Origin of the sequence: Domibacillus indicus (genome assembly GCF_023715895.1) — a bacterium.
GTDB classification, from domain to species: domain Bacteria; phylum Bacillota; class Bacilli; order Bacillales; family Domibacillaceae; genus Domibacillus; species Domibacillus indicus_A.
Window position 1 is genome coordinate 1 of the sequence record NZ_JAMBOO010000018.1, and the last position, 56,646, is coordinate 56,646.

The 56,646-nt window shown below is 44.5% G+C and carries 59 protein-coding genes, 1 rRNA gene and 1 riboswitch (1 of these 61 only partly in view); of the genes, 38 read left to right on the forward strand and 22 right to left on the reverse strand.

Annotated elements, in window-relative coordinates; translation table 11 throughout:
* Window positions 1–10: 10 nt before the first annotated feature.
* From rrf to M3221_RS18665, 7 genes are all read left to right on the forward strand, one after another.
* A 5S ribosomal RNA gene (gene rrf / locus M3221_RS18635) occupies window positions 11–126 on the forward strand.
* A gap of 470 nt (window positions 127–596) precedes the next feature.
* Window positions 597–1,565 (forward strand): glycosyltransferase family 2 protein, encoded by a 969-nt coding sequence (locus tag M3221_RS18640; RefSeq protein WP_251273230.1) that lies wholly within the window; start codon window positions 597–599, stop codon window positions 1,563–1,565.
* Window positions 1,549–1,965 carry a GtrA family protein gene (locus M3221_RS18645; RefSeq protein ID WP_251273231.1) on the forward strand — a complete coding sequence of 139 codons (417 nt, stop codon included), beginning with the start codon at window positions 1,549–1,551 and terminating at the stop codon, window positions 1,963–1,965. Before M3221_RS18640 ends, M3221_RS18645 begins: the two co-directional genes overlap by 17 nt.
* Before the next feature lie 53 nt (window positions 1,966–2,018).
* Window positions 2,019–4,559, forward strand: a complete 2,541-nt coding sequence (locus M3221_RS18650; RefSeq protein WP_285881253.1) for a YfhO family protein — start codon at window positions 2,019–2,021, stop codon at window positions 4,557–4,559.
* Window positions 4,560–4,643: 84 nt separating this feature from the next.
* Window positions 4,644–5,360: a hypothetical protein gene (locus tag M3221_RS18655; protein ID WP_251273233.1), complete on the forward strand. Its 717-nt coding sequence runs from the start codon at window positions 4,644–4,646 to the stop codon at window positions 5,358–5,360.
* 104 nt (window positions 5,361–5,464) lie between these two features.
* Entirely contained in the window at window positions 5,465–6,553 is a 1,089-nt protein-coding gene (locus M3221_RS18660; protein ID WP_251273234.1) for a type III polyketide synthase, read from the forward strand.
* Entirely contained in the window at window positions 6,550–7,074 is a 525-nt protein-coding gene (locus M3221_RS18665; RefSeq protein ID WP_285881258.1) for an isoprenylcysteine carboxyl methyltransferase family protein, read from the forward strand. The genes M3221_RS18660 and M3221_RS18665 overlap by 4 nt, the downstream gene beginning before the upstream one ends.
* 40 nt (window positions 7,075–7,114) lie before the next feature.
* Here the strand turns inward: M3221_RS18665 and M3221_RS18670 are convergent, their stop codons facing one another.
* The 3 genes from M3221_RS18670 to M3221_RS18680 form a co-directional block, all read right to left on the reverse strand.
* Window positions 7,115–7,816 carry an exonuclease domain-containing protein gene (locus tag M3221_RS18670; protein WP_251273235.1) on the reverse strand — a complete coding sequence of 234 codons (702 nt, stop codon included), beginning with the start codon at window positions 7,814–7,816 and terminating at the stop codon, window positions 7,115–7,117.
* A 6-nt stretch (window positions 7,817–7,822) separates the two neighbouring features.
* The gene (locus M3221_RS18675; protein ID WP_251273236.1) at window positions 7,823–8,803 is read right to left on the reverse strand and encodes a DUF294 nucleotidyltransferase-like domain-containing protein; all 981 of its coding nucleotides are present in this window, start codon (window positions 8,801–8,803) and stop codon (window positions 7,823–7,825) included.
* Window positions 8,804–8,865: 62 nt separating this feature from the next.
* On the reverse strand, window positions 8,866–10,137 hold the full coding sequence (locus M3221_RS18680) for an ammonium transporter (RefSeq protein ID WP_251273237.1): 1,272 nt from the start codon (window positions 10,135–10,137) through the stop codon (window positions 8,866–8,868).
* A 327-nt stretch (window positions 10,138–10,464) separates the two neighbouring features.
* On the opposite strand from M3221_RS18680, the gene M3221_RS18685 reads away from it, so the two are divergent.
* Window positions 10,465–11,226: a YwaF family protein gene (locus M3221_RS18685; protein WP_251273238.1), complete on the forward strand. Its 762-nt coding sequence runs from the start codon at window positions 10,465–10,467 to the stop codon at window positions 11,224–11,226.
* A gap of 62 nt (window positions 11,227–11,288) precedes the next feature.
* On the opposite strand, the gene M3221_RS18690 is transcribed toward M3221_RS18685, so the two are convergent.
* Together M3221_RS18690 and M3221_RS18695 are read right to left on the reverse strand one after the other, a co-directional pair.
* A complete protein-coding gene (locus M3221_RS18690) occupies window positions 11,289–12,176 on the reverse strand; it encodes a DMT family transporter (protein WP_251273239.1) in 888 nt (295 codons plus the stop codon).
* A complete protein-coding gene (locus M3221_RS18695; protein WP_251273240.1) occupies window positions 12,176–12,559 on the reverse strand; it encodes a VOC family protein in 384 nt (127 codons plus the stop codon). Before M3221_RS18695 ends, M3221_RS18690 begins: the two co-directional genes overlap by 1 nt.
* A gap of 96 nt (window positions 12,560–12,655) precedes the next feature.
* Here M3221_RS18695 and crcB point away from each other — a divergent pair, with 96 nt between their 5' ends.
* From crcB to M3221_RS18710, 3 genes are all read left to right on the forward strand, one after another.
* Complete coding sequence (crcB, locus tag M3221_RS18700) at window positions 12,656–13,021, forward strand: fluoride efflux transporter CrcB (RefSeq protein WP_251273241.1); 366 nt, start codon at window positions 12,656–12,658, stop codon at window positions 13,019–13,021.
* Window positions 13,018–13,329 (forward strand): fluoride efflux transporter FluC, encoded by a 312-nt coding sequence (locus M3221_RS18705; protein ID WP_251273242.1) that lies wholly within the window; start codon window positions 13,018–13,020, stop codon window positions 13,327–13,329. The genes crcB and M3221_RS18705 overlap by 4 nt, the downstream gene beginning before the upstream one ends.
* Window positions 13,330–13,409: 80 nt before the next feature.
* Window positions 13,410–14,234 (forward strand): aldo/keto reductase, encoded by an 825-nt coding sequence (locus M3221_RS18710; protein WP_251273243.1) that lies wholly within the window; start codon window positions 13,410–13,412, stop codon window positions 14,232–14,234.
* A gap of 56 nt (window positions 14,235–14,290) precedes the next feature.
* Here M3221_RS18710 and M3221_RS18715 read toward each other — a convergent pair whose 3' ends face one another.
* A complete protein-coding gene (locus M3221_RS18715; protein ID WP_251273244.1) occupies window positions 14,291–15,238 on the reverse strand; it encodes a LacI family DNA-binding transcriptional regulator in 948 nt (315 codons plus the stop codon).
* A 328-nt stretch (window positions 15,239–15,566) separates the two neighbouring features.
* Between M3221_RS18715 and M3221_RS18720 the strand changes: the two genes are divergently transcribed.
* The 4 genes from M3221_RS18720 (at window position 15,567) to M3221_RS18735 (ending at window position 19,420) form a co-directional block, all read left to right on the forward strand.
* Entirely contained in the window at window positions 15,567–16,331 is a 765-nt protein-coding gene (locus M3221_RS18720; RefSeq protein ID WP_251273245.1) for an NUDIX domain-containing protein, read from the forward strand.
* A gap of 9 nt (window positions 16,332–16,340) precedes the next feature.
* On the forward strand, window positions 16,341–16,901 hold the full coding sequence (locus M3221_RS18725) for a cysteine hydrolase family protein (RefSeq protein ID WP_251273246.1): 561 nt from the start codon (window positions 16,341–16,343) through the stop codon (window positions 16,899–16,901).
* Window positions 16,898–18,349 (forward strand): nicotinate phosphoribosyltransferase, encoded by a 1,452-nt coding sequence (locus M3221_RS18730; protein WP_251273247.1) that lies wholly within the window; start codon window positions 16,898–16,900, stop codon window positions 18,347–18,349. The genes M3221_RS18725 and M3221_RS18730 overlap by 4 nt, the downstream gene beginning before the upstream one ends.
* A gap of 153 nt (window positions 18,350–18,502) precedes the next feature.
* Entirely contained in the window at window positions 18,503–19,420 is a 918-nt protein-coding gene (locus M3221_RS18735; protein ID WP_251273248.1) for a polyprenyl synthetase family protein, read from the forward strand.
* 1 nt (window position 19,421) lies between these two features.
* On the opposite strand, the gene M3221_RS18740 is transcribed toward M3221_RS18735, so the two are convergent.
* Window positions 19,422–19,580, reverse strand: a complete 159-nt coding sequence (locus M3221_RS18740; RefSeq protein ID WP_251273249.1) for a hypothetical protein — start codon at window positions 19,578–19,580, stop codon at window positions 19,422–19,424.
* A gap of 94 nt (window positions 19,581–19,674) precedes the next feature.
* On the opposite strand from M3221_RS18740, the gene M3221_RS18745 reads away from it, so the two are divergent.
* Both M3221_RS18745 and M3221_RS18750 read left to right on the forward strand, forming a co-directional pair.
* Window positions 19,675–21,717: a sensor histidine kinase gene (locus M3221_RS18745; RefSeq protein ID WP_251273250.1), complete on the forward strand. Its 2,043-nt coding sequence runs from the start codon at window positions 19,675–19,677 to the stop codon at window positions 21,715–21,717.
* A complete protein-coding gene (locus M3221_RS18750; protein ID WP_251273251.1) occupies window positions 21,714–22,358 on the forward strand; it encodes a response regulator transcription factor in 645 nt (214 codons plus the stop codon). The genes M3221_RS18745 and M3221_RS18750 overlap by 4 nt, the downstream gene beginning before the upstream one ends.
* A gap of 78 nt (window positions 22,359–22,436) precedes the next feature.
* On the opposite strand, the gene M3221_RS18755 is transcribed toward M3221_RS18750, so the two are convergent.
* Window positions 22,437–24,056 (reverse strand): ATP-binding protein, encoded by a 1,620-nt coding sequence (locus tag M3221_RS18755; RefSeq protein WP_251273252.1) that lies wholly within the window; start codon window positions 24,054–24,056, stop codon window positions 22,437–22,439.
* A 114-nt stretch (window positions 24,057–24,170) separates the two neighbouring features.
* Window positions 24,171–25,187 (reverse strand): potassium channel family protein, encoded by a 1,017-nt coding sequence (locus M3221_RS18760; RefSeq protein WP_251273253.1) that lies wholly within the window; start codon window positions 25,185–25,187, stop codon window positions 24,171–24,173.
* 188 nt (window positions 25,188–25,375) lie between these two features.
* On the opposite strand from M3221_RS18760, the gene M3221_RS18765 reads away from it, so the two are divergent.
* Window positions 25,376–25,909, forward strand: coding sequence for a GNAT family N-acetyltransferase (locus M3221_RS18765; protein ID WP_251273254.1), 534 nt, complete (start codon window positions 25,376–25,378; stop codon window positions 25,907–25,909).
* 27 nt (window positions 25,910–25,936) lie between these two features.
* Here M3221_RS18765 and M3221_RS18770 read toward each other — a convergent pair whose 3' ends face one another.
* Both M3221_RS18770 and M3221_RS18775 read right to left on the reverse strand, forming a co-directional pair.
* The gene (locus tag M3221_RS18770; RefSeq protein WP_242235352.1) at window positions 25,937–27,202 is read right to left on the reverse strand and encodes a dicarboxylate/amino acid:cation symporter; all 1,266 of its coding nucleotides are present in this window, start codon (window positions 27,200–27,202) and stop codon (window positions 25,937–25,939) included.
* Between the two features lie 132 nt (window positions 27,203–27,334).
* A complete protein-coding gene (locus M3221_RS18775) occupies window positions 27,335–28,390 on the reverse strand; it encodes a DctP family TRAP transporter solute-binding subunit (RefSeq protein ID WP_251273255.1) in 1,056 nt (351 codons plus the stop codon).
* A 121-nt stretch (window positions 28,391–28,511) separates the two neighbouring features.
* On the opposite strand from M3221_RS18775, the gene M3221_RS18780 reads away from it, so the two are divergent.
* The 6 genes from M3221_RS18780 (at window position 28,512) to M3221_RS18805 (ending at window position 35,532) form a co-directional block, all read left to right on the forward strand.
* Window positions 28,512–30,116 (forward strand): ATP-binding protein, encoded by a 1,605-nt coding sequence (locus M3221_RS18780; RefSeq protein ID WP_251273256.1) that lies wholly within the window; start codon window positions 28,512–28,514, stop codon window positions 30,114–30,116.
* Window positions 30,113–30,787, forward strand: a complete 675-nt coding sequence (locus tag M3221_RS18785; RefSeq protein ID WP_311316152.1) for a response regulator — start codon at window positions 30,113–30,115, stop codon at window positions 30,785–30,787. Before M3221_RS18780 ends, M3221_RS18785 begins: the two co-directional genes overlap by 4 nt.
* A 67-nt stretch (window positions 30,788–30,854) precedes the next feature.
* Window positions 30,855–31,805, forward strand: a complete 951-nt coding sequence (locus M3221_RS18790; RefSeq protein WP_251273257.1) for a bile acid:sodium symporter family protein — start codon at window positions 30,855–30,857, stop codon at window positions 31,803–31,805.
* Window positions 31,802–33,379 carry a DcuS/MalK family sensor histidine kinase gene (gene dcuS / locus M3221_RS18795; RefSeq protein WP_251273258.1) on the forward strand — a complete coding sequence of 526 codons (1,578 nt, stop codon included), beginning with the start codon at window positions 31,802–31,804 and terminating at the stop codon, window positions 33,377–33,379. Before M3221_RS18790 ends, dcuS begins: the two co-directional genes overlap by 4 nt.
* Window positions 33,376–34,080 (forward strand): response regulator, encoded by a 705-nt coding sequence (locus tag M3221_RS18800; protein WP_251273259.1) that lies wholly within the window; start codon window positions 33,376–33,378, stop codon window positions 34,078–34,080. The genes dcuS and M3221_RS18800 overlap by 4 nt, the downstream gene beginning before the upstream one ends.
* 117 nt (window positions 34,081–34,197) lie before the next feature.
* Window positions 34,198–35,532: a 2-hydroxycarboxylate transporter family protein gene (locus M3221_RS18805; RefSeq protein ID WP_251273260.1), complete on the forward strand. Its 1,335-nt coding sequence runs from the start codon at window positions 34,198–34,200 to the stop codon at window positions 35,530–35,532.
* Window positions 35,533–35,566: 34 nt separating this feature from the next.
* On the opposite strand, the gene M3221_RS18810 is transcribed toward M3221_RS18805, so the two are convergent.
* A complete protein-coding gene (locus M3221_RS18810; RefSeq protein ID WP_251273261.1) occupies window positions 35,567–35,791 on the reverse strand; it encodes a histidine kinase in 225 nt (74 codons plus the stop codon).
* 165 nt (window positions 35,792–35,956) lie between these two features.
* Here M3221_RS18810 and M3221_RS18815 point away from each other — a divergent pair, with 165 nt between their 5' ends.
* Entirely contained in the window at window positions 35,957–37,366 is a 1,410-nt protein-coding gene (locus M3221_RS18815; RefSeq protein ID WP_251273262.1) for a DHA2 family efflux MFS transporter permease subunit, read from the forward strand.
* Window positions 37,367–37,470: 104 nt separating this feature from the next.
* Here M3221_RS18815 and M3221_RS18820 read toward each other — a convergent pair whose 3' ends face one another.
* From M3221_RS18820 to M3221_RS18840, 5 genes are read right to left on the reverse strand one after another with little or no spacing between them, the layout of a single operon-like run.
* Window positions 37,471–38,496, reverse strand: a complete 1,026-nt coding sequence (locus tag M3221_RS18820) for a ThiF family adenylyltransferase (protein WP_251273263.1) — start codon at window positions 38,494–38,496, stop codon at window positions 37,471–37,473.
* Window positions 38,493–39,260 (reverse strand): thiazole synthase, encoded by a 768-nt coding sequence (locus tag M3221_RS18825; RefSeq protein WP_242235336.1) that lies wholly within the window; start codon window positions 39,258–39,260, stop codon window positions 38,493–38,495. Before M3221_RS18825 ends, M3221_RS18820 begins: the two co-directional genes overlap by 4 nt.
* Window positions 39,261–39,262: 2 nt before the next feature.
* Window positions 39,263–39,466, reverse strand: a complete 204-nt coding sequence (gene thiS, locus M3221_RS18830; protein ID WP_251273264.1) for a sulfur carrier protein ThiS — start codon at window positions 39,464–39,466, stop codon at window positions 39,263–39,265.
* The gene (gene thiO / locus M3221_RS18835) at window positions 39,463–40,599 is read right to left on the reverse strand and encodes a glycine oxidase ThiO (protein WP_251273265.1); all 1,137 of its coding nucleotides are present in this window, start codon (window positions 40,597–40,599) and stop codon (window positions 39,463–39,465) included. The genes thiS and thiO overlap by 4 nt, the downstream gene beginning before the upstream one ends.
* Window positions 40,600–40,607: 8 nt before the next feature.
* Window positions 40,608–41,168 (reverse strand): thiamine phosphate synthase, encoded by a 561-nt coding sequence (locus M3221_RS18840; RefSeq protein WP_251273266.1) that lies wholly within the window; start codon window positions 41,166–41,168, stop codon window positions 40,608–40,610.
* 74 nt (window positions 41,169–41,242) lie between these two features.
* Window positions 41,243–41,353: riboswitch (TPP riboswitch) on the reverse strand.
* A gap of 167 nt (window positions 41,354–41,520) precedes the next feature.
* Between M3221_RS18840 and M3221_RS18845 the strand changes: the two genes are divergently transcribed.
* A complete protein-coding gene (locus tag M3221_RS18845) occupies window positions 41,521–41,667 on the forward strand; it encodes a Fur-regulated basic protein FbpA (RefSeq protein WP_251273267.1) in 147 nt (48 codons plus the stop codon).
* 7 nt (window positions 41,668–41,674) lie between these two features.
* Here M3221_RS18845 and M3221_RS18850 read toward each other — a convergent pair whose 3' ends face one another.
* Complete coding sequence (locus M3221_RS18850; protein ID WP_251273268.1) at window positions 41,675–42,907, reverse strand: MFS transporter; 1,233 nt, start codon at window positions 42,905–42,907, stop codon at window positions 41,675–41,677.
* Window positions 42,908–43,017: 110 nt separating this feature from the next.
* Here M3221_RS18850 and M3221_RS18855 point away from each other — a divergent pair, with 110 nt between their 5' ends.
* The 5 genes from M3221_RS18855 to M3221_RS18875 all read left to right on the forward strand — a co-directional run bounded on the left by M3221_RS18855 (window position 43,018) and on the right by M3221_RS18875 (window position 47,506).
* Window positions 43,018–43,914 (forward strand): LysR family transcriptional regulator, encoded by an 897-nt coding sequence (locus M3221_RS18855; RefSeq protein WP_251273269.1) that lies wholly within the window; start codon window positions 43,018–43,020, stop codon window positions 43,912–43,914.
* Between the two features lie 62 nt (window positions 43,915–43,976).
* On the forward strand, window positions 43,977–44,981 hold the full coding sequence (locus M3221_RS18860) for a lactonase family protein (protein ID WP_251273270.1): 1,005 nt from the start codon (window positions 43,977–43,979) through the stop codon (window positions 44,979–44,981).
* A 1-nt stretch (window position 44,982) separates the two neighbouring features.
* Window positions 44,983–45,762, forward strand: a complete 780-nt coding sequence (locus tag M3221_RS18865) for an SDR family oxidoreductase (protein ID WP_251273271.1) — start codon at window positions 44,983–44,985, stop codon at window positions 45,760–45,762.
* A 153-nt stretch (window positions 45,763–45,915) separates the two neighbouring features.
* Window positions 45,916–46,785, forward strand: coding sequence for a DUF6612 family protein (locus tag M3221_RS18870; protein ID WP_251273272.1), 870 nt, complete (start codon window positions 45,916–45,918; stop codon window positions 46,783–46,785).
* A 76-nt stretch (window positions 46,786–46,861) separates the two neighbouring features.
* The gene (locus M3221_RS18875) at window positions 46,862–47,506 is read left to right on the forward strand and encodes a uracil-DNA glycosylase (RefSeq protein ID WP_251273308.1); all 645 of its coding nucleotides are present in this window, start codon (window positions 46,862–46,864) and stop codon (window positions 47,504–47,506) included.
* Here M3221_RS18875 and M3221_RS18880 read toward each other — a convergent pair.
* Window positions 47,477–48,748 carry an MFS transporter gene (locus tag M3221_RS18880; protein ID WP_251273273.1) on the reverse strand — a complete coding sequence of 424 codons (1,272 nt, stop codon included), beginning with the start codon at window positions 48,746–48,748 and terminating at the stop codon, window positions 47,477–47,479. The two genes, M3221_RS18875 and M3221_RS18880, sit on opposite strands and share 30 nt — an antisense overlap.
* Window positions 48,749–48,942: 194 nt before the next feature.
* Between M3221_RS18880 and M3221_RS18885 the strand changes: the two genes are divergently transcribed.
* From M3221_RS18885 to M3221_RS18900, 4 genes are all read left to right on the forward strand, one after another.
* Window positions 48,943–49,875 (forward strand): manganese-dependent inorganic pyrophosphatase, encoded by a 933-nt coding sequence (locus M3221_RS18885; RefSeq protein ID WP_251273274.1) that lies wholly within the window; start codon window positions 48,943–48,945, stop codon window positions 49,873–49,875.
* Between the two features lie 127 nt (window positions 49,876–50,002).
* Window positions 50,003–50,905 (forward strand): YitT family protein, encoded by a 903-nt coding sequence (locus tag M3221_RS18890; RefSeq protein WP_251273275.1) that lies wholly within the window; start codon window positions 50,003–50,005, stop codon window positions 50,903–50,905.
* Between the two features lie 130 nt (window positions 50,906–51,035).
* Window positions 51,036–51,566 carry a YceI family protein gene (locus M3221_RS18895; RefSeq protein ID WP_251273276.1) on the forward strand — a complete coding sequence of 177 codons (531 nt, stop codon included), beginning with the start codon at window positions 51,036–51,038 and terminating at the stop codon, window positions 51,564–51,566.
* 386 nt (window positions 51,567–51,952) lie between these two features.
* Entirely contained in the window at window positions 51,953–52,567 is a 615-nt protein-coding gene (locus M3221_RS18900; RefSeq protein WP_251273277.1) for a PH domain-containing protein, read from the forward strand.
* 190 nt (window positions 52,568–52,757) lie between these two features.
* On the opposite strand, the gene M3221_RS18905 is transcribed toward M3221_RS18900, so the two are convergent.
* From M3221_RS18905 to M3221_RS18915, 3 genes are all read right to left on the reverse strand, one after another.
* Window positions 52,758–53,183, reverse strand: a complete 426-nt coding sequence (locus M3221_RS18905) for a hypothetical protein (RefSeq protein WP_242235305.1) — start codon at window positions 53,181–53,183, stop codon at window positions 52,758–52,760.
* A 70-nt stretch (window positions 53,184–53,253) separates the two neighbouring features.
* Complete coding sequence (locus M3221_RS18910; protein WP_251273278.1) at window positions 53,254–54,039, reverse strand: HAD family hydrolase; 786 nt, start codon at window positions 54,037–54,039, stop codon at window positions 53,254–53,256.
* Window positions 54,040–54,075: 36 nt separating this feature from the next.
* Window positions 54,076–54,489, reverse strand: coding sequence for a MerR family transcriptional regulator (locus M3221_RS18915; RefSeq protein ID WP_251273279.1), 414 nt, complete (start codon window positions 54,487–54,489; stop codon window positions 54,076–54,078).
* A 137-nt stretch (window positions 54,490–54,626) separates the two neighbouring features.
* Here M3221_RS18915 and M3221_RS18920 point away from each other — a divergent pair, with 137 nt between their 5' ends.
* From M3221_RS18920 to M3221_RS18930, 3 genes are all read left to right on the forward strand, one after another.
* Complete coding sequence (locus M3221_RS18920; protein WP_251273280.1) at window positions 54,627–55,757, forward strand: YegS/Rv2252/BmrU family lipid kinase; 1,131 nt, start codon at window positions 54,627–54,629, stop codon at window positions 55,755–55,757.
* A gap of 124 nt (window positions 55,758–55,881) precedes the next feature.
* Complete coding sequence (locus M3221_RS18925) at window positions 55,882–56,391, forward strand: DUF4178 domain-containing protein (RefSeq protein ID WP_251273281.1); 510 nt, start codon at window positions 55,882–55,884, stop codon at window positions 56,389–56,391.
* Window positions 56,392–56,411: 20 nt separating this feature from the next.
* A protein-coding gene (locus M3221_RS18930) for a PspA/IM30 family protein (protein ID WP_251273282.1) crosses the window boundary here: on the forward strand, window positions 56,412–56,646 show its start. The gene runs 437 nt beyond the window's last position; only the first 235 of its 672 coding nucleotides appear in the window; its start codon is at window positions 56,412–56,414; the stop codon falls past the right edge of the window.

A 56,646-nucleotide genomic window follows, 5' to 3' on the forward strand; every position in this document is an offset into this window, starting at 1 on the left:
AACTTCATAGTCAGGTGGCAATAGCGAAGAGGTCACACCCGTTCCCATCCCGAACACGGCCGTTAAGCTCTTCAGCGCCGATGGTAGTTGGGGGTTTCCCCCTGTGAGAGCAGGACGCCGCCTGGCAGCATAATGATCTGTATTGAAAACACGCTCATTCAAATGTAAAATTTGAATGAGCGTGTTTTTTTATTTTTTTTGTAAGATAATGGGTGTGTTTTCAAAGGGATAAACGTTTTAACCTAATAAGGGCAGGGTAGAGTAAATTTGAATACATGTGAAAGTGACACTGCCTTCTTCCTAGATTCCACTCATTTAAAGGAATCATTTCGTTTATCTTTTATTATGTCTAATCGGGGTGTAAAAAGCATAAAAGGTGGAGGTGGATGAAGCATAGGAGTAATCCTCTTTTTTATTTTCCTTTTGATTTCTTTTCAAAAAGAATGTTCAAAGCATTTTTAGCTAATAATATAAGGAGTTGATACCTATACCTTCACATCGGATAAGGTCACCTAAATCATGAAGCGGGCGAGTGGACTATCCACCTGCTTGAAAAGAATGATGAATTAAGACGTAAAGAGACGGAGGATGACAGGATGAAACCAGTAAAAATTTCATATATTATTCCAGCTTACAATGAAGCTGAAAATATCCCTAAAGTACTTCAGGCCATCAATCAAGAAATGAATGGTCAATTCTACGCATATGAAGTTATTTTTGTTGATGACGGAAGTGCTGATGATACACTGGATGTTATAAAACAGCTGGCATTTCATTGTAAAGAAGTTCAATATATCTCCTTTACCCGCAATTTTGGAAAAGAGTCTGCTATGCTGGCAGGTCTTCAGCATGCCCAGGGTGATGCGGTTATTTTGATGGATGCCGATTTGCAGCACCCGCCTTCTCTTATTTCCCAGCTGTTAAAAGGATATGAAGAAGGGTATGACCAAGTTATTGCCAAGCGAAATCGAACTGGTGATTCTCCTGTTCGCTCTATTATTTCCTCTTTCTTTTATCGACTTGTTAACCATACAGTCGACGTAAAACTGACAGATGGAGAAGGCGATTTCCGTCTTTTAAGCCGCAGAGCAGTGAATGCCTTGTTAACGCTAAGTGAAGGAAATCGATTTTCTAAGGGATTGTATTCATGGATCGGATATGGACAGAAAACCATATCTTATGAAAATGTAGCCAGAGAATGTGGCGAAACAAAATGGTCTTTCCCAAAACTTCTGAATTACGCCATTGATGGGATTGTTTCGTTCAACCATAAGCCTCTTCGTGCCTGCTTTTACACAGGAGCGCTTGTGTTATTTATGTCGCTTGTTTATATAGCCATCACTTTTGTTCAGATCATGCGGACAGGGGTGGTCGTTCCTGGATACTTTACTCTTATCTCTGCTGTTCTTTTTTTAGGCGGGGTTCAGCTTGTTTGTATGGGTATTATCGGAGAATACATTGGAAGAATTTATAACGAAACGAAAAAGCGGCCTCATTATTTAATTCAGCATACGAGTATTGGGGCACCAAAAGAAAAGAGAGAAAAACATGCCATTTATTCCTAATGAATTTTTGAAATTTATTATTGTTGGTGTCATTAACACCGGTCATTATTATGCGGTGTACATACTCATGCTGCATGGATTGGGATTACATTTTTTTGCCGCGCATATGATCGGTTTTCTCAGCAGTTTAATCGGCTCTTTTTTCTTAAACACGCTATATACGTATAAAGTAAAGCCGACTTGGTCCGCGTTTATCCGGTTTCCATTAACGCAGCTGTTTAATACAGGGATGACAGCTGTGTTATTATATCTGTTTGTTGAACAGTTTGGTATGAACAGTAGTATCGCGCCGCTTGTGGCCGTTTTCTTTACGCTGCCCGCTACGTTTATTCTGACAGGGAGAATTTTAAAAAAGCCATGCAAAAAAGAGAAAACACATCTACATTCTTACATAAAATAAGCCCTTCAGGAAAAAAGGCTTCTTTTTTCTTTTTATTTTTATCGAGCTTAATTATGGCTCTTTTGAGTCATTTGTTTTTTATTGTGCAATGGTTTGATGGGCAGTACATGACAGGTATGAATGATGGCTTGTCACAAATGCAGCCTTTTAAGGAACTGCTTTACAATGAATTTAAAAAAGGCGAATTTTTTTATTCTCCCGATTTTGGGCTGGGCGGGAGTATATATACACAGCTTAGTTATTATTTTTTTAATTCGATCGTTTTTCTTCTTACAGCAGGTGTAACATTTGTTCTGGAGAGTATAGGACTCATTGGAAAGCCGGATCTTTTTTATTGGGCGGATGCCATTTTAGTTGTCAGCGTCCTTAGGCTGACCGTCATTTTGATGATAACGACGCTTTACTTTCGGTACATGACTCTCTCAGCACTACCTGCTTTTGTTGGTGCGGTTGTTTATGGTACAAGCATTATTTACTTTCGGTATGTGACCTACTGGGAATTTTTTTCGGATTCGATGATTTGGCTTCCACTGCTTTTAATCGGTGTTGAAAAAGTAATACGGGAAGAAAAGCCATGGTTTTTTCTTGCGGCTGTTTCGATCAGCTTATTTGATAGCTTTTACTTTTCTTATGTTAACTTTTTGCTTGCAGGCATTTATATTTTATTCCGGTGGATTTTCAAGCTCTCAGAAGGAGAAACACCTGTAAAAAAACAAATTAAGCTGTTTTTGCTGACCGGTATTGCGGGGTTTGGCATTAGTGCTTTTTCTTTTATTCCTGCTGTATATGGATTCTTAAATAATTACCGGCCGCCTTACACGGAGCAAATTCCTCTTATTGGTTTTACTGATAACTTTTTAATCAACGGCCTAATCGTATATATACCCGCTTTTGTCGTATTGAGTCTCATGCTTGTTTCTTTATACCAAAATCCGTTGTTCCGTTTTTTTGCTTTTATGACGATTCTTTTAGTCCTTTTACATATGAGCCCGTTTGCGGCCAGTGTTTTTAATGGTTTTTCAGCCCCGCAGTATCGATGGGAGCATCTTTTGTCTCTTACGGTGGGCGGTACAGCTGCGGCTGCACTCTCTATTCCGATTCAAATTAAACGAAAAAAGCTTATGATTGCTTTTGCCTGCGCAGCTGTGTTGTATATTCTTTTTTATGTGCTGGACCCTGTCATAACGTTCCAGCGTGCAAAAGATGCCTGGATGGGTGTTTCCGCATTTATAGTCGTGGCTGCCTTCTTTGTTCTTGTTATCCGGAAAAGCCGGCATATAAAATTAATAATGGCGCTGCTCATTCTTTTAACAAGTATAGGGGTGGCGAACGCTTATCAGGAAAACCGCCTGTCGGTTTCAGGAACATCTTTTAACGTGTCCAAAGAGTATATGAATAGTGATCAATACCGAGGTGCTGACCAGCAAAAGGTGATTGCCTTGATTCAGGAGCAGGAAACCGACCCGCTTGCCCGGATTGATTGGACACTTCAGCGTCGGAACAATACACCAATCATTCATGGCTTCAAAGGAATGAGTGCTTACTCAAGCATTTTAAATGAGCATCTTTTATTCTTTTACTTAAAAGATCTCTATATAGATATGGGCTGGGAAAGTGTCAGCCGGTATGGAACACTTGGAGATCGTGCTAATTTAGAAAGTCTGTTAATGGGCAAATATTATATCAAGAAGAAAGAAAAAGAAGCTGTTCCGTATGGATTTAAGGAAGCTGCCTCTGCCGGCGAATACGTTGCATATCAAAATGAAAATCTCCTTCCGTTTGTCCGTACGACAAGTACCGTATTTTCAGAACGGGAATTAAAGAATGCTTCACCCGTGGCAAAAGAACATGCTATGCTCTCGGGAATTGTCCTCGATCGTAAAGAGCCGGGAGCTCCTATACCGGAGAGTGCATCCATTATGAAACGTACATCGGTCGAACCTGTTCATGCCACTTATGAGAAGGATATACTCAAGGTACCCGAAAAAGGCGGGATTGATGTAGTGGTCAATCAGCCCAATCCGTCTGTTAAAGATTACTACCTTACCTTTACTTTAAGAGGAATCGATAATAAAGATTCGTATGTACTTCAAGTCAATGAGTATAAAACAACCCGAAAAGCGGCCCGTTCTATCTATAAGACGAATGTGGATCAGCTGGTGATAAGAGTAAAAGCGAACAGCCGCATTTCCCTTCGTGTGCCAAAAGGAACCTATGAACTAAAGGATGTGCAACTGTACGAAGAAACATATGAAGTTCTGCAGGAAGCAAAAGCTGAAAGCCGTCAATCATCCGTCGAAGGGCTTCGCTGGGAAGGAAACCGCATTTCTTTTACGTACAACAATACGAATCATAGTCAATACGCAGCCATACCGCTTCCTTACGAAAAAGGCTGGCGTTTAACGGTAAATGGTGAGAAGCAGGAAATCAAAAAAGCAAATTACGCATTTACAGGCATTGAACTAAAAGAGGGACAAAACAATGTCGAGCTCGTGTATTATCCGCCTTTCTTTTTCCCGCTTCTCGCTTTATCGGCTTGTACTCTTTTTCTTGTTCTTCTCTTGTTTTACCGAACAAAACGATCCGCTTCTTAAAAAAGCGGATCGTTTTTTTGTATAAAAAAAGTATGGAATGGCAATGAAAAAGGGAGAGGGTTCCTGAAGGGAAGGAGGAGCGGCATGAAAATGTTAAGCTTGGTATTGGCGATAGGCTTTGCTGTTCTTCACTTTTCAGCCAAGTATATGGTTTTTTTAAAACGTTTTCCAAGAAGCCGGTTTTTATCTTTTGCTGGCGGTATCGCCGTGTCATATGTATTTGTGCATCTTCTCCCGGATTTACATACGCATCAGCAGGTGCTGGAAAAAGCTCAGAATGGTCTGCTTCGTTTCATTGAGAATCATGCTTATTTGATGGCGCTTATGGGCCTGGCTCTTTTTTATGGCCTTGAAGAAGTAGTATCGCAGTCCACAAAGAAAAAGGAAACAAAGGCAAACTCAGGTATCTTCTGGCTTCATGTGGGCGTTTTCTTCTTTTACAACATGCTGATTGGTTATTTGCTTATTCAAGAAACATTTGATCAAGTACTTGGAATGCTTTTTTATTTTCTTGCCCTGTCCGTTCATTTTATAACGATCGACCAAAGTATGCGTGAAGCGCACCAGCATGTATATGACCAATATGGCCGCTGGATTTTAATTTTTGCCGTATTAGTCGGCTGGGCCCTGGGTGCTTTAACGGAATTAAAAGAAGCGGCAGTGGCCACAATGTTGGCTTTTTTGTCGGGTGCGCTTATTTTAAATGTCTTAAAAGAAGAACTGCCAAAAGAAAGTGAAAGCAGCTTCGGCGCATTTGCTGCCGGATTGATTATTTATTCTGCGCTGCTGCTGGCCGTTTAAACAAGCCTTGCTTTGCTTTTGTTTTGCGCTGTTCCAATCTGTGGCTAATTGTTTAAAAAAAGAAAGAGGGGGAAGGATAAACAAAAAAGAAAAGTGGGGTAAATATGCCGAGTATTGTTTCTGCCAGTACGTACCACCCTCCGCATATTGTTGAGCAGGGTCAAACTGCTGCTTTTGCCCGTGAATTATTCAAGGATGACTTCCGGGATATTGAGCGGCTTTTAACCGTTTTTCAAAATGGGCAAATTCAAAAGCGGCATTTTGCTATGCCGTTATCTTGGTTTGAGCGTGATCACAGTTTACAGGAACGAAATGATCTATATATTGAAAAAGCCGTTGAATATGGAACCGAAGCTGTTAAACAGTGTCTGGATGACGAACGCTTTTTACAGCAATCGCTGACAGCAGGCGATATTGATGCCATTTTTTTTATTTCCAGCTCAGGCATGGCAACGCCAAGCATTGAAGCGAGAATTATGAACTGTCTGCCGTTTTCTGATGAAACAAAGCGGATTCCGATCTGGGGGCTTGGCTGTGCGGGCGGAGCGGCTGGGATCAGCCGGGCTTATGAATATTGCCTCGCCTTCCCACAGGCAAAGGTGCTCGTGTTAGCGATTGAATTATGCAGCTTAACGTTCCAGCGAAACGACCGGTCAAAAAGCAATTTGGTTGGAACGTCGCTGTTTGCGGACGGGACGGCTTGTGTGCTTATGACGGGAGACGAAGCTGGGATAGAAACAAAACGGCCTGTACCGTCTGTTTTAAAAACCGCATCTAAATTAATGCCTAATTCTGAAGATGTAATGGGCTGGGAGGTTAAAAACAGCGGTCTTCATGTCGTGTTTTCACGGGATATTCCTGTAATTGTCCGAGACTGGCTGGGAGGATTTGTAGATACTTTTTTAAAAAAGGAAGGGTTATCTATGAAGGAAATCACCCACTTTGTTGCACATCCAGGCGGAAAAAAAGTGCTGGATGCATACGAAGAAACACTGAAGCTTTCAGCAGAAAAAACACTTCATGCCCGGAACGTTCTTTCATCGTTTGGCAATATGTCATCTCCGACTGTTTTGTATGTGCTAGAACAATTTATGCTTGGCAATGTGGAGCAGGGAGACTACGGATTGATGACTGCTTTAGGACCTGGCTTTTCCGGAGAATTGGTGCTGCTGAAGTGGGGAGAAACAGTATGAGCGGCATTTTTTGGCTGTTTATTCTTTTTCTTTGTGTACAGCGAATTTCTGAGCTTTTTATCGCCAAACGAAATGAAAAGTGGATGCTCAGTCAGGGAGCCTATGAAGCGGGGACACGTCATTATCCATTTATTGTGGCACTTCACACGCTTTTTTTCATCAGCTTAATTGCTGAAGTGACCATGATGGAAAAAACGCTCAGCTCAAACTGGCCGGTGTGGCTGACATTGTTTTTGGTTACGCAGCTTGGGCGGGTATGGACACTTCGCTCACTCGGCCCTTTTTGGAATACAAAAATTATCGTGCTTCCCGGTGCAAAAGTTGTTAAAAAAGGCCCTTATCGCTGGGTTCGCCATCCAAACTATATCATTGTTACACTTGAATTTATTGTGATACCGCTGCTGTTTCAAGCCTACTACACAGCAATCATTTTCACGCTCTTAAATGCATGGATGCTGTCCGTCCGCATCGCTGCAGAAGAGCAGGCTCTTACAGATGCTACCGATTTCGGGAAAAGCTAAAGAATAAACAGACGGCAAAGCAGCTGGCTCTGTCGTCTGTTTACCGAATAACAGCGAGCCTTTCATAAACTTGTGACAGTGTAGTGATACCCATTTCTTGAAGTTTTTCAACGTACACCGCCCAAAGCGCCGCAGTAAGACGCGCATCACCAAGAGCATGGTGCCGGCCGGTTATAGGAATTTGATTGTGTTCACAGCAGTCCTCCAGGCGTACATAAGGATTGTCCGGTTCTGCAATCCGGTACATAAAGGATGTATCGATCAGCCGGTGGGAAAATGGCGTCCGAAAATATTTACGGCTCGCATACGTCATAAAAGCTTTTTCGTGGCTGGCGTGATGGGCAACGAGAGGAGAAGCCCCGGCAAATTTAAAAAATTGTGCCAGCACTTCAGCCGGCTCAGGAGCCTCTATTAATTCTAATTCCTCAAGTCCTGTTAATTCCTTTACAAGAGGCGGGAGTGGTTCAGTAAAACGGACCAATGAATAAAATTCATCTTCAACGTGTCTTCCGCATACTTTTACAGCGCCAATTGATAAAATTTGATCCCCTTTGTCTGGATGAAATCCGGTTGTCTCCAAGTCAAATACAACTACCTGCAATTTGTCGAGCGGGACCGAGGTTGCCTCCTTTGTTTTTAAATCTCGCTGCAGACTCCGCATAAAAGCGATATCATGACGGCCGCCCTGAAGGCCTGTAAAGCGGTTTCCACTTAAGTTTTTCATAAAATCATTAAAGCCCATTCTGCATCACCCTTTTGCTATGAATCGCTGTACATAATGATGAAGGGACTCTGCGGTTTTTAAAATATGGCGCAGTTCCCGCTTGCGGACCGGTCCGAGTGAATCAATGTTTATATAGTGAGAGCTGTCATAGTCGGGCGCGTTTCTCAAGACGCGCAGCCTGAATTCGAGCAGCAGCCGAAATGCTTCCTCATATTCCTGCATGCGGCCGTTATGAGCAGAAACAGCTGTTAAAGCCTTCATGCGCAATAAAGTAGAAGAAGCATCAATTCCTTCTTTAACGGCAAGCACGCGAATGGCATTTACGTAAGGAAGAAAAGCGGATTGTTTTAAATTAAGTGACCCGGCATGCTGGCCGTTTTGTTCCGTGAAAATTTGTCCGAAAAGGCCAATTGATTTTTTCATAAATTGAATGTTTTCAAAAAAGCGCTTCAGCTTGTGCGGGTTTTTTTTCATGTTTGCAGCCACTTGTTGTTTCAAAGCGGAAACGGGTTCTTTGTCACCGTGAATCACACGGGCATCATAGATCATATGAAGAGAACGCATCGTATCCAGTGTTTCAGATTCAATCCATAAAGCGATTTGCTGCTTCCAATCCTCTGCTGATCGGCACCAGACTGGATTAGAACTCATGACTTTTCCTTCACAGTAAGGGTACCCAGCTGCATGTAATCCATCTGAAAAAGTTCGACCTAAATCTAAAAAATAAGCAGCAGCTTCATCGGTATGGGCCTCGAAGACGATACCATGATCTTGGTCGCTGATGGTGCCTTGTTCAGAACGGCCGGCGCTGCCAAGCAAAAAAAGGGAATAAGAACAGGGGGGAGAGCCATACTCGTGCTCGTGAATTTGCAGAGCGATCGTAAGAACCCGCTTCATAATTTCATCGTGGAAGGCATTCAAGCGCTGTGTGGAATGAAGGTGCCGATCTATTTTCGCTTCTTTTTCCTGGCGAATGTTTGCGTACGTTTGCTCCCGCGTTGTCATGATTTTTCACATCCTTTTAAACAATAATACGCAAAGCGCTGCCGCTTTGCGTATTATTTATCTTATTTATCGCCTGCAGCTTTAGATTTTGTGTCAGCGAATACTTCTGGATAGCCGTATGTGCCGTGTTCACTGATATCAAGCCCCATAATTTCTTCTTCTTCTGAAACGCGGAGCCCGCCAAGAAGCTTCTTGATGACGAAAAGAATGACGAACGAAGCAACAAACGCAAATGCGCCGGAGACAAATACACCCATCGCCTGCACCCCAAGCTGTTCGAAACCGCCGCCGTAGAAAAGACCCGGACGGCCAACGGTAGCAAGATCAGGTGTAGCGAAGAAACCAGTTGATAGTGTTCCCCAGATACCAGGAATACCGTGAACAGAAAGAGCAAAGATCGGATCATCAATCCCCATTTTTTCCATCCATTTTGCCCCGTAGAATACGAGAACGCCGGCAATTAAGCCGATTACAACGGATGCCCATGTGTCAACGAAAGCACAAGATGCGGTGATGGCTACAAGACCAGCCAGAGCGCCGTTTAAAATAGTCGGAATATCCGATTTTCCAAGGGTTACCCAAGAGATAATCAATGCGGCAACAGCACCTGCACCAGCTGCAAGCTGTGTATTAAGGGCTACAAATCCGAAGAACCCAGCATCAACAGATACTGTACTTCCGGCGTTAAAGCCAAACCATCCTACCCATAAAATCAATACGCCGAGTGATGTGAACACTTGGTTATGCCCATGAATGGCATTAGCAGAACCATCTTTATTAAAGCGGCCGATACGAGGTTTAAGAAGGATCGTAGCTGCCAGAGCTGCCATAGCGCCTGTTAAATGAACAACGGTTGAGCCGGCAAAATCCTGCTTGCCATGCTCCGCAAGCCAGCCGCCGCCCCAAATCCAATGTGCGACAACCGGATAAACAATTGCTGAGAAAAGAATGGTGAATAAAACGTATACAGATAACTTTGCACGTTCCGCGAAACCGCCCAGAGCGATTGTAATCGCGATCCCTGCGAATGCCAGCTGGAATACAAAGAATACAGTAGATGAAAGCCCTAAATCTAAGTCAGCGCCAGAGTAGAAAAAGTTCGACATTCCTACAAAGAAGTTCGCGTTATCACCGAAAATGAAAGCAAATCCGACAGCCCAGAAAACGAGGGAAGCGAGTCCAAATGTGAAAGCTGTCTTTCCGGCAATATGGCCAGCGTTTTTCATACGAGTTGATCCAGCCTCAAGCATAATGAATCCGGCAATCATGAAAATAACTAAAATAGCACTAACCATGACCCAGAGGCTGTTCATTAAGTACAACATATCTTCCATGTTAAAACCCTCCCGAACGTTATTTTTACTAACTTATGATGTTACTTTTTATAACATGTACCTATATTATGCGGAAAATTAAGATTCGTCAATAGATTTTTTAGGATTTTATTCTCTTGTGTAATAAAACATTACATAAGCAAGGCGAATAATATATAGAAAAACTGGTTTTGATGTACGGATTCATAAGATTTTCAATAGGTAGTAGATATTTGGGCATGATAAAGAAGTTTCTTTCATAGAAATAAAACAAACAGAAAGAGAAATGACAAAAAAAGGATTTAGCAGCTGATGTATGATACACTCATTAAAAAAGGAGGCGTAACGATGGGCTGGTTCGGCGGGAGCTATCAAAATTATGACTTCACGATGTTTTCAGGAAGCCATTTTATTGTTGTGGCAGCCGTTAGTGCAGCACTGGCCGGATTATACGTCTTTCGCCAGCAGCTGGGCAGGTTGGTCGGGAGAAAGATGGAAATAGGTACAGCTTTCTTCTTATTATTAATAGAAGCCGTTTATCATGTCTGGATGATTACCACAAACAGCTGGAAGCTGAGTCACGCTATTCCGCTGGAGCTGTGCAGCATCAGCTTATTTTTGGCGGTTCTGCTCCTTATAACGAAACAAAAAGGTATTTATGACATTTTATTATTTACCGGTTTACTTGGAGCTTCGCAGGCCTTATTAACTCCTTATTTGAATTTTGACTTTCCGCATTTTCGTTTTTTTCATTTTTTCACGGTACATGCTTTTCTACTAATTGTTCCTCTGTACTTTACCTGGGTAAAAGGATACAGGCCGACGCTTTATTCAGTTGGGAAAACATTGCTGTTTTTAAACTTGCTCATACCACCTGTAATGGTGATTAATAAGTGGACGGGCGGAAATTATCTTTATTTAAGCCACAAGCCGTCAAGCGCCAGTTTGCTGGATTTGCTTGGACCTTACCCGTGGTATATTGTATCTCTTGAAGCGCTGGCACTTATGCTCAGTCTGCTGATTTGGGTGATGTTTCGCGAAAAGCCGTCAGGCCATCAAGCGGAAGGGCTGTTTCGGCGTAAAACAGCAAAAAGAGCAGAATCGTCTTGATCTGCTCTTAGAGGAAAGACAAAGTAAGAAAGCGGGCGTTTGCGGGCAGCTCGAGAGCGGAATCATCCTGATCCGCTCTTTTTGCTGTGCGCAGTCTGCTGTTTTAACAGAAAGAAAAAAACACCTGCTAAAATAAAAATGCCGCCTGTTATCTGCCAGCTCGTCAGCCGTTCGTTCAGCAGGAGAACAGCGAGCAGGGTGGCACCGACTGGTTCACCGAGAATGCTCATTGAAATCGTTGTGGCATTCACGTAATTCATAAGCCAGTTGTTAATGACATGGGCAATCGTCGGAACAATCGCAAGAAGAAGAAAAATACCCCATTCGTGTTTGCTGTAGCCGGTCATCTGCGTACTCGCTGCTAAGTTATAAAGAAACAGAAAAAGGGCAGCAAAAGAAAAAACACAAAAGCTGTAAATCCAATGAGACACTTTGCGCACGGTCTGCTGCCCAATGAGCAGATAACCGACAACGGCAATGACGCTTAAAAAAGAAAGCAAGTCCCCTAAAATAGCTTCTCTGCTTAATCCGAAGTCGCCCCAGCCAATCATTACTGCGCCAATAATAGCAATGCCCATCGTAGCAAGAGCTGCGGCATTTGTTCGTTCCCGAAACAGCAAAAAGCCGCCCGCCAGCGAGACGAGTGGCTGCAGAGCTAAAATAATCGTCGAGCTGGCAACAGTGGTCAGCTTTAACGAGCCGAACCACAGCACAAAATGAAAAGCCAGAAACAATCCGGAGAGAATTAAAAGCATCCAGTCTTTTCTTTGGATACGCTCAAATTCGGATCTTTTTCTCCATACAATGGGCAGCAGGAAAAAGCTGGCCAGAATCATGCGGTACATACTTAAAATAGAGGCGGGGGCGTCTGACCATTTAACAAAAATCGCTGAAAAGGAGATAGCGACAATCGCAATAAACAGGGGAAGCCCGATCGATCTGTTTGCCATTACCGCTCAAACAGCTCAATCCACTCGCCGTCCGGCCCGTAGAAAAAGACATATTTTGCTCCGTTCGGAAGTGTTGTAACAGTTTCATCAACAAAAACAACGTTATGTTCCTTTACACGAGCGATTTCTTCTTTGATATTATCGACCGTAAAGGCGATGTGGTGCACCTTTCCTTCTGCCGGCAGATTTGGATTATAGCCTTCGATGATTTCAATTAACGTTTCATCTGACTGCTTAAAGCCGAGAAATGCAATGCGGAGATTTGGATCAGGATGACCCTGCTTCTCAAGAAGCTCAAGCCCGAGAACCTTTGTGTAAAAATCAATTGTTGCTTCTAAATCCTTTACTTGAATACCGACGTGTTCTAATTTTGAAATACCCATATGTATACCTCCTTTTTTCTCCATTATCCCCCTGCCTTGACAAATACGCCAGCAAAAATAAAGATAAAAGAAAAGCAAATAGAGAGAAGGATTTTTTTGATTTATATATGGATTGGAATAGGGGGCGTTATGGGTGCACTGCTGCGATACGGTGTATCGGCCGTAATAGGCCACGGAGCGGCTGGCAGTTTTCCAATTGCGACTCTTTTTGTGAATTGCCTTGGCTGTTTTTTGCTTCCGTTTTTAAACGAAAAAGTAAAAGACCGTATTCCGGTACCGATACAAAAAGCTGTTACAGCCGGGGTTATCGGTTCCTTTACAACGTTTTCTGCTTTTAGCGTAGAAGTCATAACGCTCATCGAAGCAGGAAGGGCAGCTTCAGCTCTTTTATACATAGGTTTAAGCATAGGCGGCGGGCTTCTGTTTGTACGCCTCGGCCGTAAAGGGGCGAAAGCAGTATGATACTGGTCGCGATTGGCGGTTTTTTCGGGGCGATAGCCCGTTTTTGGCTGAGCAGCCGGTTCAACAGCACGGCTTTTCCGTTTGGAACTTTGGGGGTCAATGTACTTGGTGCTCTTTTGCTTGGGCTGCTTATAGGCAGCGGGGCAGGAGGGAGCGCTCGTTTACTGTTTGGCACGGGGTTTCTTGGCGCCTTTACTACCTTTTCAACCTGGCTGTTTGAAGCGGAACAAATGAAAATGAAAAAAGCCTTTCTTTATATCTTCCTTACATGCGCGGCCGGTTTTTTTGGTGCATGGCTTGGCCTATAAGTCGTTTCAAGGGAAATCCATATAAAGGATATGCTATACTTTCAACGTGAATAATTTATTTGATGAAGGGATGCGGAAACATGCAATTTGTAACGTTAAACAACGGACTCAAAATGCCACAGCTTGGCTATGGTGTATGGCAGGTTGAAGACGAACAGGCAACACCGGCCGTTTTAAAAGCGATCGAAACAGGCTACCGCTCTATTGACACAGCTGCTGTCTACGGAAACGAACGCGGTGTTGGCAGAGCAATCAAGGAATGCGGTGTGCCTCGTGAGGAGTTGTTTATCACCACAAAAGTGTGGAACTCGGATCAAGGTTATGATGCTACGCTAAAAGCATTTGATACAAGCCTTGAGAAGCTGGGCCTTGATTACGTGGATTTATATTTAATCCATTGGCCGATGCCGCAGGAAGACACATATGTGGAAACCTACAAAGCGCTTGAAAAGCTGTATGCAGATGGGCGTGTAAAAGCAATCGGTGTCTGTAACTTTGATATCGACCACCTGCAGCGCCTGCTGGATGAGTGCGATGTAAAACCGGTTGTAAACCAGGTGGAATGCCACCCGCACCTCGTTCAAAAAGAACTTAAAGCGTTCTGTAAGAAGCATGACATCTACGTGGAAGCGTGGAGTCCGCTTATGCAGGGCGGTGTTGTGCTTGAAAACAATATTGTAAAAGAAATTGCTGAAAAGCACGGCAAGACTCCGGCACAGGTTATTTTGCGCTGGCATTTGCAGAATGACTCGATCGTCATTCCAAAATCCGTTACACCATCTCGTATCGAAGAAAACTTCAATGTGTTTGACTTTGAACTTACACAGGAAGAAATCGATCAAATTACGGCTCTTGACCGTGGCGAGCGTACAGGCCCGGTGCCAGCAGAGTTTAACCGTAAATAATGAGTATAGGAACATCAAAAAAGACCGGCAGATTCAACTGCCGGTCTTTTTTATGTTTATACACTGTCTCGTTCAATTAAGCGAAAGGACACTTCCTTGTGGGAAATGTTTGAAGAAATGACCTGTTCAAATGCTGTTTCCCCGAGCAGATGCAGCGGCAGTTCAACGGTTGTAATGCCGAGTGCACCGGCAATGGGGTGATTATCAAAGCCGATAAGAGCCGCATCCTCCGGCACAGAAAAGCCAAGCCGCCTGCATTGGAGCAAAAAACCGGCTGCCACGAAATCGTTTGTAATCACCATGGCATCAGGCCGTTCGGAAAGCGCTGCCCATTCGCCGGCGATTCTGATGCCGTCATCAATGGTGAGTGCCTGGTTAAATACCCAGCCGCGCTTTACTTTGCCATATTGTTCTTCATACGCCTGCTTTCTTGCCAGGCTGCTTTTTCCCTCCGGCCGCAAAAGAGTGTAACCAACTTTCTGATGGCCTTTTTTCTTTAAGAAAGACAGAGCGGCCTGGAATGCTTTGTACTGGTCGACAAATACAGAGGAAAGGGACGGGTCAGCCAGTGCTTCGCACAAAACAATTTGTCCGTATTCACTGTAGTCCTTCACAATATCAATAGGACACTCGCGTGAAACGATAATCACTCCGTCAACTTGTTTTCTCTTCAGCATATCCAGCGCCTCTATTTCCTGACTCACCTGATAATTGCTTTGCGTAATCATCAGCTTGTAGCCGCTTTTTTCGGCAGCTGAAGCAATTCCGCTCAAAATCACACCGAAATAAGGATGGCTGACAAATGGCAGAATCACCCCGATGATCTTTGTTTTCCCCAGTGAAAGGTGAACAGCATTAATGTTTTTCACGTAACGAAGCTGTTCGGCTGCTTCAAGGACAGCTCTTCTTTTTTCCTCTTTTACGTAAGGATAGTTATTTAACACTCTTGAAACCGTAGAGGCAGAAACACCAGCCATTCGAGCGATATCATGAATATTGCCCATCTTTATCCCTCTTCCAAAAAAAGTGCTTGTTCTGAAACGCGTTTCATCCTTTACATTGTAAAAAAGAAGGGAAGGTGTGGCAATGATGTGGGGGATTTTATCCATGATCTTTTTGTGTACAGTAGAACTTTTATTAGCGGGTGCGGCAGTAAAGGAACGGGAAAAGCATTCTTATTGGGAATAACACGGTTTTGATTAACGAATGGAAGGGAAGGAAATGACTAATGAAAAGAATCCGGCTTTAAAAGCCGGATTTTTCTTGCTAAATGGAAATACGTTTTATATAATTAGTAATTATACAATTAATAATTAGAAAGAAGGCGGAGCAATGACAAGCTATGACTCCTCCAAATACCGGACACCAGACGGTTATACAGCAGACATTGCGATCTTTACCATTTTATCGAAAAAAAGAGAAGAAAAAGCGCCTCCTGACATGAAGCTTTACATGATGCTTATTCAGCGCGCGGCAACAGACAGTGAAGGAAATCCCAATATCGAAGCTTTGAAGTGGGCAGTTCCTGGCGGGTTTATCCAGCCGGAAGAAACAGGCATTCAAGCCGCGCGGCGGGAGCTGCTAGAAGAAACAGGTGTCAGCGGTCTTCATATGCGTCATTTTGGCGTATACGATACACCAGGACGCGATCCGCGCGGCTGGATCGTTTCAAATGCCTTTTATGCCATTGTACCGGAATCGTCTCTTGTAAACCGGTCAGCGTCAGATGATGCGGCGGACGTACAGCTGTTTCCGATCGAAGAAGTGCTGAATCTAGACCTGGCTTTTGATCACAGGCAGATTGTTCAGGACGCGCTTGCATTGATCCGGTCAGACATGCTGAGAACAACGCTGGCGAAAAACTTTTTGCCGAAGGAATTTACACTTTCTGAATTGCAGCGGGTACTTCTGACTGTAACGGATGATGCGAAAATCGCTTCTGATCCGGTTTTCTTCGCTCGTGCACCGAAGCTTCCATTTTTAGAGCTGGCACTGGATGAAGACGGACAGCCGAAAAAAACAACCCGTCACTCGTACCGGCCGTCCCGATTGTATATTTTTAATGATTTAGATGTAATTGAATCCATTTACGGATAAGAAAGGCGGATGTGTATGAAAGCATTGCTGAATATTGATTATACGTATGATTTTGTTGCAGATGATGGAAAATTAACGTGCGGAAAGCCAGGCCAGGCTCTTGAAGGAGCGATTGTCGATATAACAGAGCAATTTATCCAAAACGGCGACTATGTTGTTTTTGCGATTGACGTGCATGATGAGCGCGACCCTTATCACCCGGAAACAGGGCTGTTTCCGCCGCATAATATTCGCGGTACGAAAGGGCGCGACCTGTATGGCTCTCTTCAATCCGTGTACGATCAAAACAAAGACCGGGATAACGTCTATTACATGGATAAAACGCGTTACTCTGCTTTTGCCGGAACAGACCTTGATATGAAATTAAAAGCGCGGGAAATTACAGAGGTGCATCTTGTCGGCGTATGTACAGATATATGTATTTTGCATACAGCAGTGGATGCGTACAATAAAGGATACAAAATTGTTGTGTATGATCACGCGGTAGCGTCTTTTAACCAGGCAGGCCATGAATGGGCACTTGGGCATTTTGTAGATACACTTGGCGCCAAAAGGAGGAAAGAATTATGATGAAGCATCCAGATGACAGCTTTATGCTGCATACCGATTTGTATCAAATTAATATGGCGGAAACATATTGGAGAGACGGCATTCACGACCGGAATGCGGTTTTTGATCTTTATTTTCGCCGGCTTCCCTTTGGGAACGGCTATGGCGTTTTCGCTGGTCTCGAGCGCATTATTTCGTTTATCCAAAAATTCGGCTTCACAGACAGCGATATCGACTATTTGCGTAAACTTGGCTACGGAGAAGATTATTTAGCTTTTTTAAAGAATATGAAGTTTACGGGAACGATCCGCTCCATGCAGGAGGGAGAAATCGTTTTTGGAAACGAGCCTATCATGCGGATCAAAGCACCGCTTGCACAGGCGCAGCTGCTTGAAACACTGCTTTTAAATGTGGTGAACTACCAGACCCTTATTGCGACGAAAGCATCACGTATGATGCAGGTTGTAGGTGATGGAACGGCACTTGAATTCGGAACACGGCGGGCGCAGGAAACCGATGCCGCTATTTGGGGAGCACGGGCGGCTTACCTAACTGGTTTTTCAGGCACCAGCAATGTGCGGGCAGGCAAACTGTTCGACATTCCGGTATCCGGAACGCATGCCCATGCTATGGTGCAGGCGTACCAGGATGAACATACAGCATTCACAAAATACGCTGAGACGCATGAGGATTGTGTATTCCTGGTCGATACATATGACACGCTGCGTTCTGGCGTGCCGAATGCAATCCGGGTTGCCAAGGAATTTGGCGATGCCATCAACTTTATTGGTATCCGTCTTGACAGCGGCGACCTTGCGTATTTATCTAAAAAAGCCCGCACGATGCTTGATGAAGCGGGCTTCCCGGATGCGAAAATTATCGCTTCCAATGATCTTGATGAAGAAACGATCATGAGCTTGAATGCACAGGGTGCAAAAATTGATGTGTGGGGCATCGGCACAAAGCTGATTACCGCTTTTGACCAGCCGGCTCTTGGCGCCGTGTTTAAGCTTGTCGCAATTGAGAACAATCAAGGAGAAATGGTGGATACCATTAAAATCTCCGGCAACCCGGAAAAAGTGACAACACCGGGGAAAAAGAACGTTTATCGTATCATTAACAATGCAAATGGAAAAGCGGAAGGAGATTATATCGCACTCCAGGAAGAAAAGCCGCAGGAAGAAAAAAAGCTGAAAATGTTTCATCCTGTTCACACGTATATCAGCAAATTTGTCACTGATTTTACCGCTGTTGATTTGCATAAAGATGTTTTTGTAAACGGAAAGTTTATGTACCATCAGCCGTCGCTTGCCGATATACGAGAACATGTGAAAAAGGGGTTATCGGTTTTATGGGATGAATACAAGCGTCCCATTAATCCAGAACAGTACCCTGTCGATTTAAGTCCAGCCTGCTGGGAGCACAAAATGAAGAAAATTGAAGAAATGATGCCGCCATCTGCGCGTTAAGAAAAAGCCTGCTCTTAAGCAGGCTTTTTTAAGTAGTACATTTTAAGCAGGAGGCAGCGCGCGTATCGTAAAAGTTTGTCCGGTATTTTATGCCAATTATCGTTTCTTTTTACCTATTGACTGGTAAGATTAATAGAAAAGGAGCAAAGGTATATGACAAATAGCCTGATGAATATTGCTTGTGAGTATATTCGTACCTATTTTAAAGAAGCCGCTTTGCAGGAGAAAACACTTGTGTATGTAAGATACACGTTTGAGAAAACCGGTTTTTTTGCGAAGCTGTCCGGCCTTCATTATGACGTTTTCTGGCAAAGAAAGAGGACGGGAGAAAAAGAGCAGCTTATGGTGATCGTAGAGCTGCTTTTTTTAGCACTCGACATTATGGATGATATTCAAGATGGAGACGGACATGAACATCCATGGGGAGAGGTGGATACCGCACAAAATTTAAATATATTGACAGGCCTGCTGATGGTTTGCTTTTTAGAAGTAAACCGTCTGCAGATGGACGAAACGATTAAGGGTGGGGTTCTTCATATGATTCAAGCCAATGTAGTCAAAGCGATCAACGGCCAGGCAGCTGATTTGCAAAATCGCTTGGAAACCGAAGAAGACTACTTAAACATGGTATCTATGAAGTCCGGCTCTTTGATCGAAATAGCCTGCCTGCTCGGAGCGGGAGAGGTAAAGCCTGCCATCGAAAAAGAAATGAAGGTGTACGCCCATTATCTCGGCATTGTTGAGCAGCTTCGAAATGATGTGTACGATCTGTTTCAGCCGGAGAAAAAAAGTGATCTATATCATAAGAAAAAAACATTACCCGTGCTGTTTTGTTTAAACAGCGAACAGTCAAAATACGAAGCAGTAAAAAGGTATTACCAGAGTGGAAGAGAGGAGTCATCAACAGAAGAAGAAAGGGCTGCGGTGCAGTCGCTGCTTATTGAAGGAGATGCCCTTTCCTATTGCAGTGTAATCGAAAAGCTGTATCTTTATAAAATTCGAACCTCTGTCACTCGGATGCCAATCAGTGAAAAACAAAAGAAGCAATTAATGGCGGGCTTATTTTCATAACTTATCTCCATCCTTGAGGATGAATAGGCTGATGCTCAATAGATTCAAAGATAACGGCTAGTTCTGACTCTGAATAGGTTTCGAGCAGACGGCGTTCTTCTTCGCTCCAATTCGAAAGCGATGGTTTTGCCAGCAGCAGCTCGACTAGTTTCATTGTCATATTTCTCTTTCGTCTCCTTTCTTGGTGTATAATGATATATATTACAAAAAATTGAAATAATCGTCACTTATTAAGCAATATGGGGAGAAAACATATGTTAAAACATTATTGGCAGCTGGTTGTTGCTTTTGCCGTTTACATTGTAAGTCACGCTTACCTTATGATAAAAATGGCGGCAGAGAAACAAAGCTTTTCATCGGATATGATCGAGTTATACATACCTGGCTTGTTTTCACTGCTGTCCCTTATTTTAATTGCACCGATTATTGGCAAGCAAACGACATCCGCCCGCCGGTTTATTTTATTCCTGCTTGCAGTGTCCCTCAGCTTGTTTGCTTCTAAAGAGTCTGGTGAAGGAGATCCTGTATCCGTCACCATCTTAACGGTTGCTTTTCAACTGGCTGCTCTTTATTTTCTTCTTTTTGTAGAAGCGATTTTAAAGGAAAAACAGCTTGATCTCGGTTCTCTCTCTGCGTGGCTGTCCGTATTCATGTGGGTAACCCTTTTGTTTATCGGGTTTAATGTTGGCAATTATTTTGTATCGTGGGTCCCATCTTATGTAGTGAATAACAGTATGCTCGTTCACTTTAGTTTTTCTATTTTTGCTGCTTTAGGTATCATCGCCTGGCAATACAATCGGACAGAAAACACGGAGCACAAAAGCTTTTTGAAGTGGATGATGATTGTGCCGGCTATTGCGTTTGTCCCTTTTATTGTGATTTATGTTCTTCCATATGTGGCGGCTGGAGTGGATGGGCTGGATCGAATCGCCGTCTTTTCTCTTTTTGCACTTCCATATGGCTATACACGCCTTTTGATGAACCGTCAGCTGTTTGATTTCGATTTTGTCCTCAGCCGTTTTTTCTACTATAGCGTGCAATCCGTTATTCCGGCTTTTTTATTAGCGGTGATCATATACAGCGTCGCGGGGAAGTTTATCATTCCTTTTGCTGCTGCTCTCTTGATCATGGCTCTTTCTTTTTTAATGAAAGAGCAGTTTGATTTTTTTATTCGGAACAGCTTGTTTCAAGATCGAAAAAATATGGTGCAGGGCATTGAGATTCTAGCAGGGAAGCTGTCGGCTGTCATGAAAACGGATGAGCTGGAGCGTATGTTTGTACTGGAAGTTCTTCATGCCCTGCATCCGTCTGCCTTGTTTATTACCGAAAAAAGAAACGGAGAGTGGCTGATCCGGCACGCGGAAGGAGTGGTTCCGGCTGTACCATCAGAAGCGCATCGCCTGTTAATGGCAAGAGACCGTGAAAAAGGGCTGCTGGTTCATCAGCAGTGGCTTGGCATTCAGCTGTTTGAGCGGTCAGAGCAAAATATTTATCTATGGATTGGTCCGAAAAAAAACGGATTAAGGTGGAATATCAGTGAAAAAGCATGGCTGCTTGCTGGAGTTCCCTATGTCCGGCTCGTAGCCGATAATTTGCAGGTGGCCCAAAAGAAAATGGAGGAATTAGAAGTGCAGGCGATGAATCACTCACCGGGCACGATTCGGCTTCTTTTAGCGATTTCTGAAAAAGAAAGACGGAGGCTCGCTGCTGATCTCCACGACTCAGTGCTCCAGGAGCAGTTCGTTGTACAGCGGAAATTAGAGCGCCTTGCCCGGTCAGAGCATCTGAAACACACGCTTTTAAAAGATGTAAAAGAGATTCAGAGGGACATGAAACAAGTGACTCGCCATATTCGGGAAACGTGCCAGGAGCTGCGTCCGTTTTTTCTTCAGGAGGAAGGGCTGCGCGGTACATTAGAGGAGCTGTTTTCCCGGTTTAAGCTAACATCCGATATTTATTTGCAATGTGATATTGATCTGCCGTCCCATTACAGATCGGACCAGGACAAAGAACTTGCTGTCTATCGGATTGTACAGGAGCTTTTGCATAATGCCCGCAAGCATTCAAAAGCATCCCGTCTGTCTATTTCCGTGTGGGAGGAAAGCGAAACCTTATTTTTGGATTATCTGGATAATGGGATTGGGTTTGACATGAGCTGTATGGATGAGCAGGGAAACCAGATGGGGATATCCGGGATAAAGGAGAGAGTGGCCATGCTTTCAGGATATGTAGAGTGGATGACATCGCCTAACAGCGGTGTGCAGGTTCAAATGACACTGCCGGGGTGGAGAGAATGACACGAATTTTGCTGCTGGATGACCATCAAATTGTCGGGCTGGAAACGAAAAGCATGATTGAAGCGTATTCGGATTTTCAAGTCACATGTGTATCCGATCATCAAACAGCTATTGAGATGAGCGAAAGCGAGCCGTTTGATCTGTACCTGCTCGATATGAATGTTTCTGAAGAAGTGTGTGGTGTAAAGGTAGCCGAAAACATTCGTGAATACCAGCCAGGAGCGAAGATTATTATTTATACGGGATTTGATTATACGAACCGAATCGATTTAATCGTCTCATCTGGTGTTGGCGCCATTATTAATAAAGATGCACCCGCAGCAGAGTTAATGACGGCGATCCATGCTGTGCTCAGCGGGTACGCCATCGTGCCGCTTGCTGCGTTGAAGCGGCTGTCATTAAAACAAAGCAGCAGCCGGTCAGATCAAAAGCAGGATACCTCTTATACATTAACAGAACAAGAGCTTCAACTGCTAACGGCTCTGGCAGGCGGAAAGAAAACCGAGGAGCTGGCAGAACAATTTTTTACAAGCAGCCGGACGATCGAGTACTGGTTGTCCAAGCTATTAAACAAAATGCAGGTACAAACAACGTCTCAAGCTGTTACTGAAGCGGTTCGATACAATCTTATTAGTCTTTAATCTGCACGCTTTCTTGATGGAAGCGTGTTTTTCTTTTGAAAAAATAAAAGACCTGTCCTGCAGGCCTTTTGTCATTCATTATTCGTTTTGCTTGAGCGTTTCTTCTTTTTTGACTGGAAAACGAAGCGTAATCGTTGTTCCTTTTCCTTTTGTGCTTTGTATATCAAGGGAGCCGTCGTGCTGTTTTAAAATACGCTGTGTAATCATAAGGCCAAGCCCTGTCCCGTCTTTTTTTGTTGTGTAAAAAGGAGTGCCCAGCTGCCCGAGCTGTTCATTCGTCATGCCGACGCCTTTATCAGTCACCACTGCTACAGCTTCTCCCTGTACGTTCATATGAACGTCAACCGAAAGGGTCCCGCCGCCCGGCATGGCGTCCATGCTGTTTTTAAACAAGTTAATAAACACCTGTTTCAGCTGGTTTCCATCTCCATGTATAAAAATAGGAGAGGGATCATCAAAGCACTTTTCAATCTGCACATTGCTCATGCTCGCCTGCGGCTGTGATAGGGCAATCGTATCATGAAGAATCTGTATTAAGTTTTGTTCGCCGAAACAAGTGGCCTGCGGCTTTGATAGAATAAGAAACTCGCTAATAATCAAGTTAATTCGGTCAATTTCCTCCAAAACGAGATTGAAATGCTCCTGGTCGAAAAACGATGGCTTCAGCAGCTGAATAAAGCCCCGAATCGTTGTTAAAGGATTACGGATTTCATGGGCAGCGCTGGCAGCCATTTGACCGACAGCAGCGAGTTTTTCAGTGTTAAGCAGCATCTGTTCCGTTTCTTTTCGCTGGGTAATGTCACGGAGCTGCGCGAAGGCACCGGCCAGTGTATCTGTTTGATCGAAAATCGGCAGCGCATCCAGCAAGTACGTTGTTTCACGGCCTGATGTGCTTTTAAATGTTCTTTCAATGTCTGTAGAAGGAAGTCCTTTTGACAGCGCCCGCTCAAGATAATCGCCAACGAATGGGCAGTTCGCAGCCGTTTCGGAGAGCAGTGACTGTTTATCTTGCTTCACCATCCGTTCTGCGGCCTTGTTAACGTTAATAATATTGCCTTCCTTGTCAGAGACAATCAAGCCGCTCGTGGTAGTCTCCATAATAAGCTCATTAAGGAGGCGCAGATTCTCGTTTTGCTTCATTAACTGAAGTTCACGCTCGATGGATTCCTTCATTGTCATAAGCAATGATAGAAAGAGAGGGTGGGCAAAATCAACAGCCGTCATAAATGAAAGTGTGCCGATTTCTTCATTTTGAGTTCTGTTCCAAATAGGGATGCTGTAGCATGCAGCATTATGCAGATAATGATGATAATGCTGCGAGCCGACTATACCGACTGGCTGCTGGTAATCCAGCGCTAGGCAGGCAGAATTAATACCATTGTATTCATTTGTCATTTGAACTCCGTTTTGAATTCCTAGTTTCATAACCATTTCTTTAATGCTGCTGTCCCCAATCATATGAAGAACGTAGCCATGCTTATCCGTTGCTGTGGCAAGAATAGGAATGCCAGGCAGTGAAGCAATAAATTTATCAAAAAAGTACGTAACCGCATGAATGAATTCAGCGTGTTGGCGCTGTCTTGCCGCTAATGCCTCTGCATCTAATATATGGTTAAAAGAAGGAATGCTCTTTGGATCAAGTCCCCTCGCTGCACATTCCTTTTTTAATGTATCAAAACAAATATTGTTTTGCTTCATTTGTTGTTATCTCCTCGCTATTTTCCTTCGTATTCCCATCTATTTCTATTATAAACGAAACAGGCCTATACGAAAGGAGGGAAGGAGAAAACTGGTTTAGGGAAAATATTTTTCTTAAAGCCTGTGATACGCTTGTTCATTGCAGATGATAAATAATGGAGCATGTTGAGGAATATACTCGTCCAGTTTTTCCATAATAGAGAGGTCGTGGCGGCTGGCGACAAGAAGGATCCCTTTTTCATCTAACGCCTGCTTAGCTTCACGATACGTCTGCCAACCAAATGTATTTTCAATCCGGTAAAGATCGTATCCATCACTGCATGTTAACTGACGGATAATCTCACTGGATCCGTTAAACAAAATGGAACGTGCAGCTAAATGAGCTGCTGTATCATTTGGCGTAATAAACTCTTCTACATTTGCATGTGAAAAAGCGGGCAGGTTAGCTGAATCCGCCACTTCGCAAATTGTGTACACATTTTGCTCCTGTCTTTGAGCAGCAGCTTCAATACTTGAAGCGATCAATAGAGTCAGGCCGTCAGCCGTCGAAGCGTTCGGCGCATGATCCGGTGAAAAAATCATAATGGATTTAGCTTTTAAAAAGTTTGCCTGCCGAAGCGTTTGCTCAGAAGCTGGAGCCCCTTTAACAAAATCGACACGTTCATGGAGGAAAGGCGTTTTCGCTTCTGTTTCATCCATAATAATGATGCAGATGTCGGGAAAGGTGTCGAGCAGTTCTAGTAAAGTAATCCGTGCCCGGTTCGTCCAATTAATCAATATAATGTGCTGTTCACGTGTAATCGTCAATCGTCCTTCCTCCTTCAAGCGTTTTCGCGCACTAAGTGTGTCAATGGCTTTTCCGATCAATACGGTCATGAGGCCAATGCCGAATACGTACAGCAGCATGGCAAAAATCTTTCCATAAACAGATACTGGCGATAAGTCACCGTAGCCGACTGTCGCAACGGTTGTCATCGTCCACCATAGTCCGTCAAAAGGGGAAGTGAACGTTTCAGGTTCTATATAATACATAAAAAAGCTGCTGAACAGCACAAGGGACATGGTGGCGAAAAAAAGTGTCCAGCTGCTCATGTGCATGGCTTTAAAGAAAAGTCTTCGAAAAAAAATCATCTGCAGGTTCCTCCTTTCAGAATAAATCTTCTGTATAAGATACGAGTGGAAATAGGACGGCATACTATAAATCGTTTATTTCGCCAATAATCGAGGGCATTCCTCCAAATTCGGTCTATTAACCGATTTACATTTCGGCCAATTGCCGGTATTTTGAACATAATCCATGAAAGCGGGAGGGTAAGAATATGCTGTTTCGAAAAGGAAAGCTGTCTGTCCGAAAGCTGAAAGATAGAGATGAAGGCCGGCTTGTTAAATGGTTATCAGATCCGGTCGTACTGGAATTTTACGAAGGCAGAGACAACCCGTTTGATGCGGAAAAAGTCCGAAAAGAATTTTACACAGACGAAGAGGGACTGGTTCGCGGCATCATTGAATTTGATCAAAATGAGATCGGTTACATTCAATATTATCCACTTGGAGAAGAAGAAAGAGTGTTATATGGCTATGAAGCAGATGAAGTGGTTTATGGAACAGACCAGATGATCGGAGAAGTACATTATTGGAACAAGGGTGTTGGCAAAGTGCTTGTTAAAGCACTAGTAGAGCATTTGATCCATACGAAACAGGCACAAAAAGTGGTAATGGATCCGCAGGAATGGAATGTGCGGGCGATCCGCTGCTATGAAAAATGCGGGTTCCGGAAAGTGAAGCTGCTGCCAGAGCGGGAATGGCACGAAGGAAAATACCATAATTGCTGGCTGTTGGAATATAAAAAATAAAAAGCGGAGCCAGAGGGCCCCGCTTTTTTAATTGATCATTTTATTTGGCGGCGGTGTTATAGTAAGGTCAGCCGGCGGATGAAATTCATTTTCCATCTTAGATACTACAACCGTTGCTACGCCATTTCCGATTAAGTTTGTAATAGCGCGTGCTTCAGACATAAAGCGGTCTACACCAAGAAGAAGGGCGATTCCTTCCACCGGAATCATTGGGAAAGCTGCCAGTGTAGCGGCTAGTGTAATAAATCCAGAGCCTGTTACGCCGGCCGCGCCTTTAGAAGTCAGCATCAATACGCCAAGCAGTGTCAGCTCCTGCCAAATCGTTAAATCTACTCCGTAAGCCTGGGCGATAAAGATCGCGGCCATAGAAAGATAGATTGAAGTGCCATCCAGGTTAAACGAGTAGCCAGTCGGCACAACCAGCCCGACAACCGGCTTTGAACAGCCGTAATCTTCAAGCTTTTTCATTAGCTTTGGCAGGGCAGATTCAGAAGAAGATGTTCCAAGAACAAGTAAAATTTCCTCTTTAATATACGCGATAAATTTAAAAATGTTGAATCCGTAGAATTTGGCAATACCGCCTAAGATGACGATAACGAAAAGAGCACATGTAATGTATACACCCAGCATCAGCTGGCCAAGTGACACGAGGGAGCCAAGTCCAAATTTTCCAATTGTGTAAGCCATCGCTCCGAATGCAGCGATTGGAGAAACCTTCATAATCATGTTGACGATTCCAAAGAAAATATCTGTTAAGCGTTCAAACAAGTCTACAACCGGTTTGCCGCGCTCTCCAAGAGCGGCCAGTGAAAGGCCGAAGAAAATCGCAAAGAACAAGATTGGCAGCAATTCGCCGCCTGCAAGAGCAGCCATTGCATTGTCAGGCACGATTCCAAGAACAAAATCCATAAAGCTGTGACTGGATTCTTCTGCTCCTTTTGTATATTCAGAAATATCACCGCCATCTACAGAACCAGTATTAAAACCTGAACCCGGCTGAAGAAGGTTGACGACTAAGATACCGATTGCTAAAGCAAAAGTGGTTACGATTTCAAAATACAAAAGGGCTTTTCCGCCGATCCGGCCAACTTTCTTTAAATCACCCATGCTGCCGATTCCAATGACAACTGTGAGGAAGATAATCGGTGCGATGACCATTTTAATCATTTTAATAAAAATGTCCGCCAGTACTTTCAGCTGCTCCCCGAAAGCAGGAAAAGCCAAGCCTACTGCGATCCCTAGAAGAATACCGATGATAACACGAACCGTTAAGTTATTTAACGCTTTCTTCATATGAAAACCTCCTTTAATAAATTTGATAGCGTTTTCATTTCCTTGATAGAATCATATCAGACTCCAACAGGAATAAATATTTTTGGTTTTAATGGTTTTTTTGGTCTTTTTGGTCAAAAAAAGAACGCTTATTCAGCGTTCTTCATCAGGAGGAAATTGAATTCGTTTGATTAAGTCAGAGCCGACTTCGTTTTCAACCTGTTGATACAAAGGGTTGAAAAGACGAAGCCACTTTTTCTGCTGTTCGGCTGTCAAGAAATGAATAGTAATCGGAGAAGTCCGCTTAATTTCTTCGAGCTGCTCCGCATTCATCTGGCCTGCTTTTTTCATGTTCCACTCGGTCGTTTCGTTCATGGCTTCCGTGATCTTTTCCTGAATTTCCTTTGGAAGCTCGTCCCAAAATTCCTGATTAATCATGACTGCGTAACCAAGATAGCCGTGGTTGCTGATCGTCAGATGCCTTTGTACTTTATAAAGTCGTTTAGAATAAATATTGGAAATCGTGTTTTCCTGCCCGTCAATTTGTCCGGATTCAAGCGCCTGATACACATCGTTGAACGGCATGACGGCAGTATCGGCTTCCAAAAGACGAAACTGTTCCGCGATAATTGGACCTGGCATTACACGAAATGTCTGGCCGCGAAAATCATCCGGCTCAAGCAGCGCATTTTGGCTGCTGGTCATCTGCTTAAATCCGTTCACCCAAAAGCTAAGCCCCTTCACCTGCGGATCCTGGATCATCGAAAGAAGCTCTTTGCTCGTTTGTCCGGTAAATACCGCTTCCGCCTGGCTTTCACGCTTGAAAATAAACGGAAGATCGAGTACCTTCCATTGGGGAACGGTATCAATCAGCTTCGGGAATGAAGCCGCTATCATTTCTACTTTTCCGTTTTGCAGCGCTTCATATTCATTATCATCCGAATAAAGAATACCGTTCGGATAAATTTCAACTTTCACCTGGCCTTTTGTTTTTTCTTCTACAAGATCGGCAAATTTCCGAACTGTCAATCCTTTTGGCGTGTTTTCCGCTACTACATGCGAAAAGCGAATCGTAATGCTTGTCCCGAGCTTTTCCTGTTCATCATCATATGAAAGCAATTGTGTTTTGGCGGCTTCATTGTATTGGTAAAAATAATAGCCGGTCAGTATAAGGAGAGTAAAAAGGCAGAAGCTGATGTATTTGGCCATAGGCACCACCTGTTTTAAACATCTTTTTTCTTATCATATCACGTTTTGACCGTCCGGTTTGTTTTCTTTAACATGGTAAAATACATATACACGAGAATCTTTTAGAATGGCGGCGTTATGAATGGTGCGTATTCCAATTCAGTGGAAAATAACAGGGCTGATCATATTTATACTTCTTTTCTCTTTTTTTGCACTTGGCATTGCCCTAACCGGCAATTATCTTCAGACGAGAGAGAGCGAGCTGCGGGACCGGGCCATTTTAACGGCACGCACAGTCGCTGAACTGCCTGGTGTACCGGGCGAACTCGCTTCGTCGGGCAGTGTCACGGAAGAAGCGGTGGAGGCAGTGGAAGAACTGCGGGTAATTAATGGAGCGGATTATATCGTTATTTTAAACATGAACCGTATCAGGCTTACTCATCCGATCAACAGCCAGATTGGTAAGGTATCGGAAGGGGAAGATGAAGGGCCTGCTTTTGCTGAGCATGCATATGTATCAAGAGGAAAAGGTGAAACGGGTACGATGATCCGGGCCTTTGTGCCAATCATGGATGCATCACACAATCAAGTTGGCGTTGTAATCGCAGGATACAAACTGCCAGAAATTGTAGATATGCTGCTGTCTGTAAAAAAAGAGATATTCATTGCGACTGGTATCGCATTGTTTATTGCCCTGTGGGGAGCGTATATGATGGCAAGGGACATCAAGCGGCAGATGTTTCAGCTTGAGCCGCATGAAATTGCACAGCTCGTTGTGGAAAGAACCGAAGCATTCAATGCGATGCATGAAGGAATCATCGCAATTGACAGGGATGAACAGATTACTATCTTTAATCATAAAGCAAAAGAAATGCTTGGTATCAGTGGAGAAGTGATTGGCCGCAAGATCAGGGACGTGCTTCCGGATACCTACTTGCCGGAAATTCTTATGCTGGACCGTCCTATTTTAAATAAGCAGCTGCATATAAGCGATAGAGTCATTGTCTCCAATCGGATTCCCATTCGGGTAAAAAAAGTTACCGTTGGGGCCATTGCCATCTTCCAGGATCGAACACAGGTCACAAAGCTTGCGGAAGAGCTGACCGGAGTGAAGGCTTTTGTGAGTGCCCTCCGTGTGCAAAACCATGAGCATATGAACAAGCTTCACACGATTGCCGGCTTGATTCAGCTCGGGAACCGGGAAAAAGCGCTGGAATATGTGTTTCAAGTATCGGAGGAGCAGGAAGAATTAACCCGTTTTTTAACAAAGAACATCCGCGATGACAGCGTGTCGGGGCTGCTGCTCAGCAAAGTAAGCCGGGGAAAAGAACTTGGGGTTCAGGTGACCATTGACCGAAACAGCTCACTGCATACGTTTCCGCCCCACATGGATCATCATGATTTTGTACTCATACTTGGCAATTTGATTGAAAATGCTTTTGACTCGTTTGAAGATCCTAAAGAAGACAATGAAATTTATGTAAGTATTCAGCAAACAAGTGATATTGTTTCGCTTTTAGTTGAAGACAACGGGTCGGGGATCAAGGAAGAAGATCAGCCATTCATCTTTAAACAGGGTTTTTCAACGAAAGCGCATACAGGAAGAGGGATTGGCCTGCATTTAGTGAGCGAAATCACCGCTAAAGGAAGTGGGCGCATTCATATTGAGTCTGCGCCGGGTGAAGGAACAACTTTTTCTCTTGTATTTCCAATGAACCCAAAAAAGGATAGGGGGACTGAAATGTGATCAAGGTGCTGCTTATTGAAGATGATTTAATGGTTCAAGAAGTAAACAAGGAGTTTATCAACAAAGTAGACGGATTTGAGGTAATCGGCATTGCGGGCAACGGAAGAGAAGGAATGGAGCTGATCCGCCGCTTGTCTCCGGATCTTATTATTATTGATTTATATATGCCGTTAATGGGCGGGCTAGAGACGCTTCATTTACTGCGGCAGGAAAACATTCAAGTAGACGTAATTGTGATCACGGCCGCAAGTGATATAGATACCGTCCGCCAGGTGATCCAGCACGGCGCATTTGATTATATTATGAAGCCGTTTAAATTTGAGCGGATGAAGCAGGCACTTGAACATTATCAATCTGTGCAAAATCGATTAAGTGAAAAAGGAAGAATCAGCCAGGAAGAGCTTGACAGCCTTTTGTTTCAAAAAGCAGGCGGACCGGATGAAGCGGAGCAGCTTCCGAAAGGACTGAATGCTGTTACATTGCAAAAAATTGTTTCGCACTTGCAGAAAACGGACAAGCCTTTGTCAGCGGAAGAAGTCGCAGAAGGAGTGGGTGCTGCCCGGGTTACCGTGCGCCGCTACTTAGATTATTTAGAGAAAAGCGGAAAGGTGAAAATTGATATTCAATACGGCGTGATTGGCCGGCCTATCAACCGTTATAAGCTGGCATAACCTGATGCGCCGAATTCTTTTCATAATGATACAATAGAAGCAAACAAAAAGAATGGAGTTCCTTTGTATGCTTCGAGCGATGAACATATTTTTAACGCGGTGGATGCCGCTTTTAACACCTGTGAGTGTTCTTGCCGGCGTTTTATTAGCGGAATGGATTCACTCATGGGTTTTTATTGTGCCATGGGTCTTTGCTTTTATGACGTTTACCGGCAGTTTAAATTCAAATTTTCGGATGCTGCATCGTACGATGACTCATCCGTTTCCTGTTTTTCTAGCGCTTGTGATTCTTCACATGATTACGCCGCTGTTTGCCTGGACGGCCGGACATCTTTTATTTCCTGATGATCCGCTGATTGTTACAGGCTTTACACTTGCGCTTGTGATTCCGACCGGAATTACAAGTGTAATCTGGGTAACGATGTACCGGGGCAGCGTACCGCTTGCGCTTGTGATTATTTTACTTGATACGATTCTGTCACCCATTATCGTGCCGTTCAGCATGTCTGTGCTGGCCGGAAGTAAAGTGGAAATGGATGTTTTCGAGATGATGAGCGGGCTGTTTTGGATGATTGTACTGCCGTCTTTGCTTGGCATGCTCGTGAACGAGTGGGTAAAATCAGAAAAAGCAAGCCGGATCAGCCAGACGCTGTCCCCTTTTTCAAAGTTGTCGCTTCCACTTGTTATTGCGATTAACAGTGCTGTGGTCGCCCCTTATTTACGTGATATTGATTTGAAATTTATTCAGATTCTCACGACTATTTTATTTGTCGTGTTGTGCGGTTATCTGCTTTCCTGGGCCCTTGCCGTGGCGTGCAGACAGCCGCATGAAACCATCGTGACGCTTATTTACACAGGCGGTATGCGCAATATCAGCGCAGGTGCCGTCATCGCCGTTAATTTTTTTCCGCCGCAGGCAGCAGTGCCGGTTGTGGTATGCATGCTCTTTCAGCAAATGCTCGCGGCATTTCATGGGTTTCTGCTTAAAAGAGCATACCCTAGGGAGGTCAGGGCATGAGAAAAGGAAGATGGAAGCTGCAGACCGTTATTATTGCTTTTGTTTGTGCAGTCGTTGCTTTTTCTCTGCTTGTCACAGATATTTTAGTTACAAAAACCGTTACCGATTCGGTTGAAGCAGGACAAGCAGAAAAAGCGCAAAGTGCATCGCGCATGGTGGCGCATACGCCGCTTGTCGCTCAGGCGCTTACAGGCGCACGAAGTGAAGAGGACATTCAAGCCTTTGCTAGCGATATTCGCAGGGAAACCGGTGTTCAGTTTGTTGTTGTCATGGATATGAATGGGGTACGCAAGTCGCATCCAGACCCCGATAAAATCGGCCAGCCTTTTACCGGTGGTGATGAGGAACATGTACTCGCCGGTGAGGAATATGTGTCTACAGCTGAAGGGACACTGGGACCCTCTGTCCGCTCGTTTACCCCTGTCTTCGATCAAGATGGGAAACAAGTTGGGGCAGTGGCCGTCGGCATTTCATTGGAAAGTGTTCAAAATGCGGTTGCCAGCAGCCGAAACAATATTCTGGCAGGAACAGCTGCTGGTATTTTGGCTGGTGTTCTCGGCGCTGTACTGCTGGCTCGTTACATCAAAAAAGTGCTGCTTGGCCTGGAGCCTTTTGCGATTGCCCGGCTCGTTGAAGAACGTGATGCCATCCTTCAATCCGTGCATGAAGGCATTATTGCAGTGGACCGCGATTCGACGATTACGCTCATGAACAGGGCAGCCATGTCCCTTTTTAAAGAGGGGAAAACAGAATCGATTCCGCTTCATTCTCTGCAGCGCGTAATGGAAACAGAGCAGCAGGAAATTGACAGGGAGCAGCGGATCAATGGGGTTGAGCTTCTCGTAAACAGCGTACCGATTCACGTGGATGGAATGCTTGCCGGAGCAGTTGCTACATACCGTGATAAAACAGAAGTGAAACTGCTGGCGGAGCAGCTGACAGGGGTTCGTTTATACGCAGACGCACTTCGGGCGCAGACACATGAATTCATGAACAAGCTTCATGTAATCCTGGGAATGGTTCAAATGAAGTCATACGAGGAGCTTGCCTTGTTTATTCAAGAGACGGTTGATTTTAAAAGCAATGAGATTCAAATGATGACAGAAAAAATAAAAGATCCGGTACTGGCCGGCTTTCTCGTCGGCAAGCTAAGCTATGCGCGTGAATCAGGTGCTTCTTTGCACCTGAAAAGCGATTTTCCGATTCCGCAGCCGGAAGATCCAGCGCTTACACATGATTTGATTACGGTCGTTGGCAATTTAATTGATAATGCGATCGACGCGGTACAAAAAAGCCGGAAAAAAATCATTCATGTTGCGTTCAGCTATGGAGATGATATTCTAACAGTCGAAGTCGCCGACTCCGGTACCGGCATTGAAGAAGAAAAACAGCATCTCTTATTTGAAAAAGGGTTTTCGACGAAAGGAGCCGGCCGCGGGATTGGGCTGTCACTAGTGCAAGATATTCTTGCCCAGCGGGACGGTGAGTTTGATTTGTTATCAGAACCAGGCAAAGGAACAAAATTAACCGTTTATATACCATTCCAGGAGAAAGGAGAGGAAAGGAAAGCATGATACGCGTTTTATTAGTAGAAGACGAACAGCGGGTGGCTGCTCTGCACGCAAAGTATGTAGAAAGCATCAGCGGGTTTTCACTAGCCGCATCGGCTGGAACCGTGGAAGAAGCTATTTCGGTTATAGAAAACCAGGAAATTGATCTTATTCTGCTCGATATTTTCATGCCGGGTCCACACGGATTATCATTGCTTACGTATGTAAGGGAAAAGGAAAAAGAAATAGATGTAATCGTCATATCTGCTGCTTCCGATATGGAACGGGTACAAAAAGCGATTCGCTATGGCGCAGTTGATTATTTAATTAAACCGTTTCAATTTGACCGGTTTGAAGAAGCATTAAAAGAATATCGTGATAAACGAGCATTTATGACACAATCTCGCCAGGTCAGCCAGGAAGAATTGGACCGCCAGCTGCTTGGCAGGGGAGAACAGGATATGCCGAAGGATATTCCAAAAGGGCTGACGAAAGCTACACTCAATCAAGTGTGGGAAGAGATTCAAAAAATAGAGGATGCTTTTTCAACAGAAGACATTGTTAAAAGAGTTGGCATTTCCGGTGTGTCTGCACGCAAGTATTTAAAGTTTCTCGCAGATATCGAAGTGCTTGATGTAAGGGTGGTTTATGGCACGGTAGGACGCCCGGTTTATCAGCATACACGCAACTTTTCCAAGGAGTATATAATGAAAAACTTTCTGTAAGCAGTTTAAAACTGCTTACTTTTTTTAATTAAAAAACAATTTAAAAAAATAAATAATCTATGATAACGCTTTAATTCCGGATAAGATGAAGCAAGAAACAAACAGGAGGTTATCACCATGGGAGCAGAACGAAAATTGGAAACGTTTCCTTCAAACGAGCAAAAGCCATCTTTTTTTCAAAAATTAAATAGTATTACTGTAGGACCAGTTCCACTGCCGCTTTATGTGGTGCTGGCTGCTGTGATTTATGCAGCGTCTGTATACAATCAGCTGCCGCCGGACATGATTGGCGGGTTTGCCGTTATTATGATTATGGGTATGCTGATGGGCGACCTTGGAATGAAAATTCCCATTTTAAAAGACATTGGCGGTCCAGCCATTTTAGCACTTCTTGTTCCATCTATTTTAGTTTTCTTTGATTTAATTAACCCTAGCGCAACAGAAGCTGTTACAACGCTTATGAAAACATCGAACTTTTTATATTTATATATTTCGGTGCTTGTTGCCGGAAGTATTCTTGGGATGAACCGCAAAGTATTGATCCAAGGGTTTACACGCATGTTTATCCCGCTTGTATTAGGGACGCTGGCATCTGTTGTGGCAGGCTGCCTTGTCGGCATGTTGTTTGGCTACAGCATTAAGCATACGTTCTTTTACATTGTTGTGCCAATTATTGGCGGCGGTATTGGCGAAGGTATTCTGCCGTTGTCGCTTGCTTACGCGCAAATTTCTGGCGGTGCAGCTGAATCATTTGTTTCTCAAATGATCCCTGCAGCAGTAATCGGAAATATCGTCGCCGTTGTATGTGCCGGCCTTATGATGCGTCTTGGAGAGAAAAAACCTGAATTAACAGGAAACGGTGTCCTTGTTAAATCAAAAGAAGGGGACCAGATCTCCTCAGAAACAACGATTAACAAACCAGTTGATTTCTCGTTAATGGGTGCGGGACTGTTAATTGCCTGCAGTTTCTTTATCTTCGGAAGCTTTGCCCACTTGTTCCTTGGTATTCCGGGACCTGTATTGATGATTGTCGGGGCAACGTTAGTAAAAATCTTTCAGGTTATGCCGGCACGAATGGAACAAGGCGCTTATCACTTGTACAAATTCGTTTCAACAAGCTTAACATGGCCTTTAATGGTCGGTCTTGGCATGCTGTACATTCCGCTTGAGGATGTAGTGAAAATTGTAACACCGGCTTACGTGATCGTATGTGCAGCCGTTGTCATTTCAATGGTTGCAACAGGCTACTTTGTCGGAAAGTTCATGAAAATGCATCCAATTGATGCAGCAATCGTAACAGGCTGCCACAGCGGTCTTGGCGGAACGGGTGACGTCGCGATTCTCTCAGCTTCAAATCGTATGTCACTGATGCCATTCGCGCAGGTAGCAACACGCTTAGGCGGCGCCTCTACGGTTATTTTAGCGACATTGCTAATGAAAATGTTTGGTTAAGAAAAACGCTTGTCTCAATCGAGACAAGCGTTTTTTACTTTTTTCTTCTGTTTTGGCGATCCCGGTGGGCGGCAGCCAGCTCTTCTGCATCACCTTTTAGTAAGAAAAATGAAATCACACCGGAGAAAAGGGCCGCTCCCGCTGAAATAAGCAGGCGGGTATCACGTGCAATCATTGCATAATCCTTGTTTAACATCCAGGTGGCAATGGAAAAAACAATCACCATAACAGGAACGACAAAAACAAATCGCTTCAGCATTCTGGCCGCGTCCTTTCCGCTTTTTTCTTAGTGTAGCATATTCTTTTCCAAAAAGCGGGCCGCGCTGAGCTAATGCAGAGAAAGAAAAGTCCGCCTAAAATTTCGTGACACGAAGTTTTTTGTTATAATAGTGGAACAGAATAAATAGAAATCAGGTGTAAGAACGTGGAAGGAAAAAAAGAGACGCCCTTTTGGTCGATTATTTTTGCGGTTTTCTTCGGCAATTTTTTAGCTGTGATGAATACTTCTACTGTAAATGTAGCTGTCCCGGCGTTTATGAATCAATTTCATGCGGATCTGCCGGCAGCACAATGGACGGTAACAGGATTTATGCTGGCAGCCGGAGCAGTAGCGCCGGCGGCAGGCTGGTTCGGTGCGCGCTTTGGCTTTAAGCGTGTGTATTTGGCTGCACTTATTGGCTTTTTTGTTTGTTCACTGATCAGTGTATTTGCCTGGAGTATTGAAAGCTTGATTGTGCTGCGTATTCTGCAGGGGATATTCAGCGGCATGATTATGCCGTCAACGATGACACTTGTTTATAAAACGATTGAAAGAAAAAAACAGGCATACGGTATCAGCTTATGGAGTTTGTCTGCTGTACTTGCTCCGGCTCTTGGCCCGGTACTGGCCGGCTTTTTTATCGATGCCGCGGGCTGGCCGGCTCTGTTTTATGTAAACCTTCCGATTGCAGCGGCAGCTATCTGGGCAGCTGCGGTATTTATTCCCGGGACTGATGCAGGAGCGAAAATGCCATTTGATCTGCCCGGGCTCCTTTTGTCTTTTATCGGCAGTATTCTTCTTTTAACCGCTTTTGCTGAAGGGGAATCATGGGGGTTCACGAGTGCAAAAACGCTCGGCGTTGCCGGAATCGCACTCGTTTTGCTGTTTTTATTTGTGCGGCGCGAGCTCCGTATCCAGTTTCCACTGCTGAACTTTGAAGTGCTGACGCACCGCCGTTATGCTTACAGTCTTTTGCTTAGTGCCGTTATGTCTATTGGGCTGTACGCAGGGGCATTTCTCGTGCCGATTTTTCTCCAAAGCTCACTTGGATTTGGGGGCCTTGAAACAGGACTGATTATGATGCCCGGTGCGCTTGTGATGGCGCTGTTTACACCGGTAACCGGCAGGCTGTATGACAAAACAGGCCCGGCTCCTCTTATATTATCAGGCCTCGTCATTATGATTATTGGCAGTTATATGATGGGGAATTTGGATATCGAGACAACGATCGCTTATGTCATCATCTGGACATCGGTGCGCTATCTTGGAATCGCTCTTTGTAATATGCCTATCACCAATGCGGGCATGTCCGCCATCCCAGTGGAGATTGCCGGGTATGCCTCTGCACTCAATAACTGGGCACGCCAGTCAATTGCTTCTTTGTCTATCGCTTTGTTTTCAGCTCTGCTTGCTTTTCGTTCTTCGATTTATGCAGGAGAAGGAACAGAGGCTCACGCTTCTTCTGCGATGGCAGCAGGGGATGTGTTTGTATACTCGCTCGTTCCGCTTGTAGTAGCATTGCCGCTGTCGTTTTTGTTAAAAGAAAAACGCGCTTTGGCTGAGAAAAGAGGCTAGTTATTGGAACAGCTGAAAAACGAGAGAGCAGGCTTTTCATCCTTGGCGGGTTGAGATTGTTTATTGAAGATAAAAAACGATCCGGGGCTTCCGGATCGTTTTTTTTATTGGAAATATTGATAATAAACCCGCTTGCTTTCTTCAACAGAAGACACCCCTTGAATCAAAACGCGGCCGTCGCGGAAAGCCGTAACCGTATAAGGTGTTTGCTGAAAAGAAAGCAAAAAGCCATTTTGGTGCGTAATCGTGGTTGTTTGTTTAATATGATCCGCCAGCTTGGCCAGGTTTCGCTTCGTTACATCAGCTGGCCGGATTTGTACCGTGTCGCGTCCGCACAAAACCGCAAACTTGGTTGTCCGCTCGTACGATAAAAACGGGTAAACAGGTTCTGTGCCGCAGGAAGGGCAGTCTTGTTTTTTCATACGCTGCACATCAACCGACGAAAATTGGTTTTTCCATAAATCAAAAGAAAAAATGGTTCCGCGCAGTGCCTCTATGTTTCCTGAAAGCCATTTGAGCGCTTCCGCCGTTTGAACAGACGCAGTCATTTGCACAGCGGGCGAAATAATGCCAGCGGTGTCGCAGGTGGCGCCTGTTCCCGGCATCGTATCCATCAAGCAGTGGAGGCAGGGTGTTTCGCCCGGTACGATAAGCATGGATAAGCCGCCTGATGCTACACAAGCTCCATACACCCAGGGAATGCGCTTTTTTTGGGCGACATCGTTTAAGATAAAACGCACATCAAAATTATCGGTGCCATCCACAATCAAATCGATATGGTATCGAGCTGTGATCTGCTCCAAAAAGGCCGCGTCGACGTCCTGGGTAAGGGCGGTGATGTGAACGTCAGAATTAACTTCAGCCAGTCTTTTTCGCGCTGCTTCTGCTTTAGGCATCCGGTCTACAGCATCTTGCTCGGTGTACAAATTCTGCCGCTGTAAGTTAGAAAAATCTACGTAATCCCGGTCTACAATCGTTACCTGCCCGACACCAGCGCGGACAATCATTTCTGCATTAGCCGCACCAAGAGCCCCAGCGCCAATGATCAGCACATGTTTTGTCCGCAGCGAATCCTGTCCGCTTCGTCCAATGCCTGGAAACAGCACCTGTCTTGAGTACCGGTCCGTCAAAGCACGCTCATTCCTTCAAGCGGGCTTGAAGCGTTCGCATGAAGTTTTTTCGGAATCCGTCCCGCCTGGAATCCGCCCCGTCCGGCAAGCACCGCGTATTTCATTGCTTCGGCCATTTGAACCGGGTCCGCTGCGCCGGAAACCGCTGTGTTAAGCAGTACACCATCCGCCCCAAGCTCCATCGCTTTGGCTGCGTCAGATGGTGTGCCGATGCCAGCATCCACAATAACGGGTACATTCGCCTGCTCGATAATGTAATGAATATTGAGCGGATTGACAATTCCAAGGCCGGTGCCAATAGGGGATGCGCCCGGCATAATCGCATGGCATCCAAGGTCTTCGAGCCGCTTGGCCAGAAGTACGTCATCTGATGTATACGGAAGAACAATAAATCCTTCTTCTAAAAGCATTTCAGATGCACGCAGGGTTTCAACGGGGTCAGGCAGCAACGTTTTGTCGCAGCCAATGACTTCTACTTTAATCATGTCACATAAACCGGATGCTTTCGCGAGCTTGGCGATCCGTACTGCTTCTTCCGCCGTTTTGGCGCCCGCTGTATTTGGCAGAAGGGTATATTTTTTAACGTCAATTTTTTCTAAAAAGTTCGGCTGATTCGGCTCGAAAATGTTCATCCGCCGTACCGCAAACGTTAAAATTTCCGTTTCAGACGCTTCAACCGCCGCTTTTTGTATATCAAAATCAGGGAATTTGCCCGTGCCGAGCAACAGCCGGGATTCAAATGAGTAAGGTCCAATCTTTAACATATTTATCCGCCTCCTACAAATTGTACAATTTCCACACGGTCGCCATTTGCCAGCTTTTGATCGTCCCGCGTTGTTTTATCTAAAATAGACTGATTCAATTCCACAATGGCCAGATCTTTATTTAAACCAAAGTGATCCAGCAGGTCGCGTACCGTTCTTACATTTTCCGGTACATCTACTTCGCGTCCGTTTACAGTCATTTTCATACAGATGCTGCCTCCTTTTGGGGTAAAAAGCGCGCCGGAGAAAACGACGCAAGACGCGCCGCCGTTCTTGAACAGCCGCTCAAATATTTTTCCATTAACAGCCCAGTGGCAGGGCTCAGCAGGATGCCGTTTCGGTAATGCCCGGTGCATATGTATAAGCCGTCAATAAAAGGGTGCGCACCGATAACAGGAAGATGGTCTGCCGCCTGGGGGCGGACTCCGGACCAGGTGCGTTCGATCATGCCCGTATCTAAAACCGGGAGCAGGCGGGCTGCGCGATTTAACAGCGAGCGAATGCCGCCGGCTGTAACAGACGGATCAAACGTATTTGGCGTGGAGGTCGCACCGATCAGCATTTCATTGTTTCTTTTTGGCACGATGTAGCAGCCATCAACTGCAAATACCGTTTTAACAGGCGCTTTTTCTGTCAGCTTCACGGATATACATTCGCCTTTTACAGGAATAACGGGCAGAGAGAAGCCGGTATCTGAAAGAAGAGAAGAACTCCACGCACCCGCTGCGTTAATGACACGATTCGCGTAGACATCACCCGATTTTGTTTGGACTCCGAGAACTTGTCCATCTTTTATTAGCAGCTTTTGAACAGCCGTGTGCTCATAAACGTGAACGCCTGCATTGGCTGCTGAACGAAGCAATGCAAGCGCAAGCAGCGGCGCTTTTACTTGATTGTCTTTTTCTAAATAAATCGCACCGGCTGTATGGCCCGTTAACTGAGGTTCTATTTTGGGAATCTCTTCAGGCTCAAGCCAGGCAACAGTTGGATCTTTTTCCGACAAAAAACGGTATTGAGCTGCTAAAGCGTCCCGATCTTCTTCGGATGCGGCTACTTTTAGCAGGCCGGCTTTTCTGAGCTCAATGTCGACACCGGACTCTTCAAAAAGCTCATCACGCAGGTCGGGGAACAAATCCCTGCTCTCAAGAGCGATTTCCATAAGCGGGTTTTCACACTCAAATTCATTTTGCGCTCCAAGCATACCGCCTGCAGCCATCGACGCTTTCCCAGCAGCGCCCGAATCAAACAGTGCAACTGAATAACCTGCTTTGGCAAGACGGTAGGCAATGGAACAGCCAATGACACCGCCGCCAATTAAAATATACTCATACTTGTTCATATACGGTTTCACACCTTTCTGTTGAAAAAAGCCGAAATCATTGCAACACCGGAAGCACCTGCCTGCCGGACTGCTGGAATATTGCTCTGATCAATTCCGCCAATAGCGATGACCGGAATGGCAACAGACTCGGTTACTTTGCGAAGAGCGTCGAGTCCTCGTCCAGGCAGGTTTTTTTTGGAGTTTGTGGCAAACACATGTCCAAAGTAAAGGTAATCAGCTCCGTCGGCTTCCGCTTTTTGGGCAGAAGAAACAGAATGAACGGACCGGCCGGCAAGCTTGTCAGGATGCTTCTGTTTAAAATGTGTCAGCCGTTCATCATATTCAGAAAAGTGAACGCCTAATACCGGCAGAAAGGGCACCAGATCGGGTGATGAGTGAAGAATCAGTTTTTCGGGCGGCATTCCCCGCTCAATCAAGCCGGTCAGGTGAGTGAAAAGCTGTTGTGCAGACAATCCTTTTTCCCGGATACAAACAGCATTGATTTCTGGAAAAAGAGAAAGCAGCTTTGTTTGTACATGATCCGGCAGGCCGGCTCCATCAGTTACAGCATGAATCAGCTGCCTCACCTCCTAAAACAAAATAAAAAGCGCTGCTTTCTTATAGAAGAAAGCAGCGCTGAATGCATAAAGATGAACGGTTAAAAAGGTTTTCGCCACTTTCCTACGCCAGTATGAACTGGATCAGGTTCCAGGAATCCCAAAGTCACTCACTTTGATCTCAGCCTTTTTAAAAGGCACCTCCAGTGGAAGAATATTCAGTTTTTTTTAGGATAGCACAAATGAAAACAGGTGTCACGATAAATTCGTAAACTAAAAAAGCGGTCTCTTTTTCTTGTCCTTATTTGTCGCAAAGTATGTTTCATAAAGTTTATTTCGGGGGAATAAAATAAAGGCAACAAGAAAAAAGGGGAAGAACACCATGAACACGACAGAAAATGAACAAATGATCTGGATTGAAAAGCTGATGGCTCAAGGGATTTTCAAGTATGGCGACCGCCAGCTTTATGAATTATCAATGGAAGAATTAATGCATTTAAGCGACCAAAGTGAATCAATAGATAATTAAAAACCGTTCAAGCGTTTCCATGCGCTTGAGCGGTTTTGTTTTTCCAGATGCAATAAACACCGGGCTGTTTGTGTTCAGCATAGAAAATAAGAGGGATTGACCCGGCCAGAAGGGAAAGAATAAAGCCAATAACACCGATCCAATTGAAATGTGACCAAAACCAGCCGCCGAATGATCCAACAACACTGGAGCCAAGATAATAAAGAAGTAAGTACATAGAAGACGCTTGTGTTTTGTTAAATCCCGCATATTCTCCTACCCATGTGCTTGCGATCGAATGAGCGGCAAAAAAACCGAACGTAAAAACAGCAATGCCGATAATTTTCATGAAAAGAGAAGGGAAAAGCGTCAATACGGCACCGGATGCCATGATGCCAATCGACCATTTCAGCAAAAGCGGAATTCCATACTTGTCTGCTTTTTTGCCCATATAAACCGCACTGAACGTCCCTGTTAAAAAAACAACAAAAATAAATCCAATCAGCGTCTGGCTAAGCGAATAGGGAGGAGTAATCAGTAAAAAACCAATATAGTTATACAGCGTAACGAAGCTGCCCATTAACAAGAAACCAAGCGAGACAACAGCCAATAAGGGGCGATTATACAAATGAATTCGGTATGTGAATGCCATTTCTTTGAAAGAAGGCTGCTTCTTTACGGAATGGCGCGGGTTTGGCAGTGAAGTTAAAAAGAGAACACTGGCTGACAGCGCCGTCAGTCCAATCAACAGCAAAGCGATTCGCCAGTTGAAGAAATCGGTTAAAAGCCCCGTTAAGATACGTCCCGACATTCCGCCAATGGTTGTGCCGCTAATATAAAGTCCCATAGCCGATCCAACGGCTTTCGGATTGAATTCTTCCGCTACATATGCCATTGCAATAGCCGGTACACCCGCTAAAAAAAGACCGAGCAGTGCCCGGAAAGACAGCAGCGTCCAAAAGTTTGGGCTCAAAGCTGTCAAGATCCCGATGATAGAGGCTGCAAACATCGAAACGGCCATCAGCTTTTTTTTTCCGTAGGCATCAGAAAGCGCGCCTGCTCCGATCATGGAAAGTGCCAAAACACCGGTAGACAGGGACAGAGCGAGACTTGCAGTTGAAGCAGAAACACCAAATTGCTCCGAAAACAGCGGCATAAGCGGCTGTGTGGTATACAGCGTCGCAAAGGTAACGAAGCCTCCTAAAAACAAAGCAAAGCTCGCTTTTTTTTGTTCCACGGTTCCTTTTTCAATAAATGACATGTGCATCCTTCTTTCCTCATCATCCTATGTTTTACTATACGCTTCTGAAAATGATAGTTCCAATTTATAATTAACATAGGAACAATGCGTTTTAGTTATGGAGGGATTCGATGGAATGGCATCAAATTGAAAATGCCGCAGCCGTGGCGCAAACGCGCAACTTTACAAGAGCAGCGAAAAAGCAGGCAATTTCCCAGCCCGCCCTCAGCCGGTCGATCATGAAATTAGAAGAAGAGCTTGGTGCACCTCTTTTTTTGCGCGGACAAAAAGAGGTTCAGCTGACGCAGGCAGGTGTCATTTTTGTTCAGAAAGCGCAGCAGGCTCTTCAACTTATGAAAGAAGCAAAGGAAGGCATTCAAGAAATTGTATCTCCCGATAAAGGCCATATATCGATTGCTTTTTTGCCGACGTTTGGGCCGCACGTGCTGCCAAATTTAATTGCAGAGTACAAGCGGCTCTACCCGAACGTAACTTTTCAGCTTTCTCAGGGAGCAGGAGAAGTCAATATGAAAAAAGTACAGGAAGAAGAAGCAGATTTATGCATTACCGCACCGCCTTATAAACGCCAGGATATCGAGTGGACGGTTGTTCGGGAAGAGCAGTTGTATATAACCGTTCCCGCGAATCATCCATTTGCAAAACGGCCGTATCTTTCATTCCATGAAGCAGCGGCTGAACCTTTCGTTACCTTTAAAAAGGGGTTTGGCCTCCGATTTATGTTTGATGAGATGTGTGAAGAGCTGGGAATCGAGCCGCAGATCACATTTGAAGGAGAGGAGGTTCCGACCATTGCCGGCTTTGTCGCGGCAGGGCTGGGCCTTTGTGTGCTTCCAAAAAAACCGGAAATTGCTCATGAGCCGCTTGTTTTTATCGAGATCAGCGATTATTCTCTTGTTCGAAAAATAGCGATCGGCGTAAAAAAGTGTGGAGCCTTATCACCGGCTGCCCGCCAGTTTAAAACATTTGCAGAAAAATATCTGCAACAAAATCATGGCGGCCAGGTATGAAAAAGAAAAAGACGGGGTAATAAGAAGAAATAGAATGAAACCGTAAATGGAGGGATTAGCTGGTGAACCACACACTCTGGGCAGGCAGTTATGCCAAAAAAGAAGAGCCGGGTATTTACAAAGTAATCGTAGACACGGAGTCGGAAACGCTGACGATCACAAACCGTTTCAGCGGCGTAGAAAATCCGTCTTTCCTGGCAGAAGCAGATAGTTTTTTATATGCAGCGTCTGAATCAATGGATGGAAAAGCGGTTCTTTTTAGTATTGAGCCTGATGATCTCATTTTGAAAGCAGAAGCTGACGCAGGAGAAATGGCTCCCTGCCATATTTATGCAGAAGATACATATGCATGGACAGCGAATTACGGGGGATCTGTAACGAAATACGAACGCAACGGTGATACCCTTCAAAAAACCGCTTTTTCAAAACATGAAGGAAGCGGTCCAAACGAAGAAAGACAGGATGCGCCGCACGTTCATTCGGTTACGCCTTTTCCAGATGGGCGTCACTTGCTTGTCTGCGATCTTGGAACAGATACGCTTGTGGTTTACGACAAACATAAACTGGAGATTATAAAGGAAGTTAAAGCGGCACCCGGAGCAGGGCCGCGCATGGCTTTTTTTCATCCAGAGCAGCCCGTTGTTTATGTGATGAATGAGCTGGATTCTACGGTTTCCGTTTATAAAGTCGGAGATGGGGGCGCCATTACGCATCTCGATACACTTGCCGGGCTGCCGGCCGGTTACAGCGGCGAGCATACAGGAGCGGATGTGCAAATAAGTTCCGACCGCCGATTTTTATATGGGGCCATACGGGGCTGGGATGGGCTGGCGGTTTTTGATATCGGCCCAGACGGCACCTTATCTGAACCGCGTCATGTAAAAGTGGATGGAAAAACGCCGCGCAGTTTTTATGCATTGCCGGATGAGCCTTTTTTAGTGGTGGCTTTCCAAGATTCGGATGAAATCTGCTTGTTTAAAATTCAGCCAAATGGTCTGCCTGTGTTTACAGGGGGAAGAGCCGCTGTCACAAAGCCAGTTTGTGTTATTAAGAGAGGAGAGAGGTAAGATGAATACATCCTTATCAGGTAAAACAGCACTTATCACAGGAGCGGGGTCAGGAATTGGCAGAGCCACCGTGATTAAAATGGCGGAAGCTGGTGCGAACATTATCCTGCTCGACCGCAGCCGGGAAGATTCAGACGAGCTTGTGAGTGAAATCGGCGAAGACCGCGCTTTTCACGTAACAGCTGATGTATCAAAAGCGGATCAGATGGAAAAAGCCATTCGAGAAGGCGCAGAAAGATTTGGCGGAATCGATATTGTTTTTGCCAATGCAGGGCAAAATGGCACTTTTACGCCGCTTGAGCATTTGGAGCCGGACGATTGGAATTCCGTGATGATGACCAATTTAACCGGCACCTTTTTAACATTAAAATACACCATTCCTTACTTGAAAAAGCAGGGCGGCAGCATTATTATCACGTCGTCCATCAACGGGACACGTACGTTTAAAAACTTTGGATTTTCAGCTTACGCGACTACGAAAGCAGGACAGGTGGGTCTTGGTAAAATGGCTGCGGTCGAGCTTGCACAGTTTAAAATCCGTGTTAATGTCGTCTGCCCGGGAGCCATTGATACGAACATTGACGCCAGTACAAACAAAGAAGAAGAAAAACTGAAAGAAATTACGATTCCGATTGAATACCCAGAAGGCAATCAGCCGCTTGCCGGAGGGTCCGGGCAGCCGGAGCAGGTAGCAGACCTTGTTCATTATCTGGCTAGTGACGCGGCCAGTCACGTAACAGGATCTGTTGTGTATGTTGATGGGGTTGAATCGCTTCTGTAAAGGACTTCAGTCATATTTCTATAAAAAAGAAAAACCGGTGCATGCTGGTTTTTCTTTTTTTGTGGTCCTTTTTTACTTATTAGGAATTTTTCTGGAACTTTTTTCTTCTTCCTCCGTATGTAGGGTGAGAACCGATGAAAAGGAGAGAAAAAAATGAAAAAGTGGGCTCAGCTGACCGCAGCGGGTTTTCTGACAATGGGTCTTGCAGCATGTGGACAGACAGCGGAACCAACACCGGAAACAACGAAGGAACAAACAAGTGATATGACGCTTGGCGAAGTCTTCGATAAGTCGATGGAGGTTTCAAACGAAACGAAAAGCTTAAGTGCTAAAGTCGATATGACCCAGCAATTGGAGCAGCCGTCCCAAGATTTAAAAATGAAAACCGATTCTGTCATGGATATGAATATTACGACCGATCCGCTCGCTATTTATCAAAAAGGAACAACGAATATGAATATGGGTGGCACAGAAGAGGGCCAGAAGATGGATATGGAGATGTACATGACAGAGCAGGGCTTTTTTATGAAGGATTCAGCAAGCGGACAGTGGATGAAAATGCCGTCTGAAATGTACGATCAAATTACGCAAATGACCGAGCAGCAGTCCGACCCGTCCCAGCAGCTGAAGCAGCTCGAAGCATTTAAAGATGATTTTACTTTTGAACAGACAGAGGATGCTTACATCCTAAAGCTGTCGGCTTCCGGTGACAAATTTAATAAGCTCATTCAAGACCAAATGAAGCAGTTTGTCCCGCAGCTTGAAGGAGAGGAAGACCAGGCGGCCATTGACGAAATGATGAAAGGCATGAACATTGAAAAAGTGGACTACACGATCAATGTAGACAAAGAAACCTTTCAGACTACAGCGGTTGATATGATCATGGATATGACGATGGAAATGGAAGGAGAGTCCATGAAAGTTAATCAAGTAATGAACGCGGACTACAGCAACTACAACAAAGTAAAAGCGATCACTGTTCCAGAAGATATTGTGAAAAACGCACAGGAAATACAGATGTAAAAGAAACCCGCCCTTAAAGGCGGGTTTTTCTTTTAGGGAAAAGGGAAAAATGAGTAAAAAAGAAAGAAGCGATCGTATGAGAATTCCCGAAGAGCTTGCTGAGCTCGGCAAAAAAAGAATCGAGCCGTATCCGGTCGAAGGATTTGTCTACGGAAGCGGGCCGGAGCACCCAAAGCTTATGCTTGTTGGAGAAGCACCCGGTGAAACCGAAATTGGAAACGGCATTCCGTTCAGCGGCCGGGCAGGAAAAGAGTTAATGAAATTTCTAGAGATGGCAGGGGTTGGCCGGGAAGAGGTGTATATTACAAGTGCCGTACGAAGCCGCCCGTACAAATGGGGTGAAAAAAAGGGGCCGGACGGTGCGACTGTAAAAAGAAAATACAACCGTGCCCCGACCAGCCGTGAAATTCTTGCGCACGCACCGCTGCTTGATTATGAGATTGAGCATGTAAAAGCGCCAATTATTGTCACATTGGGCAACATCGGCTTAAAACGGCTGGTCGGAAATGACAAAAAAGTATCCGATCTTCATGGGGAACTGCTCGTACAGCCAGTACTGCAGCTAAAAGAAGAACAGTTTGAATGGACTAAAAAGAACTATCGTGTTTTCCCCACTTTTCATCCAGCGTCCATCTTTTATAATCGCCGCCTGCTTGAGCTTATTCATGAAGACATGGAAAAGCTTCGCCTGCTACGCCGGGATTTTCCGATGTACGATTAAGCCAATTAACACAAACAGCATCAATGATGAAAGAGCTGCCCGGCTGGCAATGTCGCCATGGTCAGCGAGCAAGAGCGTGATTGTGCCATACATAAGCGGGCCGACAATAGCGGACAGCTTGCCGGAAAAAGCAAACAGCCCAAAAAACTGGCCTCGCTTGTTTTCAGGAGAAAGCTCGATAATCAGCACGCGGGACGTGACCCAAACTGCGCCGAGTGCCACGCCGAATAAGCTGCCTGTTATCCAAAACATCGGCTGATTGATGGCAAAGGTCCCGAGCAAAAGGGCGGCGAACAAAATGATCCCAACGTAAAAAACAGCTTGTCTTGCACCGGCTGACCGCGTAACATAGCCGAAAATAAATGAACCGATGATGCTCGAAATGGTTGAAACAAGGTAAAGTAAAATAAATTCGCCCGATGAAAAACCGACAATGGCTTTTGCATACACGGCCATCATGGCGATGGCAGTGGCAATGGCATCATTGAGGAAGAAGTAAACGATCATAAACAAAAAGATTGGGCGGTAGCTTTTCATATCTTTAAATGTTTCCCACACATCCCGGTAACCGGCGAAAAAAGGCCGTTTTGCCTGCACAGGGCGCGGCGTTTCTTTGTAAAACAGAACAAGCGGCAGAGTGAAAAGTAAAAACAAGCCTGCAGTCGGTAAAAAAGCATCCGCATACGTACCGCCGCTGGCGAACGGATAAACAGCCAGGCCGACAAGTGTACCCATATAACCGATGGCCACTCCGAACCCTGACAGAAGCGGCATCGTTTCTTTTGTACTGATGTCAGGCAGCATCGCATCATAAAAAATTAAGCTGGACTGGTAGAAAAACTTGGCCGCCACAAACAATACAACAACCACCATAAAAGCTGCCGGCAGCCCGTGCCAGTTTCCAAAGTTCTGCGGGGCGGCCAGCCCCATAAGAGCAGTGGACAAAATGGCAGCAAAAGCAAAAAACATGACGCAGCGCTTTTTACGTCCGCTTTGATCAATCCATACACCGAACAAAGGAGAGAAAACAACGAGGAAAAAACTTGAAACAGCATTGGCATAAGACAAGAAGGTACTGGCAATTTGATCAAGCCGTTCGCTTCCGCCCGCGATTTCTTGTACATAAAAAGGGAAGAAAATCGTTGTAATATTCGATGAAAAAATCGTATTAGCGAAATCATATAAAGCCCAGGAAAGAATGGGCATGGTAAAAAACCATTTCCAGCCCCCTTTGTTTCGCATAGAAACACCTCCATAGTAATATAATTCCAATCCGCGTTCTTTCATTCCTGCTCTTTACAATAATTTAACGTTTAAACCAATTAATCTTATAGGTTTTTAAAATCATTTCCGCTATACTGTAATTAAAGCGGGACACTTTTTTCGTTTTACGTTAAAATGAAACGGAATACTCTACATAAAGCGAGGGAAAACAATTGGGAAAAACATTTATTTTTGGCCACAAAAACCCGGATACGGATTCAATCTGCTCAGCAATCGTTTATGCTGACTTGAAAACGAAGCTTGGCTTTGACGTGGAAGCGGTTCGCCTTGGTGATATCAACGATGAAACGGCTTTTGCGTTAAAAACATTTAATGCGGAAGCGCCGCGTTTAATTGAAAAAGCGTCACCAGAAGTAGACTCTGTTATTTTAGTGGACCACAATGAGCGTCAGCAAAGTGTAGATGACATTGATGACGTACATGTTCTTGAAGTTATCGACCACCACCGGATTGCTAACTTTGAAACAACAGATCCGCTTTACTACCGTGCGGAGCCAGTTGGCTGCACCACGACTATCCTAAACAAGCTTTACAAAGAGCATGGTGTGGAAATCGAAAAAGAGATTGCCGGCTTGATGCTGTCAGCGATCATTTCTGATTCTCTTTTGTTTAAATCACCAACATGCACAGAGCAGGATGTAAAAGCTGCGCAGGAACTGGCCCAAATTGCTGGGATAGATGCGAATGAATACGGCCTTAATATGCTGAAAGCGGGCGCGGATTTAAGCGGCAAAACAGCAGAAGAGCTTATCGGTATCGACGCGAAAGTATTCCCGATGGGCAGCAAAAAAGTAGAAATCGCACAAATTAACGCTATTGATCCAGCTGACGTGTTAGCACTGAAAGCGGAGCTTGAGCAAGCTGTAACAGATGCGATCGTAGAAAAAACACTTGATCTATTCCTTGTAGTCATTACGGATATCTTAAACAGCGACTCTGTAGCTATCGCGATTGGTGCAGAAACTTCAGCTGTGGAAGAAGCGTTCAATGTAAAACTTGACGACAACCAGGCGCTTTTAAAAGGCGTTGTATCCCGTAAAAAACAAATCGTTCCTGTATTAACGGAAATTCTTCAAAATCGTTAAGTTCAAATGCCCTTGTTATGCAGGGCGTTAACGAACAGAAAAGCGTCTCTTTTCAAGAGGCGCTTTTTTTGCTTTGGGGAACTTGCTATAATAGAAAGAATAAATATAGGAATAAAGGGGTGAGTGGATGGAACAGCTGCAAGCAGCACCACAAGAACCGAATCGTCAAAGGCAGCATCAAAAAGCAGGGCCGAGGCGCTTATTGAAACGAACATTATTTATTTTTATCGGCGCTATATTAATGGCTATTGGCATTGAAATTTTTCTGGTACCCAACTCGATTATGGACGGTGGTATTGTAGGGATTTCGATTATTTTATCTAGTATAACTGGTGTCAAGATAGGTCTTTTTTTATTTTTACTGAATATTCCGTTCTTTTTCCTCGGCTATAAACAAATCGGCAAAACCTTTGCGCTTTCAACGATTTTTGGGATTACCGTGTTAGCGATTTTCTCCACGTTCCTGCATCCAGTAGCAGCCTTTACAAGCGATATTCTGTTGGCTTCTGTGTTTGGCGGCATTGCGCTTGGAGCGGGAGTAGGAACAGTCATCCGGTATGGGGGCTCTCTCGACGGCACGGAAATTTTAGCGATTTTGATTAACAAGAGGCTGCCATTTTCAGTTGGTGAAATTGTCATGTTTTTTAACGTGTTTATTTTCTTATGGGGCGGCTTCGTATTCGGCTGGGACCGGGCTATGTATTCTGTGCTCGCGTACTTTGTAGCTTTTAAAACAATTGACGTAGTAATTCAAGGGCTGGATGAGTCGAAATCAGCCTGGATTATCTCTGATCAGTACAAAGAAATTGGTGAAGCGATTATCGCCCGCCTTGGTCGCGGTGTTACGTATTTAGATGGAGAAGGTGCTTATACTGGCGAAGACAAAAAAGTCATTTTCTGTGTCATTACCAGGCTTGAAGAAGCGAAATTAAAATCCATTGTAGAAGATTTGGATGAAGGAGCATTTCTTGCAGTGGCAGATATTGCGGAAGTGCGAGGCGGACGCTTTAAGAAAAAAGATATTCACTAAGCCAAAGGCTCGGCCAATGCCGAGGCTTTTTTTATGGAAAAAAATTGTGCTATTATCTTGAATTCGAAATATATATAATGTATAGTAAAGTTACAAAGTTACTTTTGTGAATTAATGGGGGGTATGCAAAATGGCAGTATTAACATTTGACCAGGTACACAGCGGGATTGCGTTTCAAGTAAAACATATGATGGTATCAAAAACAAAAGGTGAATTTACAAGCTTTGATGTGCAAATTGATGGTGATGTCAATCAATTAGAAGCTGCAAAATGGACAGTATCGATTGATACGGCATCAATTGATACAAATAACGCAGATCGGGACAACCACCTTCGTTCAGGTGATTTCTTTAATGCGGAACAGCATCCGGAAATCACATTTATCAGCGATACGATCCAAAAGGTATCCGAAAATGAATACGAGGTAACTGGCCAGCTCACATTAAAAGGTGTTACAAATACAGAGACATTTACCGTTGAATACAACGGAACATCAAAAAGCCCAATGGATGGCAGCACAATTGCCGGTTTTGATGCAGAAGGCAAAATAAACCGTGAGGCATACGGTTTAACATGGAATGCTCCGCTTGAAACAGGTGGCGTTCTTGTAGGAAAAGACGTGAAATTCAGCGCGAATTTTGAATTTGTCGTTGGTGAGTAAAAAAGAAAAAGCATACCTCTCAAACAGGGGTATGCTTTTTCTTTAGCAGTCAGCACCGTTATTACAATTTAGGACTGTTTTCTGAATGTGAAAAAATGTATCGATGTATAAACAGGACTGAACGAAATAGTTGCGGATAAATGATGTTAGACACTGGCTTATAACACCAAACATATGGAAGCCTGGGACAGATAATCCCAAATCGAAATGGCCCGCTTATCGTCATGAATTATTTTTAACCGTTAAAATGCCCTGCTGGTGAATAATTGAACTCTTTCTTGAGTAAAAATAGTTTGTCGTGAAAGGGCCCTCCAAAAAAGTGAAACCTTTAGCGAGAGAATAGCGTATGCATTTATATACTTCGTTATAAAAGGAGCTGGTATATTGTGTTTGGAAAAGTAGCAGCAGACGTATTAGGATTGAGTGATGTCGGAGCGGTTATTAAGCCTGCAGATTATGACAAGGTCGATGCAGACGATTACATTATGCATGAAGACGATGAGAAAATTTATTTTCTGATCAAATCAAAAGCAGATGAATATTGCTTTACCAATCTTGGGCTTGTTCACGTAGATGGAGCGAACGCAGTCAGTAAAAAGCGGCTGCTTCGCCGGTATAACTATGTGGCAAACCGTGTTTCAAATGTGTACCTTGAAACAGCAGGTACTGTCGATCTGGATGTGGAAATCAAGTTTACGCTTGGAACCCAGACGTATTCGATTGATGTGCATAAAAAGCACCTGGAAGAGCTAAAGGATTTATACAAAGCGCTATTGAAAATTGCTGAAATGCAGCAAGAAAACGAAATGAATTTTGGCTATGCGCAGCAAAGCTTAGAAATGTCCGCCAATTCTATTAAAAACATTACAAAAACACAAATTGATTTGGCTGCCGAGTTTGAAAAAGTGAATGTATACGCTTTTGACTGGCTGAAAAAATCGAGTGATACGTACCGGGTAAAAGACTTCGGTGCCGTATTTGAAAAATATATCAACAATTAAAAAATACCCCGCCGGTTACAGGCGGGGTATTTTTTAATACAGGCTGTTGACAAACGCCCGCTTTCGGCGTCACTTGCCGTCTGCGAATGCTCATGACCCCCAAAAGGTCACTCCGCTTCCCAGCCGGCGGCGTTCCTAGGAGAGCAGACGTTTTCAATCAGCCTGCTTTCTTACTTTGTCTATACTCTCTTTAATACTCTACAGTCACATTTTGCAGGTCAGCTTCTTCACACGGAAGAATTGTATAGCCGAGCTCTTTCACTTTCTCTTTCATGCTGGCAGAGCAATCCGGCCCGAGCACAAGAAACGTCCGGTCGCGCTGTACGTTTTTGCGAAAAGACGACAGCATGCCAAACAGGGCAGATGCTTTTTCTTCTGACAGGGACTGAGTAAAAGAGGAAGTGGACTCTATTACGGGAACAATCCATAATTCACATGCGTTTTCCGTTTGAAGAAGCTGTTCAAATACATCTGCTTTTTCAAGCGGTGTGCGCATCGTATCGTCCCGAAGCTCATACACTTCTTTATTGTCTAATGAAGCCTCCGCGAACGGGCGGCTGTTTTTTTTATCAAAAATTTTAATATCCAGCTTGGATGGTTCAAGATGCTTTTCCATTTAAGTCTCTCCTCTTAACAGGTAACTGTTTCTTTTCAACATTATTTACCCGTTTTTCGTTAGGATAAACCTATTCGATCAGTGAAAGAATATCTTTTAACCGGCTGAGTGTGTGTACAGGATTTGCTCCTTCAACGATTTTTCCTTCTCCGCCATGGTTAATCCAGGCTGATTCGATGCCGGTGCGAGTCGCACCTAAAATGTCCGTGCCTTGATTATCGCCTACCATTAGCACATCACCCGGCTCCAGGTCCATTAAGCGGAGGGCGTGGTCAAAAATTGCTTTTTCCGGTTTTCCAAACCCAAAATGTCCGGAGATAAGCACGTGCTCAAAATACGGGACAAGTTCCGGCGTCATCGTCAGCTTTTCCAATTGAAGCGAAGGAGCTCCATTAGTTAAAAGCAGGAGGCGGATGCCTTTATCGCGCAATGTGTTTAAAACATCAAAGGTTTCTTCGTATACAAAAGCAGATTTGCGGCGGACGTTACGGAAACGCTCGCGTGCCCATTCTGCTTCGGACGCAGGGATCCCGGCTTGTTTCAAGCCATTTTCCCAGGCTTTTAATTGATAATCGGCAATTTGATCTCCCATAGACCGGAAGCCGTTATGGTGCACGTCACCGAAATTACCCCAAAGACCTTCGAACGGATTGATTCCAATGGAAAGAGTGACCGGGTAAAAGTCATATGTTTGATATTGCGCATGAGCAGCCGTACGGACGTGTTTTTCTATCTCGGCTGCATCCTTTTCATATTTCTCCGCCAGCTCGCCGCAAGTTACATCAAATGCGGTTTGGATGCTTTTTCTATCATCCAGCAGTGTATCATCAAGATCAAAAAAAACAGCTTTTTTCAACGTAACGTTCTCCTTCTTTTTAGCATAGTTCTTTACCTATTTCGACAAAAAATTCAAAAATCCTGCTTTTCGGCGCGGCAAAAGAAAAAAAGAAGGCGGTGAATAATCAGGAATATGGTGGGCAGGCAGGCGTGCGAGCTGGGAAGAAAGGTTATCGTATAAATGAATTAAATGCTCCTGACGTTGTTCGATGGCAGACAAGCGGTCTTCAATCAAAGACAGATAGGCGGTTTGTCCAATCATATTGGCTGCCTGGCCGGGAGGAAGGTCTTCGGAGGCGGCGGTTTCGATCATCTGGCGCAGCGTAGCCATTTCTTTTTCATCAAACATCCGGACATTCCGTTTTCCAGACTCGAACCGGAAGCCAGCTCCCTCAAGAGCGATTACATATTTGCTTAAGGTTGTTGGACTGATGTTTAAAGCAGCGGCCGCTTCTTTTGTAGTATGCACAGAAAATCCCTCCTTTGTTCTTTTTAAACTCATTCTTCACCGGACGCTGATTTCCTTTCACTAGTTTTGGCGAAAAAGGGCAGCCAGCTATGTTCTTTTCGTCAAAATCCGGGTATACAAGCGGTAGGTGACTTATTATGAAATTAATCAGCTGGACGTATACAAAGCGGTATAACGTGAAAGCCGTATTTGATCGGTTTCCGCAATCGAATGTGATTTTTCGGCTTATAAACAAATATTATTTTATTTATATTGTGAACTGGTCGGAGCAGGATCCGCCGGTTCGTAAGCAGGATTTGGAGAGGATGGAACTGCTGTTGAACGATAAACTTGGAACCGGGCAGTTTTACCGGAATCGCCGATCGAGTAAACAAGGAGGCAAAGGAAGCATGAAAAGAGCCATGATTATTGCGAATCCTTCTTCTGGAAAAGAACAGGCGGAGGAATACATTGACTCTATTTATAAACAGCTCCAGGTGTCAGGATATGAGGTGGAAACCCGTTTAACCAGAGGGGAAGGAGACGCCATGCTTTTTGCAAAAGAAGCCTGTGAACGGCATTTGGATGCAGTGATTGCAATGGGCGGAGATGGAACGATGAACGAAACTGTAAACGGTCTGGCTGAACAGCCGCACCGCCCTGTTATGGGGGTTGTTCCGCTCGGTACCGTAAATGATTTTGCGCGTGCGCTGCATATTCCGCTCGAGCCGGAGGAGGCTATTCGGGTATTAGGAGGCAGAACAAAGCCTGCTGATATTGGCAAAGTAAATGGCCGTTATTTTTTAAATATTTTAGCCATTGGCGGGATTGCAGAAGCAACCGGTGAAGTAACGTCGGCTCAAAAAACGACGCTGGGCGCGCTCGCTTATTTCGTAGAAGGCTTTAAAACCCTGCGGGATAAAACACCATTTCCCCTGACAATTGAAACGAAGGACCGGACATTTGAAGAAGAAGCCCTTATTTTTCTGGCCGCTCTTACAAATTCAGTGGGCGGATTTGAAAAGCTTGCACCTGAGGCAAAATCGGCAGATGGCTTTTTTCATTGCTTTATCGTTAAAGATGTAGCACTGCCAAAATTGATACGTATCGGTGCGAATTTATTAAAAGGAGACCTGGGAGAAGACCCGGATGTTTTATATTTCCGGTCCCAAAAATTGAATGTCCGCTCTACAACGGAATTAAAAGCAAATGTAGACGGCGATATGGGGGATGCTGTTCCGCTGAGCCTCGAAGTACTGCAGGGCCATATTAAGGTGTTCATTCCATAAGCGATGTCTTTTAACAAAAGACGCCTGTTTCCGTTTATCGCTAAAAATGACTTTTTCTTCGTTATAGTTAAAAAAGTGAAACGATTCTGCCATCAGTCCGTACATAAAAGTGAGGTGAGTAAAGATGGGGTTTTGGAAGAAGCTTTTTGGAAGCACTGCAGAAACCGTACCGGAAACAAAAGAGCGGACTCTGTTGAATTTACGAGTTGGCGATTTTGTCACGTATGACTTAGCCGATTATGAAGTAACGGGAAAAATCCATTACAATGACAGCGGTTATACGTGGGATGCTTATCAGCTTGCTGCATCTGGTAAAACCCTTTGGCTGAGCGTAGAGCTCGATGATGAGCTGGAAGTTGGCATGTATGAAAAGGTACGGGTCCCCGGATTGGAGCCGGGAGCGAAAAAAGTAACGCATGATGGGCGCACATACTACCTTGAAGAAAGCGGACGTGCTTATGTAAAAGCAGAAGGCCGAAGTGAAAACGTCCATGGCAGAAACGTTGATTACTACGATTATACAGATGATTCGGAAGAACACTTTTTGTCTGTGGAAGTATGGGGTGGCGATGTGGAAGTCAGCTATGGATACGGAATTGAAGAATATGAAATCACTATTTTAGCGGGAAGCTAACCAACATTGGAGGAGAGAATATGTTTCAATTTTTTAAACGTGTACAAACATACGTAGGTTCCGAGCTGAATGCGGCACTTGATAAAGCGGAAGACCCGGTGAAAATGCTTGATCAGTTTATGAGGGAAATGTCAGCAGATATTCGTGACGCGGAAACAGCTGTTGCCAAGCAGCTTGCCAACGAAAAAATGCTGAAAAAGAAATATGACGACGCAAACAGCATGGTGGAAAAGCGCCAGCAGCAGGCCATTGACG

Coding starts and splice junctions, on each gene's coding strand:
- M3221_RS18750 (WP_251273251.1), top strand. CDS start 21,714: ATGACACGAATTTTGCTGCTGGATGACCATCAAATTGTCGGGCTGGAA.
- M3221_RS18890 (WP_251273275.1), top strand. CDS start 50,003: ATGGAACAGCTGCAAGCAGCACCACAAGAACCGAATCGTCAAAGGCAG.
- M3221_RS18645 (WP_251273231.1), top strand. CDS start 1,549: ATGCCATTTATTCCTAATGAATTTTTGAAATTTATTATTGTTGGTGTC.
- M3221_RS18805 (WP_251273260.1), top strand. CDS start 34,198: ATGGGAGCAGAACGAAAATTGGAAACGTTTCCTTCAAACGAGCAAAAG.
- M3221_RS18740 (WP_251273249.1), bottom strand. CDS start 19,580: ATGACAATGAAACTAGTCGAGCTGCTGCTGGCAAAACCATCGCTTTCG.
- M3221_RS18865 (WP_251273271.1), top strand. CDS start 44,983: ATGAATACATCCTTATCAGGTAAAACAGCACTTATCACAGGAGCGGGG.
- M3221_RS18715 (WP_251273244.1), bottom strand. CDS start 15,238: ATGGGCAATATTCATGATATCGCTCGAATGGCTGGTGTTTCTGCCTCT.
- M3221_RS18895 (WP_251273276.1), top strand. CDS start 51,036: ATGGCAGTATTAACATTTGACCAGGTACACAGCGGGATTGCGTTTCAA.
- M3221_RS18650 (WP_285881253.1), top strand. CDS start 2,019: ATGGCTCTTTTGAGTCATTTGTTTTTTATTGTGCAATGGTTTGATGGG.
- M3221_RS18925 (WP_251273281.1), top strand. CDS start 55,882: ATGGGGTTTTGGAAGAAGCTTTTTGGAAGCACTGCAGAAACCGTACCG.
- M3221_RS18705 (WP_251273242.1), top strand. CDS start 13,018: ATGATACTGGTCGCGATTGGCGGTTTTTTCGGGGCGATAGCCCGTTTT.
- M3221_RS18875 (WP_251273308.1), top strand. CDS start 46,862: ATGAGAATTCCCGAAGAGCTTGCTGAGCTCGGCAAAAAAAGAATCGAG.
- M3221_RS18655 (WP_251273233.1), top strand. CDS start 4,644: ATGAAAATGTTAAGCTTGGTATTGGCGATAGGCTTTGCTGTTCTTCAC.
- M3221_RS18755 (WP_251273252.1), bottom strand. CDS start 24,056: ATGAAGCAAAACAATATTTGTTTTGATACATTAAAAAAGGAATGTGCA.
- M3221_RS18770 (WP_242235352.1), bottom strand. CDS start 27,202: ATGAAGAAAGCGTTAAATAACTTAACGGTTCGTGTTATCATCGGTATT.
- M3221_RS18870 (WP_251273272.1), top strand. CDS start 45,916: ATGAAAAAGTGGGCTCAGCTGACCGCAGCGGGTTTTCTGACAATGGGT.
- M3221_RS18685 (WP_251273238.1), top strand. CDS start 10,465: ATGGGCTGGTTCGGCGGGAGCTATCAAAATTATGACTTCACGATGTTT.
- M3221_RS18660 (WP_251273234.1), top strand. CDS start 5,465: ATGCCGAGTATTGTTTCTGCCAGTACGTACCACCCTCCGCATATTGTT.
- M3221_RS18790 (WP_251273257.1), top strand. CDS start 30,855: ATGCTTCGAGCGATGAACATATTTTTAACGCGGTGGATGCCGCTTTTA.
- M3221_RS18780 (WP_251273256.1), top strand. CDS start 28,512: ATGGTGCGTATTCCAATTCAGTGGAAAATAACAGGGCTGATCATATTT.
- M3221_RS18675 (WP_251273236.1), bottom strand. CDS start 8,803: ATGACAACGCGGGAGCAAACGTACGCAAACATTCGCCAGGAAAAAGAA.
- M3221_RS18725 (WP_251273246.1), top strand. CDS start 16,341: ATGTGTATGAAAGCATTGCTGAATATTGATTATACGTATGATTTTGTT.
- M3221_RS18765 (WP_251273254.1), top strand. CDS start 25,376: ATGCTGTTTCGAAAAGGAAAGCTGTCTGTCCGAAAGCTGAAAGATAGA.
- dcuS (WP_251273258.1), top strand. CDS start 31,802: ATGAGAAAAGGAAGATGGAAGCTGCAGACCGTTATTATTGCTTTTGTT.
- M3221_RS18760 (WP_251273253.1), bottom strand. CDS start 25,187: ATGATTTTTTTTCGAAGACTTTTCTTTAAAGCCATGCACATGAGCAGC.
- M3221_RS18850 (WP_251273268.1), bottom strand. CDS start 42,907: ATGTCATTTATTGAAAAAGGAACCGTGGAACAAAAAAAAGCGAGCTTT.
- M3221_RS18730 (WP_251273247.1), top strand. CDS start 16,898: ATGATGAAGCATCCAGATGACAGCTTTATGCTGCATACCGATTTGTAT.
- M3221_RS18745 (WP_251273250.1), top strand. CDS start 19,675: ATGTTAAAACATTATTGGCAGCTGGTTGTTGCTTTTGCCGTTTACATT.
- M3221_RS18720 (WP_251273245.1), top strand. CDS start 15,567: ATGACAAGCTATGACTCCTCCAAATACCGGACACCAGACGGTTATACA.
- M3221_RS18825 (WP_242235336.1), bottom strand. CDS start 39,260: ATGTTAAAGATTGGACCTTACTCATTTGAATCCCGGCTGTTGCTCGGC.
- M3221_RS18920 (WP_251273280.1), top strand. CDS start 54,627: ATGAAATTAATCAGCTGGACGTATACAAAGCGGTATAACGTGAAAGCC.
- thiS (WP_251273264.1), bottom strand. CDS start 39,466: ATGAAAATGACTGTAAACGGACGCGAAGTAGATGTACCGGAAAATGTA.
- M3221_RS18665 (WP_285881258.1), top strand. CDS start 6,550: ATGAGCGGCATTTTTTGGCTGTTTATTCTTTTTCTTTGTGTACAGCGA.
- M3221_RS18690 (WP_251273239.1), bottom strand. CDS start 12,176: ATGGCAAACAGATCGATCGGGCTTCCCCTGTTTATTGCGATTGTCGCT.
- M3221_RS18845 (WP_251273267.1), top strand. CDS start 41,521: ATGAACACGACAGAAAATGAACAAATGATCTGGATTGAAAAGCTGATG.
- M3221_RS18735 (WP_251273248.1), top strand. CDS start 18,503: ATGACAAATAGCCTGATGAATATTGCTTGTGAGTATATTCGTACCTAT.
- M3221_RS18800 (WP_251273259.1), top strand. CDS start 33,376: ATGATACGCGTTTTATTAGTAGAAGACGAACAGCGGGTGGCTGCTCTG.
- M3221_RS18775 (WP_251273255.1), bottom strand. CDS start 28,390: ATGGCCAAATACATCAGCTTCTGCCTTTTTACTCTCCTTATACTGACC.
- thiO (WP_251273265.1), bottom strand. CDS start 40,599: ATGAACAAGTATGAGTATATTTTAATTGGCGGCGGTGTCATTGGCTGT.
- M3221_RS18710 (WP_251273243.1), top strand. CDS start 13,410: ATGCAATTTGTAACGTTAAACAACGGACTCAAAATGCCACAGCTTGGC.
- M3221_RS18640 (WP_251273230.1), top strand. CDS start 597: ATGAAACCAGTAAAAATTTCATATATTATTCCAGCTTACAATGAAGCT.
- M3221_RS18880 (WP_251273273.1), bottom strand. CDS start 48,748: ATGCGAAACAAAGGGGGCTGGAAATGGTTTTTTACCATGCCCATTCTT.
- M3221_RS18855 (WP_251273269.1), top strand. CDS start 43,018: ATGGAATGGCATCAAATTGAAAATGCCGCAGCCGTGGCGCAAACGCGC.
- M3221_RS18680 (WP_251273237.1), bottom strand. CDS start 10,137: ATGGAAGATATGTTGTACTTAATGAACAGCCTCTGGGTCATGGTTAGT.
- M3221_RS18905 (WP_242235305.1), bottom strand. CDS start 53,183: ATGGAAAAGCATCTTGAACCATCCAAGCTGGATATTAAAATTTTTGAT.
- M3221_RS18810 (WP_251273261.1), bottom strand. CDS start 35,791: ATGCTGAAGCGATTTGTTTTTGTCGTTCCTGTTATGGTGATTGTTTTT.
- M3221_RS18695 (WP_251273240.1), bottom strand. CDS start 12,559: ATGGGTATTTCAAAATTAGAACACGTCGGTATTCAAGTAAAGGATTTA.
- M3221_RS18670 (WP_251273235.1), bottom strand. CDS start 7,816: ATGGGCTTTAATGATTTTATGAAAAACTTAAGTGGAAACCGCTTTACA.